The 45,212-nt window shown below is 52.7% G+C and carries 50 protein-coding genes and 1 riboswitch (1 of these 51 cut by a window edge); of the genes, 7 read left to right on the top strand and 43 right to left on the bottom strand.

Annotated features, from left to right (window positions below):
• Window positions 1–105 precede the first annotated feature (105 nt).
• From FKW31_RS10270 to FKW31_RS10255, 4 genes are all read right to left on the bottom strand, one after another.
• Window positions 106–1,080 (bottom strand): NAD-dependent epimerase/dehydratase family protein, encoded by a 975-nt coding sequence (locus FKW31_RS10270; protein ID WP_150178497.1) that lies wholly within the window; start codon window positions 1,078–1,080, stop codon window positions 106–108.
• Between the two features lie 84 nt (window positions 1,081–1,164).
• Entirely contained in the window at window positions 1,165–1,695 is a 531-nt protein-coding gene (locus FKW31_RS10265; RefSeq protein ID WP_035352237.1) for a DUF192 domain-containing protein, read from the bottom strand.
• On the bottom strand, window positions 1,692–2,363 hold the full coding sequence (locus FKW31_RS10260; protein WP_150178496.1) for an MBL fold metallo-hydrolase: 672 nt from the start codon (window positions 2,361–2,363) through the stop codon (window positions 1,692–1,694). The genes FKW31_RS10265 and FKW31_RS10260 overlap by 4 nt, the downstream gene beginning before the upstream one ends.
• A 117-nt stretch (window positions 2,364–2,480) precedes the next feature.
• Window positions 2,481–2,903, bottom strand: a complete 423-nt coding sequence (locus tag FKW31_RS10255; protein WP_003631043.1) for a host attachment protein — start codon at window positions 2,901–2,903, stop codon at window positions 2,481–2,483.
• Window positions 2,904–3,018: 115 nt separating this feature from the next.
• Between FKW31_RS10255 and FKW31_RS10250 the strand changes: the two genes are divergently transcribed.
• From FKW31_RS10250 to FKW31_RS10235, 4 genes are all read left to right on the top strand, one after another.
• Window positions 3,019–4,110: an XdhC family protein gene (locus FKW31_RS10250; RefSeq protein ID WP_063354668.1), complete on the top strand. Its 1,092-nt coding sequence runs from the start codon at window positions 3,019–3,021 to the stop codon at window positions 4,108–4,110.
• Window positions 4,104–4,754 carry an NTP transferase domain-containing protein gene (locus FKW31_RS10245; RefSeq protein ID WP_150178495.1) on the top strand — a complete coding sequence of 217 codons (651 nt, stop codon included), beginning with the start codon at window positions 4,104–4,106 and terminating at the stop codon, window positions 4,752–4,754. Before FKW31_RS10250 ends, FKW31_RS10245 begins: the two co-directional genes overlap by 7 nt.
• An 88-nt stretch (window positions 4,755–4,842) precedes the next feature.
• On the top strand, window positions 4,843–5,193 hold the full coding sequence (locus tag FKW31_RS10240; RefSeq protein WP_150178494.1) for a RidA family protein: 351 nt from the start codon (window positions 4,843–4,845) through the stop codon (window positions 5,191–5,193).
• Window positions 5,194–5,487: 294 nt separating this feature from the next.
• Window positions 5,488–6,261 carry a CHAP domain-containing protein gene (locus FKW31_RS10235; RefSeq protein ID WP_035352239.1) on the top strand — a complete coding sequence of 258 codons (774 nt, stop codon included), beginning with the start codon at window positions 5,488–5,490 and terminating at the stop codon, window positions 6,259–6,261.
• Between the two features lie 166 nt (window positions 6,262–6,427).
• On the opposite strand, the gene gcvP is transcribed toward FKW31_RS10235, so the two are convergent.
• From gcvP to FKW31_RS10205, 6 genes are all read right to left on the bottom strand, one after another.
• Window positions 6,428–9,388 (bottom strand): aminomethyl-transferring glycine dehydrogenase, encoded by a 2,961-nt coding sequence (gcvP, locus tag FKW31_RS10230; protein WP_193562066.1) that lies wholly within the window; start codon window positions 9,386–9,388, stop codon window positions 6,428–6,430.
• Between the two features lie 20 nt (window positions 9,389–9,408).
• Window positions 9,409–9,774, bottom strand: a complete 366-nt coding sequence (gcvH, locus tag FKW31_RS10225; RefSeq protein WP_150178492.1) for a glycine cleavage system protein GcvH — start codon at window positions 9,772–9,774, stop codon at window positions 9,409–9,411.
• A 43-nt stretch (window positions 9,775–9,817) separates the two neighbouring features.
• Window positions 9,818–10,954 carry a glycine cleavage system aminomethyltransferase GcvT gene (gene gcvT / locus FKW31_RS10220; protein ID WP_150178491.1) on the bottom strand — a complete coding sequence of 379 codons (1,137 nt, stop codon included), beginning with the start codon at window positions 10,952–10,954 and terminating at the stop codon, window positions 9,818–9,820.
• 159 nt (window positions 10,955–11,113) lie between these two features.
• Window positions 11,114–11,199, bottom strand: a riboswitch (glycine riboswitch).
• Between the two features lie 52 nt (window positions 11,200–11,251).
• Window positions 11,252–12,124 (bottom strand): polyamine aminopropyltransferase, encoded by an 873-nt coding sequence (gene speE, locus FKW31_RS10215; protein ID WP_035352290.1) that lies wholly within the window; start codon window positions 12,122–12,124, stop codon window positions 11,252–11,254.
• Window positions 12,125–12,235: 111 nt separating this feature from the next.
• Window positions 12,236–12,703, bottom strand: a complete 468-nt coding sequence (gene speD / locus FKW31_RS10210) for an adenosylmethionine decarboxylase (protein WP_035352291.1) — start codon at window positions 12,701–12,703, stop codon at window positions 12,236–12,238.
• Between the two features lie 154 nt (window positions 12,704–12,857).
• Complete coding sequence (locus FKW31_RS10205; RefSeq protein ID WP_150178490.1) at window positions 12,858–15,284, bottom strand: hypothetical protein; 2,427 nt, start codon at window positions 15,282–15,284, stop codon at window positions 12,858–12,860.
• A gap of 64 nt (window positions 15,285–15,348) precedes the next feature.
• On the opposite strand from FKW31_RS10205, the gene FKW31_RS10200 reads away from it, so the two are divergent.
• The 3 genes from FKW31_RS10200 to FKW31_RS10190 all read left to right on the top strand — a co-directional run bounded on the left by FKW31_RS10200 (window position 15,349) and on the right by FKW31_RS10190 (window position 17,639).
• Window positions 15,349–16,266, top strand: coding sequence for a LysR family transcriptional regulator (locus FKW31_RS10200; protein ID WP_006115372.1), 918 nt, complete (start codon window positions 15,349–15,351; stop codon window positions 16,264–16,266).
• A 384-nt stretch (window positions 16,267–16,650) separates the two neighbouring features.
• Window positions 16,651–17,061, top strand: a complete 411-nt coding sequence (locus tag FKW31_RS10195) for a hypothetical protein (protein WP_150178489.1) — start codon at window positions 16,651–16,653, stop codon at window positions 17,059–17,061.
• A complete protein-coding gene (locus FKW31_RS10190; RefSeq protein WP_150178488.1) occupies window positions 17,058–17,639 on the top strand; it encodes a hypothetical protein in 582 nt (193 codons plus the stop codon). The genes FKW31_RS10195 and FKW31_RS10190 overlap by 4 nt, the downstream gene beginning before the upstream one ends.
• A 115-nt stretch (window positions 17,640–17,754) precedes the next feature.
• Here FKW31_RS10190 and FKW31_RS10185 read toward each other — a convergent pair whose 3' ends face one another.
• From FKW31_RS10185 to FKW31_RS10025, 33 genes are all read right to left on the bottom strand, one after another.
• Window positions 17,755–17,940: a hypothetical protein gene (locus tag FKW31_RS10185; RefSeq protein WP_238332794.1), complete on the bottom strand. Its 186-nt coding sequence runs from the start codon at window positions 17,938–17,940 to the stop codon at window positions 17,755–17,757.
• Window positions 17,941–18,041: 101 nt separating this feature from the next.
• Window positions 18,042–18,734 carry a hypothetical protein gene (locus tag FKW31_RS10180; RefSeq protein WP_150178486.1) on the bottom strand — a complete coding sequence of 231 codons (693 nt, stop codon included), beginning with the start codon at window positions 18,732–18,734 and terminating at the stop codon, window positions 18,042–18,044.
• Between the two features lie 64 nt (window positions 18,735–18,798).
• Window positions 18,799–18,957 (bottom strand): hypothetical protein, encoded by a 159-nt coding sequence (locus FKW31_RS16060; protein ID WP_166443397.1) that lies wholly within the window; start codon window positions 18,955–18,957, stop codon window positions 18,799–18,801.
• Between the two features lie 42 nt (window positions 18,958–18,999).
• The gene (locus tag FKW31_RS10175) at window positions 19,000–19,458 is read right to left on the bottom strand and encodes a lysozyme (protein WP_150178485.1); all 459 of its coding nucleotides are present in this window, start codon (window positions 19,456–19,458) and stop codon (window positions 19,000–19,002) included.
• Between the two features lie 175 nt (window positions 19,459–19,633).
• Window positions 19,634–19,846, bottom strand: a complete 213-nt coding sequence (locus FKW31_RS10170) for a hypothetical protein (RefSeq protein WP_150178484.1) — start codon at window positions 19,844–19,846, stop codon at window positions 19,634–19,636.
• 32 nt (window positions 19,847–19,878) lie between these two features.
• Complete coding sequence (locus tag FKW31_RS10165) at window positions 19,879–20,688, bottom strand: hypothetical protein (RefSeq protein ID WP_150178483.1); 810 nt, start codon at window positions 20,686–20,688, stop codon at window positions 19,879–19,881.
• On the bottom strand, window positions 20,688–22,280 hold the full coding sequence (locus FKW31_RS10160; protein WP_150178482.1) for a hypothetical protein: 1,593 nt from the start codon (window positions 22,278–22,280) through the stop codon (window positions 20,688–20,690). The genes FKW31_RS10165 and FKW31_RS10160 overlap by 1 nt, the downstream gene beginning before the upstream one ends.
• 15 nt (window positions 22,281–22,295) lie before the next feature.
• Complete coding sequence (locus FKW31_RS10155) at window positions 22,296–27,950, bottom strand: phage tail protein (RefSeq protein WP_238332793.1); 5,655 nt, start codon at window positions 27,948–27,950, stop codon at window positions 22,296–22,298.
• Window positions 27,951–27,959: 9 nt separating this feature from the next.
• Window positions 27,960–28,676, bottom strand: a complete 717-nt coding sequence (locus FKW31_RS10150) for a hypothetical protein (protein WP_150178481.1) — start codon at window positions 28,674–28,676, stop codon at window positions 27,960–27,962.
• Entirely contained in the window at window positions 28,673–28,927 is a 255-nt protein-coding gene (locus tag FKW31_RS10145) for a hypothetical protein (RefSeq protein WP_150178480.1), read from the bottom strand. The genes FKW31_RS10150 and FKW31_RS10145 overlap by 4 nt, the downstream gene beginning before the upstream one ends.
• Window positions 28,928–29,025: 98 nt before the next feature.
• The gene (locus FKW31_RS10140; RefSeq protein ID WP_150178479.1) at window positions 29,026–29,439 is read right to left on the bottom strand and encodes a hypothetical protein; all 414 of its coding nucleotides are present in this window, start codon (window positions 29,437–29,439) and stop codon (window positions 29,026–29,028) included.
• Window positions 29,440–29,504: 65 nt separating this feature from the next.
• Window positions 29,505–30,737, bottom strand: a complete 1,233-nt coding sequence (locus FKW31_RS10135; RefSeq protein WP_150178478.1) for a phage tail tube protein — start codon at window positions 30,735–30,737, stop codon at window positions 29,505–29,507.
• Window positions 30,738–30,802: 65 nt separating this feature from the next.
• Window positions 30,803–31,261: a hypothetical protein gene (locus FKW31_RS10130; RefSeq protein WP_150178477.1), complete on the bottom strand. Its 459-nt coding sequence runs from the start codon at window positions 31,259–31,261 to the stop codon at window positions 30,803–30,805.
• Complete coding sequence (locus FKW31_RS10125; protein ID WP_150178476.1) at window positions 31,258–31,668, bottom strand: hypothetical protein; 411 nt, start codon at window positions 31,666–31,668, stop codon at window positions 31,258–31,260. Before FKW31_RS10125 ends, FKW31_RS10130 begins: the two co-directional genes overlap by 4 nt.
• Window positions 31,643–31,990: a hypothetical protein gene (locus FKW31_RS10120; RefSeq protein WP_150178475.1), complete on the bottom strand. Its 348-nt coding sequence runs from the start codon at window positions 31,988–31,990 to the stop codon at window positions 31,643–31,645. The genes FKW31_RS10125 and FKW31_RS10120 overlap by 26 nt, the downstream gene beginning before the upstream one ends.
• Entirely contained in the window at window positions 31,990–32,634 is a 645-nt protein-coding gene (locus tag FKW31_RS10115; protein ID WP_150178474.1) for a phage head-tail connector protein, read from the bottom strand. Before FKW31_RS10115 ends, FKW31_RS10120 begins: the two co-directional genes overlap by 1 nt.
• A gap of 2 nt (window positions 32,635–32,636) precedes the next feature.
• Window positions 32,637–33,875 (bottom strand): phage major capsid protein, encoded by a 1,239-nt coding sequence (locus FKW31_RS10110; protein WP_150178473.1) that lies wholly within the window; start codon window positions 33,873–33,875, stop codon window positions 32,637–32,639.
• Window positions 33,876–33,925: 50 nt separating this feature from the next.
• Window positions 33,926–34,669 carry a head maturation protease, ClpP-related gene (locus FKW31_RS10105; RefSeq protein ID WP_150178472.1) on the bottom strand — a complete coding sequence of 248 codons (744 nt, stop codon included), beginning with the start codon at window positions 34,667–34,669 and terminating at the stop codon, window positions 33,926–33,928.
• 6 nt (window positions 34,670–34,675) lie between these two features.
• Window positions 34,676–35,986, bottom strand: coding sequence for a phage portal protein (locus tag FKW31_RS10100; protein WP_150178471.1), 1,311 nt, complete (start codon window positions 35,984–35,986; stop codon window positions 34,676–34,678).
• Entirely contained in the window at window positions 35,974–37,764 is a 1,791-nt protein-coding gene (locus FKW31_RS10095; protein ID WP_150178470.1) for a terminase large subunit, read from the bottom strand. Before FKW31_RS10095 ends, FKW31_RS10100 begins: the two co-directional genes overlap by 13 nt.
• A complete protein-coding gene (locus FKW31_RS10090; RefSeq protein ID WP_150178469.1) occupies window positions 37,754–38,350 on the bottom strand; it encodes a terminase in 597 nt (198 codons plus the stop codon). Before FKW31_RS10090 ends, FKW31_RS10095 begins: the two co-directional genes overlap by 11 nt.
• 199 nt (window positions 38,351–38,549) lie before the next feature.
• Window positions 38,550–38,879, bottom strand: coding sequence for an HNH endonuclease (locus tag FKW31_RS10085; protein ID WP_150178468.1), 330 nt, complete (start codon window positions 38,877–38,879; stop codon window positions 38,550–38,552).
• Window positions 38,876–39,505 carry a DUF3164 family protein gene (locus FKW31_RS10080; protein ID WP_150178467.1) on the bottom strand — a complete coding sequence of 210 codons (630 nt, stop codon included), beginning with the start codon at window positions 39,503–39,505 and terminating at the stop codon, window positions 38,876–38,878. Before FKW31_RS10080 ends, FKW31_RS10085 begins: the two co-directional genes overlap by 4 nt.
• A gap of 37 nt (window positions 39,506–39,542) precedes the next feature.
• The gene (locus tag FKW31_RS10075) at window positions 39,543–40,418 is read right to left on the bottom strand and encodes a tyrosine-type recombinase/integrase (RefSeq protein WP_150178466.1); all 876 of its coding nucleotides are present in this window, start codon (window positions 40,416–40,418) and stop codon (window positions 39,543–39,545) included.
• Window positions 40,419–40,567: 149 nt separating this feature from the next.
• Window positions 40,568–40,978, bottom strand: coding sequence for a hypothetical protein (locus FKW31_RS10070; protein WP_150178465.1), 411 nt, complete (start codon window positions 40,976–40,978; stop codon window positions 40,568–40,570).
• A gap of 99 nt (window positions 40,979–41,077) precedes the next feature.
• On the bottom strand, window positions 41,078–41,569 hold the full coding sequence (locus FKW31_RS10065) for a hypothetical protein (RefSeq protein ID WP_150178464.1): 492 nt from the start codon (window positions 41,567–41,569) through the stop codon (window positions 41,078–41,080).
• Between the two features lie 226 nt (window positions 41,570–41,795).
• The gene (locus tag FKW31_RS10055; protein ID WP_150178462.1) at window positions 41,796–42,980 is read right to left on the bottom strand and encodes a hypothetical protein; all 1,185 of its coding nucleotides are present in this window, start codon (window positions 42,978–42,980) and stop codon (window positions 41,796–41,798) included.
• The gene (locus FKW31_RS10050; protein ID WP_150178461.1) at window positions 42,977–43,402 is read right to left on the bottom strand and encodes a hypothetical protein; all 426 of its coding nucleotides are present in this window, start codon (window positions 43,400–43,402) and stop codon (window positions 42,977–42,979) included. Before FKW31_RS10050 ends, FKW31_RS10055 begins: the two co-directional genes overlap by 4 nt.
• Complete coding sequence (locus tag FKW31_RS10045) at window positions 43,402–43,899, bottom strand: hypothetical protein (protein WP_150178460.1); 498 nt, start codon at window positions 43,897–43,899, stop codon at window positions 43,402–43,404. Before FKW31_RS10045 ends, FKW31_RS10050 begins: the two co-directional genes overlap by 1 nt.
• On the bottom strand, window positions 43,896–44,147 hold the full coding sequence (locus tag FKW31_RS10040) for a hypothetical protein (protein ID WP_150178459.1): 252 nt from the start codon (window positions 44,145–44,147) through the stop codon (window positions 43,896–43,898). Before FKW31_RS10040 ends, FKW31_RS10045 begins: the two co-directional genes overlap by 4 nt.
• A gap of 2 nt (window positions 44,148–44,149) precedes the next feature.
• The gene (locus FKW31_RS10035) at window positions 44,150–44,506 is read right to left on the bottom strand and encodes a hypothetical protein (protein WP_150178458.1); all 357 of its coding nucleotides are present in this window, start codon (window positions 44,504–44,506) and stop codon (window positions 44,150–44,152) included.
• The gene (locus FKW31_RS10030) at window positions 44,499–45,098 is read right to left on the bottom strand and encodes a S4 domain-containing protein (protein WP_150178457.1); all 600 of its coding nucleotides are present in this window, start codon (window positions 45,096–45,098) and stop codon (window positions 44,499–44,501) included. Before FKW31_RS10030 ends, FKW31_RS10035 begins: the two co-directional genes overlap by 8 nt.
• Window positions 45,099–45,195: 97 nt before the next feature.
• Window positions 45,196–45,212: the end of a hypothetical protein gene (locus FKW31_RS10025; RefSeq protein WP_150178456.1), read on the bottom strand. It continues 382 nt past the right edge of the window; 17 of the gene's 399 nt are visible here — the last part of the coding sequence; its start codon lies beyond the right edge, outside the window; the stop codon is at window positions 45,196–45,198.

The raw sequence follows: 45,212 nt of genomic DNA, 5'->3' as shown, positions 1-45,212 counted from the left end.
ACACCCCACCATAATATAACGTCAATCCCTAAAATCAGAAAAAATGTAAGCTCCTGAAAATAAACAATATCCTTGCAAAAACCCGATTCCGTTATCCGAATCAGATCAACTGAAATCTCGCCCACAATCTTGAAACCAACGCGTAAACTCAGGAATACCCTCTTCCAATGTGGTTTGTGGGGTCCATCCTGTTAGCTGTTGAATAGCCGTAATATCGGCCCATGTTTTTTCCACATCAGATTCAGGACGCGGCAGATAACGGATTGCAGCTTTACGCTCCAAAGTCTGCTCCAACAGCTCCACCAAATACTTCACCGGTTCTGGATGATGGTTCCCTATATTAAGCACACGCGGTTCTGCTGCTGGGGGTGCTTGCTCGTACACTGCCAGCACTGCGGCAACCACATCATCAATATATGTAAAATCCCGTGCCAAAGATGCTCCCTCATAAAGGGTAACATCCCGCCCCTCCGTAATCGCACGGGCAAAACTGTAATAAGCCATGTCCGGCCGCCCCCACGGACCATACACCGTAAAAAACCGCAGGCCTGTTTGAGGGATATTATACAGATGGCTATAGGCGGATGATGCCAGTTCAGCCGCGCGCTTTGTAACGGCGTAAAAAGATCCCGGATGATCTACAGGATCTGTTTCTGAAAACGGTAATTTACGATTACGCCCATATACAGAAGACGACGAAGCATACACAAAGTGCTTTAGGGCTGGCAGTTCACGCGCAAATTCCAGCATCGCTACATGGCCGCGCACATTGGAATCTGCAAAGATATAAGGGTCTTTCAACGAGTAGCGCACACCTGCTTGCGCTGCAAAATGAAAGATACCCTCTATATTGGGGGCTTTCTTTTGTAGCTCTTGCAAATTTTCTGGCTGATCCAGATCGCAGTAATAAAAAGAAAACTGTGGATGCGCCTCAAGCAGAGCAAGGCGCACCTGCTTGAGTTGGGGATTATAATAACCGTTCAGATTATCAACCCCGATCACCTGCTCGCCACGCGCCAAAAGAGCCTGCGTGACATGGAAGCCGACAAACCCAGCGGCTCCAGTTACCAAAAGTGTCAAAATGTATTGCCCCACGCCGCAGGGCAACTTTTTGGCCCCACCCATGATTACTGCAAGAATCTCAGCCGCAAAAGCGGCTGTTAATTAAAGCTTTTTACCTAAAGATGGTGCTTCCACCTTATCGCCTACAGTAATGCCAAACTTGGCAGTTACCCCCCCTGCCAGCTCAAGCGTAGCAGCTACCGGGCCATGACTGCTGATTCGTGCCAAGCTGCGTGGCACTGCATTTTCTGTAATGGCCTGAATACGATGATCCGCATCTATAAAAACAATATCCAGCGGAATCAGCGTATTTTCCATCCACATGTCACTCTGCTGTGGTGTTTTCCACACAAAAAGCATGCCAGAGTTTTCTGGCAGATGTTGGCGGAACATTTCCCCCACCTGCTGCTCACGCGGAGTTTTTGCCAACTCAACTGAAAAAACATGCCGCCCACTGGGGGAAACTATAGCCAATTCTTCCCGCTGTAATTCAGCCTGAGCGTGTGTTGGCTCTCCCGTTTCTTCTGCATAAGCAGGTAAGAGAGAACCCGCGGCACCGCCGATCATGCAGGCTGCCATCAGCCCCAACAGTTTTTTTGTCAGCACCTTATCTGTTCTCCTCGGTCCCATCATCTTTGCAGAAATGGATTACTGGCACGTTCTGCCCCTAATGTCGTCAACCCGCCATGCCCAGGCACGATAACAATATCATCCCCTAAAGGAAGTAGTTTTTCCTTTATGCCTTGAATAAGCTGTTGGCTATTACCGTATGCAAAATCGGTTCTACCTATTGTTCCTCTAAAAAGAACATCTCCCCCAAAAGCAAAACGGGCCTTTTCATCCACAAATACAACATGCCCGGGCGTATGCCCCGGAACATGCACAACACGAAATGTACATCCTAGATAGTTCAGACTTTCACCATCTTGGGTGAAACGGTCAACATCTGCATTTTCTAAATCTGAAAGCCCAAAATGCCGAGCTTGCTCTATAATGGATTGGAGCAAAAATTGATCATGAATATTCGGCCCAATGACATCTGGCCGCGTTACCTGCGTATTTTCCAACCCACGACACAAAGCCGCCACCCCTCCGGCATGATCTAGATGACCATGCGTGAGCAGAATGGCTTCTACTTCCAGTATATTTTTTTTTAAGAAATCCAGCAGGACATTCGAGTCTCCACCAGCATCTACAATAACGGCTTTACGTGTTTTTTCATTCCACAGAACAGAGCAATTCTGCCGAAATGGCGTAACCGGCACGATACGCAACTGCATATCCGGGTAATTGACGTGCATGCCTTATTCCTCTTGTTCTCTATAAATTATCTAAAGAATGCTTTTATGAGTTTTACACAAAAAAAAAGCTGCCAGAACCAGTGTCTGGCAGCTTTTTATACAGCAAAAATGCTCTGCTTATTGAGGCAGCACCCAGCCTGTTTCTGGAATATCAAAGTGCTTACGCAATTCATGCGCAGGCACGTTGGTTAGATCCTTGGTGAAGGTTTTGATAATCTTTGCCGTTGCAGGCTTGCTCAGATGCGTCTTGATTTCATGAATAATTGGTGCCGGAGCAGCCACCACAAACCCATCAACCTTGCCACCATGCGCAATCATGCTGTTCATGCGGTCTGCCACAACGCGGGCAAAAGCATCTTTCGCATCATCCGCCGGGGTAGAGCCAGAAGGCATTTTACCCGGAGTACCTTCATGGCCACGCGTGTCAAAATCCTGCACATCGCGCATTTCGCCTTCTGCATCATGCAAAAAACGCACTTTGCCACCATCTGCAACAACATAAACTACCAGGCCATCTCTTGCTTCCGTCATGGAATACATCCTTTTCAAATCACTCTATCAGCCTGCCAGCATGCCGTATTATGCGACATTTAACCACCAGCGCTGCTGCGCTGCTGATGTGCAGTCTGCGTGCTGAGTGATATAGGATTGAGGCATGACAATTCCACCCTTCTTTTCCCAACTTGTTACTCCTCTGGATCATGCCCTGCTCTGGGCCCGTCAGGGCCAAGCCGTTGCCATTGCAACCGTAACAGGCACATGGGGTAGTTCCCCCCGCCCCCCAGGCAGCAATATGGTCATGAGCAAAAATGGCCTTATGGAAGGTTCCGTAAGTGGCGGCTGTGTGGAAACAGATGTCATGCTCCACGCACAAGAAATTATGGAAGGGCAAGCACCAACCGTTCTTTCCTATGGTGTGAGCAGTGCCAAGGCGTGGGAAGTCGGGTTGGCCTGCGGAGGCACACTGGATGTTATGGTAGAAGCCGTTCAAAGCCCTGCCTGCCCAACCGGAACATGGCCGCTACACCTGCTAGAGCAGATATGCGATCTTCAAGCGGCTCGAAAAGCCGCAGTGTTGGTGCGCAGCTTGGATGGCAAGCAGCATATTCTTGCGCAGGAACACCAAAAAAGCACTTTCGAAGAGCTTCCACCATTCGTGAAAGAAGTCGCCTTTCACCAGCTACAAGAAGGGCGCTGCGCAGCAATAGAAGAAGCTCTTGGGCAAAAATGGTTTGTGCAACCCATTATTCCGCCACCTCGGCTTCTTATAGTGGGCGCTGTGCATATTGCGCAGTATCTTGCTCGCTTGGCGCAGATAACCGGCTTTTCTCCCATCGTCATAGACCCGCGTGAAGCACTGGCGACAGCAGACCGCTTTCCGGGGCTGGAAAGTGGAAGCACCCTTATTACAGAATGGCCGGATGAAGCTCTGGAAACCTTAGGGGTTGATAGCATGACTGCCATCGTAACCCTAACGCATGATGCCAAACTGGATGACCCAACACTTGAAGCCGCCCTGAAAAGCCCAGCTTTTTATATTGGTGCTTTGGGGTCTCGCAAAACACAGGCGAGTCGGTTGCAACGCTTGCAAACTCTTGGCTTTACCGAGCAGGATCTCAAACGCATACGCGGCCCAGTTGGCTTAGCTATTGGTGCAGTGGGAGCTGAGGAAATTGCTCTTTCTATTATGGCGGAAATTGTTGCCACCCGCCGCCATGCCCCCTTGTCAGACATTCGCGGGTGGTAAAACCTGCGTTTCTGCCAAGAACATGGGCCTGCGTGCTATGCGCAGGCCGTTCTGCCCGTACTGCCCCAGCCAACAAATTATTGGCTCCGGACGCTACCGGGCAACCTATGCTGGTTCAGACACTCAAAAATATTCTCAACAGCAAAGCTGAAACTATTCTGGCTCTTCTACCGCCAGACCAACCAGAGCTTGAAACCATTGTGCAAGCGCATTTCTCCCACTCCTTGAAAGCAGACAGGCTACAGCTACAAACTGTTTTGAATGCGCGCTTGGGCCTTTCCGCTTCTCTGCATGCAGGTGTTCAGGCTGCTCAAGCAGGAAATGCACAAAGCCTTCTTATGTGTCTGGGCGACATGCCTCTGGTTTCCACAACGCTGTTGAACACACTGCTGGAGAACCAGAATCAATATGCTCCTGCCGCCACCGCACCGTTACGAGACGGCAAGGCTGGAAATCCTGTTGTCTGGAATCCATCACAATTCAGTAAATTGCTCCAGGTTACGGGGGATCAGGGCGGGCGGGCTGTTTTGCGCAGTCTGGGCGCTGATATACGCCTCATTCCAGCCAATTCTACCGAATTGGTCGATTTTGATACGCCAGAACGGCTGAAAATATATCAGCAGATGGCTTTTCCTGGCAGTTGACCAGACGGAGACACCCTCCGACAATTCACAACAGACCGTAAGTTTTCACTGAACGGTCGTTTTATCTGTTTTTCAACAAGGTCTCACCATGAGCAAAATTCTACGCACTAACCCCAATCCCATTCTTTCTGCTGCGGTTGAATATCACGGCTTTATTTTCACGCAGGGTGTTGTTGCCCGCAATCTGGATCAGGATGTTGAAGGCCAGACACGTGATGTGCTGGAACAGATTGACACATTGCTAGAGCAGCACGGCACAGATAACACCCGCATTCTGCAAGCTCATATCTGGGTGAAAGACATTAATGACCGTGACAAGCTGAATAAAATCTGGAGCGCTTGGCTGCCAGAAAATATGGCCCCTGCCCGCGCTTGTGTTCAGGCTGTGATGGCTGACCCACGTATCCTTGTGGAAATCATGGTCACCACCACAAAATAAGCCCTTAATATTGACCAGTTGGTGATGTGAGAAAACGTGGCATTCATGCAACATTCCTCCGAATCATCACCAACTGGCGCGTGTTCCCTATTCTCTTAAACAAAGGCTGGAATGAAACGGAATCAGGCGAATTTATGACGTAACGTAGGATAAAAATCCTATTTTTCCTTTTTGATACCAACCAATGAAGCAAAGAGTAACTTTAACGATTTTGGTGCGCAATGAACGCTTGCCTGATCTGCATGGATGTTTAATACCTGAACCCGAACATTGCAGTACCCCAACTCACGGCAAATGCGATCAGGAAAGGTAAGCACAATGCGGCACGGACGGTCCGGAATTTTCAAACTGAAGCTGGCCGTTTTGTCTTTTCTGTCCGTTTCTGCCTTTACTGCTTCTGCATCTGCCCGCACCCATCATGCCGCCGCTCACCATAGCGGTGTACATAAAATTGTATTTTCTGCATCCGGCCATGCGGCAGGCCGATACGCAGGTGGCCGCTGGCACCCATCTGCGGGGCGTTATCGTTCCGGGTATTATGGTGGACACGTTATTCAGTGCGTTGCTTATGCCAAATCTGCATCTGAAGTGGTGCTGCATGGCAATGCGCGTGATTGGTGGCATAACGCAAGTGGCGTTTATGACCGTGGCCATGCACCAGAAGCAGGTAGTGTGCTGAACTTCCGTGCAACACGCCGCATGCCTTTGGGCCATGTTGCTGTTGTGCGCAATGTTGTAGATAACCGCACCATTATGATTGATCAGTCACACTGGGCACAGGCAGGCATCAGCCGCAACGTAGCCGTGATTGACGTTTCTCCAAACAATGATTGGTCTGCCGTTCGTGTAGCCCTTAACAATCATTCTGGTGGTTTCGGGTCCATCTATCCAACTTACGGCTTTATTTATGCACGCCACCCTGGTGCAGAACGGAACATGCAGCAGGAAGTTATGACAGCATGGGCCAAAAAAGGCACCACCACGCAGCTGGCACAGGCTCCGGCAACACCTCGCCAGATCTCTGCTGGTCAGGAAGATCCGAATATTGCCTTTGATGATAACAACTGAAACCAACCTTTAGTTTCTTTGCAGAATCTTCTTTTCAACGCTCGGCTTTGTCGGGCGTTTTTTATTGCCTTTTCCATAACAAGAAACTCTTACACAGAGCATAAAAAAAGGGGGGCAACCTCCTTTGGTTGCGCCCCTTTCTTAGTAACCATCAGAAACGATGAGCTTATTCCATCCATTCAGCAATATCTGGACAAGAGCAAACTAGGTTTCTATCACCATATACGTTGTCAATTCGGCCTACAGGTGGCCAATATTTGGTAGAAAGCTGCACATTACCGGGAAAACACGCTTCCTGCCGTGTATAAGGATGCGTCCATTCCGTTGCTGTTAGTGCAAGACCTGTATGAGGGGCATGACGCAACACTGCATCTTCTGCTGTAACCTTACCACTTTCAACTGCACGCACTTCCTCACGTATAGCCAGCATGGCATCGCAAAAACGATCCAGCTCCGCTTTTCCTTCAGATTCGGTTGGCTCGATCATGAATGTGCCGGCCACCGGAAAGCTGACTGTTGGCGCATGAAAACCGTAATCCACCAAACGCTTGGACATGTCATCCACAGTAACGCCTGTTGTATTCTTGATCGGTCGTAAATCCAGAATACATTCATGCGCAACACGCCCGTGCGCCCCTTCGTAAAGCACAGGGTACGCATCTTTCAGGCGGCTCACAATATAATTGGCGTTCAGAATAGCCACCTGCGTAGCCCGTTTTAGACCTTCATCTCCCATTAAGCGAATATAAGCCCATGAGATCGGCAGAATAGAAGCTGATCCAAAAGGAGCAGCGCTTACAGCCATAGCAACATCTACATCTGCCGGGTTTCCGGGCAGATAAGGTGCCAAATGTGCCCGCACACCAATTGGCCCCATACCCGGGCCACCGCCACCATGTGGAATGCAGAAAGTTTTATGCAGGTTAAAGTGGCTAACATCCCCACCGTAGTCTGCCGGGCGTGCAAGCCCAACCTGAGCATTCATGTTGGCGCCATCCACATATACCTGCCCACCGGCTGAGTGCACCAGATCACAGATTTCACGCATGTTTTCTTCAAACACGCCATGAGTAGAAGGATAAGTGATCATCACTGCGGCCAGATCATTCGCATGCGCCTTTATTTTCTCACGCATGTCTTCCAGATCAATGTTGCCGCCTGCATCGCACTTTACCACCACAACCTTCATGCCCGCCATTTGGGCAGAAGCTGGGTTGGTACCATGCGCAGAAGCCGGAATTAAACAAACTGTCCGATGCCCTTCCCCACGCCCCTGATGATACGCACGAATAACAAGCAAACCTGCATATTCCCCCTGCGCGCCAGAATTAGGTTGGAAGGAAACAGCATCATAACCGCTGATAGCACACAGCCACTTTTCCAGATCCTGCAAAAGAACCTGATACCCTTTTGCCTGATCTGCCGGTGCAAACGGATGAATGTCACAAAAACCAGACCACGTAATGGGCAGCATTTCCACCGTGGCGTTCAGCTTCATGGTACAAGAACCCAGCGGAATCATTGTCCGATCCAACGCCAGATCCTTGTCTGACAAGCGCCGCAGGTAACGCAGCATATCCGTTTCTGAACTACAGGAGCGGAACACAGGCTGCGCCATAAAGCCAGACTGGCGACGCACACCATCAGGCAATGCTGTGGAAACCGCCACAAGCGCCTGCGCCATTTTTTCTACACGCCCGTGTTCAGCGCAAAAAACAGACCATACAGCGTAAACAGTTTCCGGCGTGCTGGTTTCATCCAGACTGATGCCAATACGGCCATTCCCTGCATGACGCAGATTCATGCCAGCAAAACGCGCACGTTCCAGAAGGTCAACAGCACCTTCGCCTACATTCACCGTCAGCGTGTCAAAAAATGCGGTTGTTTCAACAGTTACGCCCAGTGCGCGCAAACCAGCGGCCAGTGTCGCAGCCAGACCATGAATGCGCTGTGCAATTGCCTTCAGACCTTCTGGGCCATGATAAACGGCATACATGCCCGCAATAACAGCCAGCAACACCTGCGCCGTGCAGATATTGGATGTCGCTTTTTCACGCCGGATATGCTGTTCACGCGTTTGCAGGGCGAGACGATAGGCCGGGCGTCCAGCACTATCGACCGATACCCCAACCAAACGCCCCGGCATGCTCCGTTTATAGGCATCCCGCACAGCCATATAAGCTGCATGCGGCCCACCATACCCCATGGGAATACCAAAGCGCTGGGTAGAACCAATAGCAATATCCACCCCCAGTTCACCGGGAGAAGCCAGCAACGTTAAAGCCAGCGGATCTGCCGCCATAACAGCAATACCCCCCGCGGCATGCAGGCTTTCTATCTGCTTTTGCGGGTTTGCAATCTGGCCGGATGTGCCGGGATATTGGAAAATGGCTCCAAATACGTTTTGGGCATCCAAATCTGTTTCAGGCTGCCCAATCTGGAGCGTAATGCCCATAGGTTCCGCACGGGTTTTCAACACAGCAATTGTCTGCGGGAGACATTCTGCATCTACAAAAAAGACGCTGGACTTAGAGGTTGCAACCCGACGAGCCAACGCCATGGCTTCTGCCGCCGCTGTTGCTTCATCTAGCAGAGAAGAGTTGGCGATATCCAACCCTGTCAGCTCTGTAATCATGGTTTGGAAGTTCAACAGGGCTTCCAGACGCCCTTGGCTGATTTCTGGCTGATACGGCGTGTAAGCTGTGTACCAAGCCGGATTTTCCAGAATATTCCGCTGGATAACAGCGGGCAGTACCGTACCGTAATACCCTTGCCCGATCAGGGATGTCATAACCTGATTTTGTCCGGCCAGTTCACGCAGGCGTGCAAGAACCTGTGTTTCCGTCCATCCAGCACCGAGCCCCAAAGGCTGTGTGGCACGAATGGAAGCAGGAAGTGTCTGATCTATCAGATCATCCAAGGAGGCCGCACCAACAACACGCAACATTTCGGCCTGATCTGCCACAGTCGGGCCAATGTGGCGCGTAGCAAACGCTTCACCTTCAGCTTTTAAGGCCGCAAAAGCGGGAAGATCTTCAATATTCTGTTGGGAACGCGCATCCGAACCGGGAGCAAGGGAGAACATGCAGAAATTTTTCCTGAACAAGACCTGTTTGGAACAGGCCATTTTTTCCAATCAGGCAGAAATCAGCCTACAAAAGCTGCATATGCTGCGGCATCCATCAGCCCAGAAAGCTGATCGGGATTAGCAACGCGAAATTTGACAATCCAACCTTCGCCTTCAGGGTCAGAGCTTACCCGTGCTGGATCATCAGCCAGTGCTGCATTGCTTTCCAAAACCTCACCATCAACTGGCGCGTAAATATCGGAAGCCGCCTTAACGGATTCCACAACTGCGATGGATTCCCCAGCTTTGACTTCCGTGCCAGATGGGCGGGCTTCAATAAACACCAGTTCACCCAGTTCATCAGCTGCATGGCGAGTGATGCCCACAGTTGCTGTTTCACCCTCAACGCGCAGCCATTCGTGTTCTTTTGTGAAATACAGGGTCATTTCTCAATTTCTCCAGTTAAGCGTAAATTAATGTATCAACGGCCTAGCGTTTGAAATGCGCTGGCACAAAAGGCAGTGCGCTCACGACGGAAGGTACGGAACGCCCCCGCAATTCAGCAAAAATGGTGTGCCCTATTTGGGTATCATTGCTTGCCACATAGCCCATCGCCACCGGGCCACCCACTGTGGGGCCAAATGCACCAGACGTTACCTTGCCGATATGCGTGGCAAATTCTGCATCTGCATATAAAGGTGCATCATGACGCACAGGCGCACGCCCCTCCGGCCGTAACCCAATGCGGCGGCGGCTTACACCATTTTCAAGCTGGCCAAGAATAATATCGGCGCCCGGAAAACCACCTGCACGCGCGCCACCATTGCGGCGAGACTTCTGGATAGACCATTCAAGCGCGGCCTCAACCGGAGTAGTGGTTGTATCAATATCCGCCCCATACAAGCACAGCCCGGCTTCAAGCCGCAGGCTGTCTCGGGCACCTAAGCCAATCAGTTTGACGTTTGGCTGTTCTAGCAGTTTACGGGCAACCCGATCTGCATCCTTGGCGGAAACAGAAATTTCAAACCCATCTTCTCCCGTATAGCCGGAACGGGAAATAACACAGCGGGCACCGTCTACATCCAGCGTACGCACATCCATGAACATCATCTTGCGCACATCTTCAGCAAACGCTGCCAAAACTTGTTCAGCTTCCGGCCCCTGCAAGGCAAGCAATGCGCGATCTTCCTGCGGCTCTACAACGCATTCTGCCACCAGTGCAGATTGCAGAAGCTCAAGATCAGCCTCCTTACATGCGGCGTTAACAACCAGCAGCAGACCATCTTCCAGACGCGCCACCATCAGATCATCCAGAATACCGCCTTCGGCATTGGTAAACTGGGTATAACGCTGGCGGCCATGTTTAAGGGCAGCAATATCTGCTGGCACCAGTTTTTCCAGCGCCAGAGCCGCATTATCTACATCCCCCGAACGCGGGCGCAGCAGCACTTGCCCCATATGGGAGACATCAAACAGACCAACATGCTCACGCACATGCCGATGTTCGGCCATAATGCCATCTGCATACTGCAAAGGCATGGCATAACCCGCAAACGGCACCATTTTGCCGCCGGATTCTTCATGCAATGAATAGAGGGGAGTATGAAGGAGAGTATCGGTGCCCATGCACGCCGCCTTGCCAAAAAGGCCGGAACCCACTGCAATCTGACAAACACATCAGCACAACACGAGGCTCCGGATTACATAATCCGCTGCCCCTTCTGTGCTTTTGCCTGAGATCGCTATCCCGTCGGCGGGTGCGATTGCACCTCTCTCCAGAAGTTTTAAAACGCAGGGTCCTTCTGCCTGAGAGTTTCCGGGGCGGTTGCTCCTTCGGCGCTGGCTAAGCCAGTCTCTCCCTCTGCGTTAAGGAACCGTGACATCATTTCGCTTTCAAGTCAATCACGGCCCCTATTATGCGTATTACCCCGCAGCTTTAGGCAAATGCTTGGCAATATAAGGCGGTAGATTAAACGAACCTACGTGGATTTCAGGCGTCCAGTACTGGGTTTTTTCCAAAATACCGGCTTCCTGAGCACGGGCACGCACCTGCTCTACATCCTGCGCTTGCAGGTTGCGGCCTTTGCTGGCGATCCCCAGTGTCATAAACCCACCTACATAAGTTGGCACAGCAGCCACATAGGCAGATACATGCGGAAAAAATTTTGCACGCCGCACACTGGTTTCATGCAGTTCATCCGCCTGCATAAACGGCACACCGCACTGGTTTACAATCAGCCCTTCGGCGGTAAGGATACGTGCGCAATGTTCGTAAAATGAATCTGTAAACAGCACTTCGCCCACACCTATCGGGTCTGTGCTATCAACAATAATCACGTCAAACGAAGCATCATCTGCGCGGGCAACGTAATCTATTCCATCCCCCACAATCACTTCTGCCCGCGGATTATTCCACGCATCACCGGCAATAGATGGCAGATGCTGTTTTGAAAGCTCTATAACAGCACCATCAATTTCTACCATCACAGCTTTTTCGATGCCGGGATGTTCCAGAACGCGGCGCAGTACCCCGCCATCCCCTGCGCCAATAATCAGCACTTTTTTCGGATTGGGGTGAGTAAACAGCGGAACATGCGTAAGCATTTCCTGATAAACAAATTCATCCTTTTCGGTAATCTGCACCACGCCATCCAGCATGAGCACACGACCGTGGGATTCACTTTCAAAAACAACAATATCCTGAAACGGGCTTCGCGTGCGGGCCAGTTCCTTTACCACACGGAAGTGCTGCCCCCAGTTATCGTATAGGGTTTCTTCAATCCATGTTTCAGCCATACCAGCCTTATCTTCCCACATACGTCATGAACTGCACTGATACAGCCCTTTTACAGAACTGTATCAGCACGACGATCAAACAGAGTTTTACAACTTTAAGAAAAACAGCCTTTAGGCAACCACGCGGCCACGGCGTTCTTCATCCACCTCAAGCCGTTTGGCCTGAAAGAGACGCTGCATAACAGGGATGGACAGGTGCGGATCACACGCACCACACATAAAGATGTCCACCGCAGCAAAGTTGCGTTCTGGCCATGTGTGAATGGAAATATGGCTTTCAGCCAGCACCACCACGCCAGAAACACCCCCATTGGGTGAAAAATGGTGGAAATGACTGTGCAGGATTGTGGCCCCGGCAGCACGCGCTGCTTCGCACAGTGTTGTGTCGATCTTTTCTGGATCATCCAGATTTGTGGCGCCCCACATATCGACAAGCAGGTGAGTACCTGCAAACTTCTCGCCATTCTTTTCGACGAAGTAATCTTTACGCTCTTCGTCAGCAGACGAGACCGGAACAGAAAATGCCTGGTTATTGCTCGGGTGTTCCGAGACCATCCCCAGTTGAGCAAGTGCGTTCATAGACGTACCCCCAAACCAGTAGACAGCCTGTTGGGCAAAAATTGCCCCCTTGGGCCAAGAGCGCGCTTGGTAAGACCCCTGCGCCTGCGTTGCAAGCATTATTTACGTGTTTCATAAATTTTTCAGAAACACACCGCCCTAAAATACAGAATAATCAACGCTCTGTAGAATAATGCACAGTTTGTTTCACAAGCATGTCAAGCTGACGATCGCGCTCTTTTCCCAGCGTTCGCCCTGCTAACCAAGCCTTTAAACGCTGCAAGGTATCTGCATCATGTGCGGCAGCAGAATCGGTGGCAAGCTGCATGGCAAGGTCTTGCTGCGGTTCTGTTAAAGGTCCTGTTTCTGGTAAAGCACGGCTGGCCAAGCGGCCCACCACGCGCACAGCATCTGCCCATTGCTTGCCTTGCTCATACAATTGCCCGCGCAGTTCTAAACCAGTGTCGGATTCATCATCCGCCAGTAAGGCCAATGCCCCAGCCCTATCCCCTTTGGTAAGCGCAAGATGCGCTTCATCATAATGGCGGCGGGCAGCCATATCCTCCGGCAAGCCGGGAACAGTGCTTTGTTCCAATGCTTCCATGGCGGCATTCACATTTCCCGCTTTGAAAGCTGCCTGAACAATCTGCTCCTGTATTTCTGCGCGTGCTACCGGATCAGCCGTCAACACAACGGCTTGTTTGAACGCCATAACAGCAGCTTCGGCTTGCCCTATCTGCAATAGAAGCGTTCCGTAACCTCTTAACAGTTTTGCCTTAGATGTATTCTCTTCCAATAAAGGCAATTGGGTCTGCAAAATATGCACCCGTTGCTCTGCGGATGACGCCCCATCCTCTCCGCTCACAGCTTTACCAGATGGTAAGGTATTAAACACAAGCACATACAAAGCCTGCCGTCGCACAGCCTCCAACCTGTCATATGGCGTTTGTGCAGAGGCAGAAAGCCTGCCCAGCACAGCTAAAGCCTGTCGTGCCCGACCACATTGCACAAGTGCTGTAGATAATAACAAACTGGTATATGCCCGAGCAGTAGGCACAAGCTTTCCAACGCCTTCTTTTCCATCAAGAAGGTTTTGAAAGTTCTCGGCAGCCATGGCTGCCGCAATCTGATCATGCTGCAACAGAAAATTCACCAGATCTGCACGCGCATAAGCGGCTTTTTCTGGATCTGCCGCAGCCGTTAGATTTTCCAGCGTAACCCGTGCGGTTTCTACATTCCCTTCACGATCCTGCATGCGCGCTCGCGCAAGATCATAAACGCCATCACTGGGTAAAGGCTCCAAAATCAGAGCTGTTTCATCCGCACCATAACGCGCGATATAATTTGTAACTTGTGGAAGAAGCAGATCACGCAGCGGTTGTGGATAGCGCAGAATCTGTTCGTAATGACGCGCAAGTAAAACAGAAGCATCTTTGCTGTTTGCGCCACTCATCATCAGATACAATGCGTGCCATATTTCCAGTTCTGGGGGGGCTCCATCCATCTGCGTCAGAACGGATGCCGCAGCATCCACATCATGGCTTAATAACGCTGCGCAGGCCCGCAGAAAGAGCACTCCCGTTGGGGGGCCTCCCGGTTCAGACCGCTGAGGCATATTTTTTACAAGACGCCACGCATCTGCTGGATACCCAGCCACAAAAGCAGCGCGCGCAGCAGCAACCTGCGCAGGCCATCGTAAAGAAGGTGGTGCTTTTTCGGCGTCAACCTTCGCGCTAAGCCAGTTCTTTTGTAAAATGACAACTGGTGCAGCATGCAGTCCCAGCCAGAACCAGTCTAACCCACCTTCGGGTGGCACTGTCTCTGCTGTTCCCTGCCCTACAGGCAAAGCATCCAGCCCTAAAGCAGAGAGGAATACACCTTTATCTGCAACAGCATCTAATCTGATTTGCGATGAATCTGCAGCCACTACAATACCTTGGGCAGAATCTCGCACACCATACCCTATGGCCCGGTAAGAAGAGCGATATCCCGTTTCCATGACAGACGGCGTTATCAGCAAACGTGCGCCAGTTGTCGGATCTGGAAACGAGATAACGTGCCCAGACTGTTTTTGTGGAAACAAAACGGCTTCTGGCATCATAACCGCAGGCGGTGCAGCCCTTACGCTACCTGTATCGCCTTTTGGAAGCTGTTCCAGCAACCAGCCATCCAGCTTTTTATGTAACGCAATATGTGGATGAGACGGTACATGAACGCGCAAAACCGTGGCGTATTCCAGCACCGTCACATCCGTATCTGCAAATATGCCTTGCCCTGTAAAATTATGAACTAACGAAGTCACGGGACGGTCTGCCACGATCAGCAAATCAGACCCAGACCAGAAAGCCGCAAGAGCAACCTCCGCTCCTATAGGCAGAAAAAGAGATGCCCCTTGCTGGCCATCCAGAGATTCCTCCTGCACTGCGGGAACAGGAAGCGCATGCAGGCCATCTTCACCTGCTACAGCCGGCAACGTGGGCAGCAACAAATAGGCGAAAAGCATTCCGCACATATATCTGCCCATTACGGATTTACCTGTTGCCACATCTTCTCCAACCTCAAACGTGCTGCAACGCTGCTTTTGGCAGCATACGACCTGCATGACAAAGGAGCCACGGTCTGTGCTAGAAAAAACTAACTATTTCCATCATGCTGGGGCAATATAAATGCTCGATCGCATCACCAGTATGCAGATTTTTGTCAAAGTTGTAGCTGCGGGCAACTTTACAGGGGCAGCACGCCTTATGGCGCTTTCCCCAACAATGGTAACCAAACATGTGACTGCACTGGAAACCCGGTTAGGAGTTTCTCTCTTTCAACGTAGCACGCGGCATCTTTCCTTAACCGAAGCAGGACGCCTGTTTTTGGAAAGCTGCCAAAAAATTCTGGCCGATGTAGAAAACATGGAGCAAACTGTAAGCGAGCAGTACCGTGAACCACGTGGGCAATTACGCCTTAACGCTCCGGTTTCCTTCGCTATTCGGTATGTCGCGCCTTATCTGCCTGAATTTAGCAGAAGATATCCGCAGGTCCAGGTAGAGCTTGGCTTGAATGACAGACCCGTTGATTTGGTTGAGGAAGGGTGGGATCTTACTCTGCGTATCCGCAACCTAACAGTCAGTACGCTGCGTGCACGTAAATTGGCTGCTGTGCGTATGATTATCTGTGCCTCTCCTGCTTATTTAGAAAAGGCTGGCACACCCACGCATGTAAATGAATTGCAGCAGCACAATTGTCTTGGATACACCCTTAGCGGAAACAATAGCGCATCCCGTTGGCATTTTGGAGAAAGCGGAGAAAAAACCGTTTCTGTTTCCGGCCTACTTTCCGCCAATAATGGAGATGCTTTGCGAGAAGCCGCAGTAGCTGGCGCAGGCATTGCTTACCTGCCGCTTTTTGTTGTGAGCCAAGAACTGCAACAAGGCCAACTTATTGCTTTATCTTTGGATTATCCCACCACACCGGGGCCAGACTTACACGCCGTGTATGCACCCGGCACAAGTATTCCCTTAAAAGTCCGCGCCATGATTGATTATCTTGCGCAGTGCTATGGCCCGATTCCACCATGGGAAAAAGCGGCATAACCCAAAGGTTATAGGCACTAAAACTGCCTTTTATATTTTGGAAGATTTTAAAATGGTGAGCCGGGAGGGAATAAACATATTTAGAAATATCAATAGGTTATACTTTATAACCTGTAATTTATGCTTACCTAATATCAATGGGTTAGCATGTTTTTTTATAACCTAATTTCCCATATTATAACGAGAATTAATACCCTTTGAACGAATCGGAATAATCATATTGATCTAATTTTAGCTACATATGTTCCATATAGATTCTACAGTCAAAAGGGTGCCTAATTTTATAATTGCGTGGTCATTAGTAGAAATACGTAACAATCCGCAATTTGCGCAAATCACAAAAGTTATGCAAGTAAGTGCTCAACTAGTTTATTAGGGGCATTCATGGGCAAGAAACCGCGCGAAAAAAATCCACAAGTAGATGAAGCCGCGTGGGCATATAAAGTAAATATAGTCGATCAAAATTATGATCTTGCCCGACTTGTTATTAAATGTTTAACTTCCATTGTTTGTATAGGGTTAGCTTCTTACTTCTTGTCGAAGGCTTTTGGGCAATCGACAAATGTGAAGGTATCATGGGTTGTAGAATTTTTAGGGGACATTAAATTCAAAGTAAGTTTGGCATTAACCGGAGCCGCTACAGTCTGGGCCATAGTGGAACGAAGGCTACGGAAAAACGTTGTAAAGCAATTCGCTCCATATAAGAAATCCCGCGAGGAAGCGCTAGATAAAAATAGACTGAGTTCAACCATCTCCCATGATGGTACCACGAGTAAAAAGGATCGTAGACAATGAACGTATACATTGATGCTGCTGAAACAATGTTAATGCTATTGGGCATTGCTGTCGTTATCTACGGTCCTCTACAGGAAGCATGGATTGATACGCTCCGGCAAAAATTATTCGCTCAAAGAGATGAACTTTTTGAACTGGCTGCAAGTGGAGAAATAACGTGCGATAATCCTGTATATAGGCAAATACGGGATCAAATTAATTCTCGCATTCGGTATGCTCATAGGATCTCTTTGCCAAGAACTATCCTCTTCCTTAAACTCCCATCAGGATCAACTAAGACAAATGTAGGAATTGATCTATTACAAATTACAAATATCCAATTAAGAGAAAAACTAGAGAAAATCATAACGACTTCTGATTACCTAGTTGCGGCATCAATAATTGAGCGAGGCCCTGTTACAAGACTTCTTTGTATCTTCGCTATTATTGTGATGGCTATTTTTGAAGTAGTTAAGGGAGGGGGCAAATCTTTTGAATGGCTGCTTACTCTTAAAGCCGCTAAAATAGATGCTAAAAGTAAAATTTATGGGCCACTAGCTGCCTCTATCCAGAGGGAAATTAGCGCAGCTAAATGTTAATATTTTTTGCTTCAGTAGCTAAGCTGTTCTTTCTCCAAAAATCATACTGCACCACAAGCCTACAGCCAAGATAATGGTGACGAGGGAAACTCCCTCATCACCAACAGTAATCCCTTTACCCCGCTTGTACAGCCGCATTAGCGGCATCGAGCTGCTTTTCAGCAAAGGCCCATTCATCTGCAGTAGGTGCGCGGCCTTCCTTCAGCGGCTTCAGCAGCGCGGAAATATCTTCCACAATCACCGGGCCGTTTTCGACAAGAGCTTCAACCGCAGCAATGGCAATGCTTGCATAGTTCATCATGGTTTTTCCTTGGTTTTCCGCCATTTCTGGCAGGAAATAAAAAAGGGCATCGGTAACACCGACACCCTTGGGGGATCATTTTCCTGATGCCGGGAAAATGGTTACTTGCTGGCAGGTAGCAGCTTGCGGGCTGCGTCCAGGGCATCCTGTGCGGCCTCAACTGCGGCTTCAGGCAGCGGATCACCCTTCGCCGCGGCATCATCTAGCGGCTTGATCTGGTCATGCGCAGTCTGGAAAGCAGTCTTCAGCTTTGCTACCACAGCCGGGTCTGCGGCCGGGTTCTTTTCATAGTCAGCCGCAAGCTGGGCTGCTGCGGCGTAAGATAGGCTCAGGCCGTAAACAGACTGCTGGCGCTGCACCAGCTGATCAGATCCGCACGCCATCAGGCTGGTGCCAACCAGACCAAGCAGCATGACGCCCGCCACGGCAGAAGCCGCGCTGCTTTTCTTGGGTGCTGCTTCAGCAGTGGAAGAAGCAATGGCAGATGTTGCGGCCGCCAGAATCGTGCTGGCCGGCACGGCATCGGCAATCACCTTTGCTGCTGTGGGGCCAATGTCCTTATGGGCGGACACAGCATTCAGCGCCTTTTCCAGATCCGCCTTGTTGGCAAGAAGTGCTGCAATAATGCCGCTGTTATCACTGCCCAGCAGCGGCAATGCAGCAATCAGCATGGCGGCAGATCCACCAGCCGGAATCACGTTGAACCACGTGGCTACCAGATCCCCCAGAATAAGAGACAGGGCAAACAGCGTAGTGGGCTGGCGCAGATATGCGCTGATACGGGACAAGTTCATGGATCTACCTTTCGGGCACGCTGTGCATGCCCTGTATGTGTGAAATATCGGGATGGTGGGCTGTTCAGCCCTGTGCGCCACGCAGGCTTGCGGGCAGCGTGTTGACGCTCACGTCTTCCACCACCAGAGCTTGGCCGTTGCGGGGTGCTGCAATGCACAGGCCGCGTTTTTCCAGCCGCTCTACAATCAGATCGGCCAGCCGGATGAGTTCGCGTTCAGTCATGAACATGATGTCGCTTTCAGTAGGAATTTTTCAGGAATCGGATCAGCTGGCCCACAGCTGCCATTCGGCACGCCGCCGTAGCGTTAGGCCGGCCACGGTGATCAGCTGGCCGTTGCGGTGCATGTGGCTCCACAGCAGCAACTGATTGCGGGCGGCATTCCCCTGCCCTGCATTCAGCAGCTTCAGCAGTGTGGATCCCGCCAGCGCGGGCAATCCGAGGTTGTAGGTAAAGTCCAGCAGCGCAGCCTGCTGGCCGGGTGTCAGCGGCACACGCACCAGCCGCAGGATCTGCGGCAGCAGCTTGGCCAGCGTGCCTTGCAGCAAGGCATTGGCGTATTCGGCCGTAATGGGTGCGGTGCTGGCTGTTACGGCGGCCCCGTTGGCCAGAAACCGGCTGCCATAGCCGATTGTCCAATACCCGGCCGGACATACATATGGGCGCAGGCGCAAGCCTTCAGACCGGCGGCACAGATCTGCCGCCAGTAGGATCGGGTCATTCATAAATTTTCCGGATACAAAAAAGGCCGCTCAAGGCGGCCGGAGTGGACGAGTTTACAGGTGAGATTGCCCGGATTAGTCCACCAGAGCACAAAACCCGCAGAAAACAGCCCTTTGCAATGGGCTTATACGTTGGCAGGTTTTCGTAGTCAGGTTTACAAAACCCGGTTTTTGGTTGTCACGGGTGCATATGCTGCAACGCCTGGACAATCCCGCTGCCCAGGGCAGATCCAAAAATAACCAGGCCGCCATTTATCCAGGTCTTGCGGTTGTTGATCCGCTGCAATTCCGTCCAGATATTGGCAATGCCGGTTTCCAGCGTAGAAAACTTACCGTTCACGCTGGTTTCAAATGCAACAAATTCATCCTGCCGCACCACATCATCGGGCATGAAACTTTCCTTTCAGTCATAAAAAAAGCGGCTTAAAGCCGCTCGGTAATGGTGAAGCTGGTTTGCTGCCGTAGTGCAGCGCCATAGGGATTACTCAAATCACCGCGCTGGATGCGTCCAAACAGGCTGCGCAGGTTTAGCGTGGGGCCATCGGCATCCGGATCCGGCACAAACAGCACATTCGCGCCAGATGCGCCGACCAGAAGGATTTGCTCCAGCACCGGCACATCAGCCAGATCCAGAGATTCATGATCCACCACAGCCTTGCGCCGCATCCACGCGGGGGTAACAAACTCGGCCCCGCTCATGCCGGTATTCACCGTCACAGAGCTATCCATCCCCGTGGTGCTTTTGGTGCTCATGTTGCGCACCGGCTGCCACACCGGCCCGATATATGCCAGAGACAGGGAAATATAACTTTCCGATACACTATCATTACTGCTGATAGTGACCTTCACCGTATCAGCCTGAATGTCCTGCGGTGCCACATGCACCATTTGCACCGGGCCAACACCGCCCAGCGTAGCAAAGCTGCCAGAGGCAGAATACACCGTATTGCCGCCTGCACTGGCTGTTAGCTGCCACGTTGCGGATTGGCCAAGATTAGTGCGCCCCACAAAAAACGCCCGCATGGTCTGGTTACTGCCCCATTGCGCCTGAAACCATGCTGTTGTGTTGCCATCCCCAACAGACCAAAATGCCGCCGTGGTGTTGCCCTGGTCTGTGGCCAGCTGATTGGGAGAGAAATCCTTTGCAGCGGATACGCCCGCATAAAAAGAATTGGAGCCGCTAAGGCTGGCGGTTTTGACCAGATTATTCAGGCCAAACACACAGTTCTGCATCAGACCAGCACCGTCAGCACGCACTGGCCTGCGCTGGATCCGCGCCAGCTTTCACCCACTACCAGACCACCCAGACCATCGCGCAGACCGTCCACATTGGCAAACAGCACGATTTCATCCCCCATTTCAAAATCAAACAGGCGTTCAAACGGCAGCGTGACGTAAAACACGCGCCGGTCTGCCACCGTCCACAGTTTGTTGATGACATCGGCCACCACCTGCGCCCCGGCCTGCGTGCGCAGACTTGTCAGCACTTCGGGCGGGCTGACCACTTCCACCGTTGGGCTATCCGTGCCCACAGTTACCGCACTGCGCTGGGTGCGCAGGGTTGCCAGTTCCGCTTTTGGGCTGAGTGTGCTGGTGCTCATCACCGTATAATTGCGGCTATAGGTGCAACGCCCACAGGTGAGAGGCAGCGCCAGTTCGGACGGCAGATCCGTTTCTTTAATGTCAATCACCTCATCAGGCAGCACTGCCAACTTTTCCCATTGGTGCGGCACAAGCTGCAAAAAGCTATCTGTAATGCCGATCAACTTCAGCGTGCCGTCCCGTGCAACTGCCAGCTTGCGCATACTGCCTTGCAATAGGGCGGTGATCATGTCCTGCCCGGTATAGCTGTCAGAGCCATCCCAGAACGCACCGGCCGCACTATCCACCTTGCCGAACGGATCCGCCCAGGCGGTAGAAATGGAGGCGGCCGGAATGCCAATATCCTGCACCAACACTTGCCGCACGATATCTGGCAGGCTGGAAACATAGGTGCCATCGGGCATCACGCCAGTTGCCCAGCAGGTGATGGCATAAACCGGCGTGCCACCGAGCCGGAAAAATGCGCCCCGGCTAGAGCTTTCCACAACGTATGTACCTGCGGCAGGATCTGCGGTGGTGATATCACTCACCATGCCCGCATAGGCCCAGCCACCATCCGTTGCCGGAACAGACCACGCACCCAGCACACCACCTTCTAACACGGTCAGATCAGGCTGTGTGCCCTGCGTGCCCATCCAGAACGGCGCATCAGAAACCTGATAAATCTGGTTCACACTATCCACACAAACCGGCGTGATATTAAAAGCATACCCTCGCAGGCGAGGCTTTACCCGGCCTGTCAGGTCTGATCCACCTTCCACGCCGCCAGTGCCCGCGTAGGTTGCCAGAGGCAACTGGCGAGACAGCACGGCAGGCCCGGAAAGTGTGAGCGTGCCTTGCGTGGCTCCGGTGCGCCATGCTGTTGCAGATCCGGTAAACAGAGGCTGGCACGCAGAGAGTGCAGGATCTGACCACCATCCACGCGCCATGTCATAGTTGCGCAAGCCCGTCAGAATAGACAGATCTCCGGTATGGTTGCGCACGTTCAGGCTATCCGCCACACCATCGGACAGATTGACCGTAAGTTGCCCGAACGATTGCGTCATGCTGCTACCGGAAATTGAAATATCCAGCTCCCTATCCACATCAGGCAGGCTTGCCAGAATGGGCGGATATTTCGTGCCGGTAGCAACATCCACATACCCGCCAGAAGACAAGCATGTGGTCGTGCGGGATGCCGCAGGCCCAAAAGCCAGCGTTCCCAAAAAACAGCGTTGCTGCATTGTGGTGATATCCCGTTACGCTGCGGCTTTAAGGTTCTGGAACCGTGTTTCCGCAAACAGGTTATTCGTCGCTTGCAGGATCTGCTGCAAGATGCTGGCCAGCGTAGTGGTGCTGTCCTGCATGATGTCCCGCATGGCATCTGCCGTCAGGGCATCTGTGTTCATACTGCCCAGGGATTTCAGCATGGTCAGCACAGCCTGATAATCCTCCACATACGCTGCCCCACCCCCGTTATATTTTTGGGACAGGGACAGATATGTCTGCATATCGGTCTGCAATGATGCCAACGCCGTGCTGTTGCCACCCATGGCCGCTTGATAATCTGTATGCAGATTATCATTCGCAGCCTTGTACTGATCCTCAACAGACAATGGCGAGGCATCAGACGTATCCAGCCCCTTTGCGTAAGACAAAAGATTACTAAATACGCCGGAAACCTGCTGGCTGGCCTGATCCTGATATTCCTTTTGCTGCTCTAAAGCCTTTTCCTGATACTCGGTTTGTATCTGAAGACGCTCGGCAGAATGTGTTTTTTCAAGATCCGCAAGTTGTTGCTGGTACGTCACATTGTCCGCATAGTTATCACCCAAAAATCCCCGCCAGTTATCCTGCAACTGCTGGATTTCCTGCGCTGCTGATACCTGTTGGTTCAGCAGATCAGCGCCTTCTTGGTCACCAGTTGCAGACAGATAACGTGCCTGCACAGACTGATCAGATTGAGAAAGCGTGGTCTGCTCATTGGCAATCATCATCGCAGCAATGGCATTGCCTTTATCAAGCAACGCCTGGGCATCCAGACCATAGGATGCGGCTGTTTTAGCAGCGTCCTGATATTTCTGCTTAAGGTCATCTACTTGCTGCATAAGGCTTTCAGAGCCAGATGCAGTGACATCTAGCAGCCCCGGCATTGTCGTGCCTACAAATTCCTCAATAGCTTGAAACTGGCTTTGCAGATCATCAACACTTAGCGTTTTACCATCTAACGTTGAAAGTGCCTTGGCCATATCCCCCGTGTAGCCGGTAAAATGATCCACCGTAACGTGGCTGGAATCATCAAACTTTGAGACAGACACTTTCATGCTGTCCAGTTCATCCGCCAAAGATTTCAGGCTTTCAAGATCCTGCGTGAACGTGTCCACGCTGTCAAAACTTGTCGGCATGAGCTGCTTCAGTTCCATGTTCATGTTGGCCGAAGAGCTGGTCAGATCTAGATCTGGCAGCAGATCTGTCAAGCTGTATGTTTCGGACTTCTTGCCTTTCTTAGACCAGCCAACTTTGCCGATGGTATCCGTGTTTGTGGCAGAAACCCCGGTATATCCGAAGGCATTGTTAATGCTGTCCAGATCATTCTGAAGTCCGGATGCCACGTTATCATTGCCATGAATATCCTTGTAAACATGTCCGCTGATATCCAGCATCCCATCGCTGCCTACGGAAACATACTGATAATCCTTCTTCCTTTTGGCAAAGAGCTGCGACAGAAGGTTATAGGCCATATCGCCAATGCCGAAGGCCGCGCCTGCCATTCCCATGTATGAGCCGATGGAGGAAACAGCACTGCCAACACTGCTGAAAATACCGCTGCCATCCGCTGCCTTGCCAGAAAACAGGTTCCCCAGACCTGAAAACATGCCACCACTTTTTGCAGCCGATCCAGCTGGATCGCTGATCTGGTTTTTCACATTCAGGGCTTCCCATGGGGAGTATGCCCAGCCGGATGATGTGATGTCGTTTCCTTCACCATATCCGGACAGAATGCTGCTGGCACTGGAAGAGCTGCTTCCTGCGCCAACTTTACCAAACAGATTTCCCAGATCTGCCAGCGTGGTGCGCGTGCCACCATCAATGCTGTTGAGTAGCGGATTGATCAAAGCAAAGCGTGCAATCACGCTGGCAACAGATGCTTCCACACCCTGCAACATGCTTTTGAAAGACATACCACTGGATGTGCCCTGCAAAAATCCTTGCACCACACCGTCAGAAAGTTGGTCAGTCATGTCGCTTATTGAGCCGGTGAAATCATCCATCACCTGTTGCTGGTGCTCATATTCGGCAGAGGCTTCTGCAATCCGCGTGCTTAGATCAACATAATCCTGCGCTTCCTGTGGAAGAACAGTGCCGAATTTGCGGTGTTCCTGAATTTCCGCCTGCATGCGTGCCAACGCAACAGAACGCTCATCGGCATTCTGCCCGATACTGGCCGTTTCGGCCTGTATCATGCTTAGATTGTCTTGCAGGCCGCTATTCTGCTGCGCCTGTTCAAACCGCGCCTGTGCGTCTGTCTCACTGTTCAGCGCGGCTGTGCGGGTTTTGACTGCCTCGGCAAACGCCTGTGATTTCGGGTTGAAATCCTCCAGGGCCTCATTATAGGCCTGCTGATAGTTTGTGGCATGCTGGATAGCCTGTTCATCAGAACCGGCAACAGACAGCATGGCTGTCTGTGCCTGTGCCTGCCGCTGCACAGCCACCGTGCCATCATTATACGCGGCCGCCAGCTGCTGCTGTTTGGCTGCAAGAGCCTGTGACAGCGCCGCTTGATCCACACCAGTACCACGCGCCTCGGTATCAAACTGCGCGACAACCTCTGCCATGCTGCGCCAGTAACCACTTTGAGCAGAAAGCCCTTCATTCTGGTCTTTCATGCCCTGGGTGATTTCTTCCTGCGGGCTAAGGGTATTTGCCAGCTGGATACGCGCCTGGGTGATGCGTTCGCTGGTTTCCTGCCATGCCTGGGATCCAGCTGTCTGCGTGGTCAGTAGTTTTTGCTGTGACTCAATATAGGCACTGATTTCCGCACGGCTTTGCGTATAGCTGGACGTGCTGAAGCCACCGGCTTCATCCGCAGCGCCACCCGTGAGAGACTTTTTATCATCAATCACGGCCGCAGAGGTGGCATGATCCACAGATGCAACGCTGGTAGACTTGCTCACCCTTTGATCATACTGGTAGCCGCCACTTTCCTGCAGGGCGATCTTGCGCATCAGATTTGAAAGCCCATCAGTCAGATTAAAGTGGCCGCTTTCCTGCTTGATCAGTGCATCGGAATCGGATGGCAGTTTGCTTAGATCCTGCCCATACACACTGGCTGCATACTGGCGGCCGCCAGCAGAACCCACCTTGAAGCCACCATACAACGCCAGAGCGTTATCCAGATTTCCGCCTGTCTGATGCAGGAAATTCTGGAAGCGCGTGATGCCCTCATCCACATTCCCCTTGGCGGTGCTGACATCATATTTTGGCGTGAAGGCGGTATTAACCTGCATCATCCCGACCATTTCGGGATGCTTGTCATTTCGCAGAACCGTGGTGCCCGCCAGACCGCCTGTTGTCTTTTCCGCAGGAACGGGCAGAGACAAAAGAGACGTGACGCTATTGAGCAGCTTGGTCCCCATAGCCAGGGCCAGATCCTGAATGGCATCCACAAGCGGTGATGTCTGCTTGCGCAGCTTCTCCACGGCCTGCTGGAATGGTGTCAGCCCCTGCTCGGTCGCATCCTTGGTGCTGGATGTCAGATGCTGCATGACAAGCGCATACGCCTTGCCCTGCTCACCTGCGGCCTGAAGCTCTTTCACCTGCTCCACAAGCTGGGCATCCACGCCCGGAAGGTGCTGCTGGTACAGTGCCTGAATTTCGGCCGTGGGATCCACCATGGCGGTTTGCACCGCCTTCAGCCCATCTTCTAAAGATCCAAATACAGTCCCAGCATCCTGCGCAACCTTGGCCAGCGCCTCAATATCGGATGTGCCGCCCGTGAAATTGTAGGTGCTGCCAATGGTTGTGGCGGCCTGCCGTGCGGTGGTTTTATCCCATCCCGGCATTTTCTCCAGACTATCCGCCGCAGATGTGATGCTGTCCGCCATTTTGCCAGCATCTTCGCGCGTGGTACGGAGCTGCTGGCTCAGCTTCGCTAGTTTGCTTTCTTCTTCCTCCGCATACGCACCCATTTTATAGAGCGCTGTGCCCGCAGCGCCTGCGGCAACAACAATGCCTGCGGGGCCTGTCAGGGCATTTTTAAGCATGGATAGGCCCGCGCCATAACCACCATTACCACCAGCGATTGCAAGGGCGTTTGGCGCTTCATAAAACAACGCCTTCAACGGGTTGCCACCAGCCATAACCATATCGGCAAATTTGTGAACATCCTCCACAATTTCCGTGATCTGGTAGGCCTCCAGCTTTCCTGATTTGGTGGTTTTCTGCTGCGCATCGTCCAGATTGGCTTCGGCTTCAGCCGCTTTCTTCAGGGCATCTACCTGTTCCTGCCGCGCATCTACCTGCGCTTTGACGTCCTGAAGCAGACTTTGCTTGATCTTTGGATCTAGCTTGTCGTCTGGAATAGACGCGGCTTGTGCTACGGCATCATCATATCGGCTTTGCGCAGCTATCAGCTGCAATATGGATTTGGCAAGTTGGCTGCTTGCTCTTGTTGTGCGCAAAAAACTGACAGCACTCCGATCCAGACCATTTTGCAAACCGGCAGAAGCCTGCTGCACTTCGTTATCCAGATCAGATATAGCGCCCGCCGCAAGACCTGTGGCATTTTTTACTTTGCCCAGATCTTCAATGATCTGTTCCTGTGTTTGGGACATATCTGGGGTTTGCGCATCGGCTGTGCTGGATACAGTGGCATCTACCTGGGGAGCAGAAATGTTATGCACAGCTTCCTGCTCTGCACTAACCATGCGTTCAACATTATTGACGCCATCAGAAACATCCTGGGTCATTGCTGCCGTGGTGTTATCTACACCAGACTGCACGTTCTCTGCGGCCTGCGTGCCCGCCTTGCCCATTTCGGACAGTTCGTTGCTGGTCAGGCTGGCGGCGTTCGTAACTTCGCCAAGGCTATCCTTTAGCTTTTTCTGATCCTCTAATGTTTTGCTCAGGTCTGGAGACTGGATATCTACCGTTCCAGAAACATCCACATCAGGGGCCGTCATGCCGTCAAAGGCATTTTGCCCGGTTTCGGCCAAACGCTGCATGTCATCCATGCCAGCCGTAACAGCTTCTGTAACCTGATCCATAGCATCTGGCAGCTTTTCAGCCGCAGACGTGAGAGTGCCAAATTCATGACTGACATCAGCCAATGCATTTGCCTGTTTTTCGGATTCAGCAACACCCTTGGCCATGGCAATGGTGGTTTTATCCAATGCCTGCGCACGGCTGCCCTCTGCTTCACGGATGCCATTTATCAGGGCATTCTGCTCGCTTAACTGGCCGTTCCACGCTTTCTGCCCGATTGCTGTGGCCTGCAAACTGGTTTCAACTGTTTTCAGTTCGGTGCCAACGCGGCCGATCTGGCCTTCCACCTGTTCCAGATTTTCTGTGATGCCAGAGGTATCAAGCCCCTCATCCGCTGCTTTCTGGAAATCGGCCCGCAGGCTGTCACGTTGCACACTCAAGGCCATCAACTGCTTGGTCAGGCTGCCAACACGGGAAACAGCCTGTGTGCCCAATTTTTCAAAAGACCCGGCTGCCGCATCGGCACCCTCTGCCAGCGTTTCAGTGGCATCTTTTGAGGTTTTTCCCATGGAAGACAGAACATCGTTCAGGATCAGACCTTTTTCCGTTACCGCATCTAAACGGCGGCCTGCGCTTTCCGTAGCGCTCTCGGTCTGATCAACGGCGACAATATCAACCTCTAGGGATTGGACTAGATCTGTCTCAGCCATGGGGAATTATTATCTCTCTGTCAGTACCAGCATGGGGTAAAGCATTTGCTCACCTGCCTGCCGATCAGCCCGCCTGCTCACATAAGCTGCGTGCTTTTGCGTCCACTTTTTCTCTTTTTTGTCCCACGAAATGCCAGAGGCGATGCCCGCGCCTTTCAGGATGTATGGGACAGGATCACCACGGGCATCGCGGCCTTGATCTACAGGCCTGAAAATCCGCTGGGCACGAATGCCCTTAAAGCGGCTCATAAGCGGCCTGCGCACGCCTTCTACAATCCCAGGTGGAACGCTAACACGCTGGCCACCCACCTCAATCTTGCGGGCATATGGCATGATATTCACAATGCGCACTTCTGCTCCCATCGGGATTTTGCCTGGAGCATCCGTCCATCCCTTCCCGTTCACCAACACGGCCCAGCTTTTACGAAATGCGCCACTGTGGACGGGGGAGCGCTTGCGCAGCTCTTCCAACGCCCAGATAGTAGCCGCACCCAGTGTGTTGAACAGATAGGTGACACTGCCGCCGTTGAACTTTGCCGCCTCTTCCGGAGCGCCTAGCTTGCCATCTACACGCTGCACATATTGTGATGCAGCCGCCCCCGACTGAATGAGAGCATCGCGCTCCTTGCGGATCCTGTTCGCAACAATCTTGTGCGCGGCCGCACTGGTCATGTTCCGATTGATGGCAACCCGCATGGGTTTTTGCAGACGTGCAGCCCAGCTCATTTTTTCATCCGCTTTTTCATGCGTTGCGCCCAATCTTCAATAAACACCCTGTCCATGGCGATAATGCACCGATCTAACAGCGCCATTTCGGCATGTGTGTAGCCGTGATGCTGCGCCCAGGCCTGCACCACTTCCCATGGGATCATGCCGGGGCTGCTTTCGATAACTGTGCCGCCAAGAGGCACACCAAAACCCTGTGTCAGACGCTGGCGTGACGCAGAAAGCCGATGCCATGCCCGCCAGATCCACATAAACTCAGGCTGTGGCTCTACGCGGGCATCTGCACCATCTAGCTGGCTCCAAAACTCAGGGTAGCTGCCCCATTCCAGATGCCATGCCAGCGCCTGGGTTAGTTTCCCTCGGCTTCCTCTGCGTGCTCAGATGCCTGGGTGGTTACAAGGGCTGCGGCTTCCCAGCAGGCGGCCATCAGTTCGCGGTAATCAGGATTGCCAAGCAATTCCTTAAACTCTTCAACCGTGACAGGGTGTTTCTTTTCCCGATCATGATGCAGGCCTTTGACATCCAGCACCAGGAAGTCCCGCAGCAGGCCCGCATTGATCTGGCGGCGTACAGCATTGGGAATGGCAGAAACATCACCACGGAAGCGTTCTGCCGCTTTGCGCAGGCGTTGGGCCTGTGCATCTACAAACTGATCAGTGTAGCCCCGGCTTTTGATTTCCAGGCCAGGGTATTTGTCGATTTTTACCCACTTCCCATCAGCAATAGCGGCGCTATCAGTTTTCAGGTCAGCAAGAGAAAGCATGGATACCTCAATGAAAAAGGCCGCACTGTGGCGGCCATGTTTGAAAAGAAAATGAAACGAAAAACTCAGGAATTGGTGCGGAAAATTGCGAATGTTCCGCCCACGCCCGGCATGGGGTTGCACGTTACGGAAACTGTTGCCACCACAGTCTGATTTTTCCCAGAAATGGGTGATTTCGGGTTACGGATAACGCCGTTTAGCGCGGCAAAAACGTAGCCTACGCCATCAGATCCCTGCACGCTGATTGTTACTGGCCCGGTTTTGCCCGCAGACCATGCCTTAAACTGGTCGTAAGACTTGAAGAAATATTCAGCTTCAATCGCACATTTAAAGCTGCCGAAGCGCATCCCACATGCGCCCGTATGCCCCATGCCAAAATCTTGCCCAGAACCATCCCGCGAAAGCGTAATTGTTGCGGAACGCATGCAGCCCTCAGGTATTTGCCCAAAAATGGACATACCCTGCCAGCCCGTAACAGTATCAATCAAAGGCGAGGATGTGCGAGCCGCGACAGAAGTTGCCACATCTATTTGTGATAGGCTCATAGCAGAACCCAGCAGATCAATATCAACTGTAGCGGGCTGGCCCTGCTGAAGCTGGATCTGCACCTGATTGACCATGGTGCCCGTATAAAGTTCCCACTGATCCAGCAGTTTTTTGCGGAATGTGAATGTTTTTCCGACTGCACTGTTTTGGATATCAGCAAGTGTAATTGTTGCGCCGTCACTCAATGCTGTGGCGTCTGCAATCGGCAACGTGCCCGGCACAAATTCTAGGCCGGGGTTTGAAATATTATTCAGGATATAGGCGGAAAAAACATCAATATTATTTGCGCTATCTACAACATGCACGATGCCGGATGTCGGGAAGTTTACCAGCGCAGAAGAAGGCATCGTGATAATATCACGGCCGCTGTGATAAGAATTTTTCAGGTGGACGGTGCCAGTTACGGCGGGCGTTGCTTTTGAATTGATTGTCACAGATGGCGGCGTTACCGACCAATCTGCCCCCATTACACCCGCAAGCATATCGTCAAATGTGCCCGCAGATAGGATGCCGCCAACGCTGCCACTGGTAGCTTGGCTTGTCAGAACGCTTTGCGCGACTTCGGGGATAGCATTGATTTCATCAGGGGCACTTTCACTGTCCTGCGGTGCCAGTGTGGCACTTGTAAAACGCAAGGGCGTGTACTGGCCGCTGGGAGCCTGCCCAAAAATTGGCTCCAGCGCATAATCCACGCCAGACAGGTTGGTGTCCTGCCCTGCGGAAACGCCGGTTGAGGGGCCGGAATAGGTCATGTTCACCTCATAAAAAAAGGCCGCTCATTGGCGGCCTGTTACACACTGCAAAAAGAATGACAGGATCAGCTTGTTTTCTGATCCGCTGCATCAGACGTTGCCGCAGGCGTCTCTGTGGTTGCGGGTGTAGTTGCAGGTGTTGCCGTAGGTTCAGCCGCAGGTTGTGCGTTCTGTGGGATCAGGCCCAGGCGGTAGCCAAAAAACCGCTCCAAAGAGAGGCACATGCCCGCTGCATCTGCCGCAACAGAGGCAAACACCTGCCCATCCGGCTTGAACACATCGGATGCGCCTCCTGCCTGCACCAGCACATCATATTGCTTGCCCGCTTCATCCGCTGTTGGCGCAACGGCATCGGGTGTTCCTGAAACCTGCCGAAAAGGCCATACACCTGTGCGACAACCAGCCGGAGCCGATGCCTGGGCAATGGCCAGGGCTGCCGTGGTGCTGTCTGCTTCAATCAGAGCAGATCCAAGAACATACTGGCCAGAAGATTTGGCGGTTTCATAAAGCGCATAGAATTTCATGTCAGAATATCCTGATATTCGTAATTAATACCTAGAGAAAACCGGACGCGGTTTCCGGTCTGGCTGAGATCTGGCGGATCAAACATATGGCCGCGATAGATGATGCCTGTTGGCAGGTTTGTGGCCTGCCTGAAGGCCACGGACATGGACTTGCGCAGTTCCAGAGCTTCCAGCGTTCCGGTGCCCTTGGGCACCATCAGATGCAGCCATATGGTGCCATCTTCCAGTTCCACAGGCTCACCAGCTCCCGCACGGTCTGCCAATCCGGCCGCCGTTTCCATCACCCAATACGGGCCATCTGGCACGGTGATGTTCTGGCCTGCTGGATCCAGCAGTTTCAGCTTCTGGGCTTCGGTAACAGCCTGTGCGCGTGTCCAGGAATCAGAGAAGACTGCTGGCGTTGTCATGCGTTTCGCCTCCCGCGGCAATCAATGTCCAGCCGCAAACGGTTGGCCCATCGTAAACGGGCTGGGCATCTGTCAGCGTGTATGTTTTGGGGCCGTCCTGCACCCGATCGTCCTGGGCAGGCATGCCGTAACCGGAAAGCGCATCCGCCATGACCTGTGCCACGAATGGAGCCTGCGCCATGTCGTTCGTGATCTGGGCAGACTGTGCGGGCGGTGCGTAGGCCATCAGTGTAACGCTGGCTGTGCCGCCTGCCCTGGACAACACCATCTGACGGCCTTTAGCCATGATCTGGCGGCGGCGTGATTGTGTAATCCAGCCCATTACAGATGTGCGCCCCTATAGTTTGCGAGCATATCGGCTACCTGTTGTGGCAAGCCGCCTGTGCCTGAAGCGATATTCCAATTTGTGGAACCAATGCCTTGCACGCTTTCTGATTTCAGGTTGGGATCTCGCCCAGCCCCCTGAACCATGGCCGCAGCAGTCAGCACCGTGGCGCGTGAAATGGTCTGTGGCAGAGTGCCTTTGTCCACTGTGCTATCCTGCGCAACCTGCGGGGGTGTGTATCCGGCCGTATAAACAGCAATATATACACCATGTTGCCACCTGCGCCGCGTTGGTGTGGGATGTGAGAGAATGCCTGCCCGCTTATCCAGAACAAGGGCTGAAAGTTGATCGGGTGTCCACTCCTGCCCGTTTCGGGAAATGGAGGAAATGGAAGCCAGCGGCTGCACTGAAAGGGCAATTTCTTTCAGCAGGTCACCACCTTCAATGATAAATTCCTCTGTCCATTCCCCCGAAAGCAAGGGCCTGCCAATGTAATCCAGAACCATGCTGGAGGCATCCATCAGCTTGCCTGCGAGCATGGTATCTGTGGTGGTATCAGTGATGCCCAGCTCTGCCTTCAGATCCGCCAGCAGAGCCAGCGGAACTACTGTTGATGGGCCATCCAGCGAAAGCATGTGCATGGTTAGCCGCCTGCTGCTGCCTTCATAACCAGCTTCTTTATAGGCTGCGCCGCAGAAGGCAGGCCCCCACCAAACCGCGCATATCCGAAAAAGCCGGTCTGAAGGAAATCAGCATACCGTTCGTTCAAACGCACAATGGACACCTGTTTGACCATGCGGAACTTGTAGTTCTTCATGTTGCCAAACAGGATTGGGGCATTGCCTGCGCCCACATCCGCCATGCTTTCATTCACGGCAATCGGGAATCCTGCCAACACATCTGGATAATCCACCTGCAATGACGGGATCCAGAGCGGGCGGCCTTCGTTATCCTTCAGCAGCGCCAGAGACTTGACCGTGTTGTCATTCATCATGAACACAGCACCAGTGCGATAGGCTCGGTTTACGCTGTGCTTCAGCTCCATAATATCCTCAAATGCGATAGCATCACCCATAGAGGTTGGGCCAACGGCTGCGGCTGTTGCCACACCCATGGGCATACCGTTGCCGGTGCCGTTGGTCAGATCATCTGCCAACGTGCGACCAAATGCAGTGCCCAACGCGGTGGTGATGAAGGCATCCAGATCAATGAAGCTATCCTGCATGAGTGTCCACGGAACAAGAACGGCATCCGTGGCATACAGAAAAGCCTTTAGAACAGACTGGCCAAATGTCATGGGCGACTGACTGATTTGGGTATTCTCCCCAATGATCCGGGCACGGCGGCTGGTGTCATCATTGGTGGGCCAAGGCAGATCTGCACCCGTTGTGGTGGAAACCTCATCAAACAGATCCAGAGCCGAGAAATAATCTTTCAGAGCAACCAGAAGTTGACCAGCAAAGGCAGGTGGCACCAGATACCCACCGGCAGGCCCTGTGCCTGTGGCATTGGCATCATTCTTGAACTGGGACTGAGCCGCCGACATGCGCTTAACAACATAATCCCGGTCTTCGCCTGTCAGGCTGTTGATGCCGCCCAGCAACCATGAAGCAAACACACGCTTATGGCGGCGCTCTTCATCTTCCTGTTCATCCGGGCTGGTGCCGTTGTTATCTGCGCGGTTGGCAACTCCCTGCGCCAGTGTGCGTTCAGCATCCTCAGCACGTTCAATACGATCAATCTGTGCCTTCATCTGGTCAGCCTCAGCCATCATGGCATCAAACTGATCCGCTTGCTCGGCCGTCATGGTGTCGCCAGTAGTCAGAGCGCGTGCGTCTTCAATCAGCTTCGCCCGCTTGGCGCGCAGTTCCTTGGATTTCATATTCTCTTGTCTCCGGAAAAATGGGGTGGGCTGCTGTTTGGCAGCCGGTATCAGACTTCAGCTTCAGCCAGTTGAATGATGCGGCGGCGGGCTGCAATATCGGGCACTGACAGCGTATTTTTTGGCTTTTGCTGGGCAGTGGGCTGCTTGGTGAACATCCCAGCCTTCAGCTGCATTTGCGCCTTGTTCTGGCTGGCATCCGTAATGCTATCAATAAAGCCAGCCTCTTTGGCTTCCTGCGCGGTAAACCATGTTTCTGCGTTCATCATGTTTGCAATGGCTGGCACGGTCTGGCCGGTTTTCCCAGCATACAGGCTGGCAAGCTGGGCATCTATCTTGGCAAGCACTGCGGCTGTTTCCGTCATGTCGTTCTGATTGCCGACTACAACGCCCCAGGCATTATGGATCATCAGAAAGGCATTCGGGGCCATGCTGATGGTATCACCCGCCAAGGCGATGAAGGAGGCCGCAGAAGCCGCCAGACCATCCACCACAACAGAAACCGGGCCATTGTGCGCCTGCAACGCAGCATAAATAGCCAGACCGTCAAACACATCACCGCCTGGGCTATTGATGTGCAATTCAATCGGCCCTGGGCCAACACTGACAAGGATCTGCGTGAAATCCTGCGCAGTGACACCCCAGAGGCCGATTTCATCATACAGGTAAATGACGGCAGGCTGATCAGCTGCGGCGCGTGGCCGCACGTCCAATGTCTGGGGCAGACCAGCCTGCGCACACGTCAGCAACACACGGTTAGAAAACCGGGCCGCTGGTGAATTATGTCGGTACATATTGCCTCATTCTTTAGCAGGCGTGGGTGGTGCAGGATCTTTGATCTGCTGTTCCAGCGGCACATATGCGCCATTGATGAACACCGTATCGCCACCAGAGACCGGCGGCCGATTATCCTTTGCCCTGCCTTCGTTGATTGTAAGTTGGCCGCTTTGCACCTGCGCTGCCGTGACCTGGGCCGCTTTCAGCGGATCCATGGAAAGCAGCCCTTCGCGGTCAAACTCCACAAAGAAATTCGTTCCCAGAAACAGCTTGGCGTTCAGTTCACTCTCAATGCGTTTGAGATCCGCATCCAACGTGAAAATCAGATAGGCCAGCGTGTTTTCTGCAAGGCCAGTGCCCCACGATGTACTCTTGTCCGTGGCATTGAGCATATGAAGCGGCACCCCGAAAAATCGGGAAATATCCGCCACCTGATAGCCACGGGCCTGAATGGTTTGCAGATCCTGCGGGCTTAACTGGAATGGAGTATATTTCGCGCCATCATCAACAATGATGGTTTTTCCCCATTTCCCAACACCTGAATAATTCTGATCCAACTGCGCCTTCATGCGCCTGAAGGAATCATCATTCATTCGTCTGGGCACCTGCATCACCCCGCTGGGCAATGCAGCATTCTGATGCATCCGGCCGGTGCGCTCTTCCATGGAATGCGCAAGGCCAATGGATCCACGCGCAAACGCCTGAATGCGCGATAGCCCCTTCATACCATCAAAACCGGGGCCGGGTATGTGGATCATATCCCCCTGCAAGACAGTTTCCACAGTGCCGTCCAGATGCGTACAGACGTAGTAATTTATTCCCGGTTTGTCTGGTAAGCGCACCACCTGCACCTGCCACGGCATGAAGGTTTCAAACCCGATCACCCGTGCAGCGCCATCATACCGTATGGCACTGTAATGGTTGCCCCAGAGCAGCACATTCAGGCCCCATAGTTCCCGCCAGACAAATGAGGTAAGGGAACGCCCCGGATAAGGCACTGTATTGAGCAACGGAACCAGCTTGTGGTTTGGCTGCAATTCCCGCTGGCCACCCGGATGTTGTTTCCAGATTTTAAGTGGAAGACCAGCAATCACACCTGCTTCCAGCGTTACACAGCGATACACGGCCGAGCAGGCCATGGCAGTGCGTTCCGTTACCCGTGGTGCCCAATCCATACTCCTGCCACCGGAATACCCCAGCCATTCAGACCAATCCGGAATATCTGTCAGAGGTGTGCTTGGGTTTTCAGGGTTCCCATAGGCCGAGAATGAGGGCTCCTTGCGTTCCTGCGGCGCGTTCTGGCCACCACCAAAAATGCTGTTCAGGAGTCCCATAGTTCCTCACGATCATAAATGCTCTTGATAGGTGGCTCCGGATTTCGGCTCATGCAGGCCACGGCATCAAACAGCGCCATTAGCGGGTCGATTTTCTTTCCGCCTGCCATCTGCTTGGTGATTTCGATATTGTTGCCCTTAGCCTGCGCCTTTGCATTGCCGACCGCCCAAGCCATGATCGGACGTGCCCCATGGGAAAACGTGCCATCTGCCAGCTTGCGCTCCAGCGTCTTGATGGCCCCGGTCATTTTCCATCCCTGGCTGATCCCGACAATCCGCTCCTGCTCAATGCCACGGGCATGCAGGGCAAACACGATTTCAGCCACCCCCGCAGGATCCAGCCCAACCATGGCTAACTTGCCAGACTGGTCGATCATCTCCACTACGTCTGCCAACTGCCGATTGTCGTCACGCATTTCATGGACAATGACGAGATCACCCTGCTTCTGGAAATCCAGATAGCGCGGCGCTTCCTCCTTGCGGTGCTTCAGCACATCCTGAAACACCCAGCTACGCTGCCAGTGCAGCCAATCGCCACTTTCTTCATCCCGGCCAAGCACAGCCAGAGATAGAAAATCGTCCAGACCGCCACCATCAATGCCGCAGACAATCACATCAGAGCATTCCAAAATCAGATCCAGCTTGACCAGTGGATCACCTTGGCGTTCCCAATATTTTGCCCCAGCCCACGCCTTTTCGCGCAGGGACATGCCCACTTCCACGTTCAGGTGCTTGGCCATCCAGACACGCAGAACGCCTTCCCCGGCCTCTTTGGCCTGAGCATATCTGTCATGCAGAAATTCATCTGATACCGATACACCCAGATTGGGGTTAGTCATGTACCAATTATCTGGGTTGTACTCACCTTTTTTATCCAGAATTTTCTTGGGAAATTCATAGATAACCGGCAGAAAACGGGGTGAATTGATCTTACCGTCCCGCACGCCACGCGCATATTCCAGACGGCTCTTGAACACACCGGCAGGCTCTTCATCCGACTGCGTGCTCAGATAAATAATGAAGCCTTCCGGGCGGGATGCAATGCCACCTGTTGCCTCCATGAGCATGTTTTCCGCCATGGGCTTCTTGCCGAACTCCCATAGCTCATCTACCAGAATGCCAGTGGCTTTCTTGCCCACAACAGAAGAGCCATCCGCAGCCACAACCTTGAGTGTTGCGCCGGTTTCGCGGTGCGTCACGACGCGAGTGTAATCCTGCACATGGAACAGGGCATCCAATTCCGGATCTGCCTTGACCATGTCCCGCGCTGGCTTGAAGGCATTGGCCGCCGCTTCCTTGGTCGGTGCCAGGATCAGGAACTCGGCAGATTGTCGCCAGTTCAGGATCAGCACCGTCAACATCACGCCAGCAGCAATGGTGCTCTTGGTGTTCTTCTTGCTCACCAGCAAGAAAAACTCGGTAATCATGCGCTTGCCGGTTTCCGGGTCATATGAACCGAAAATGGCGGCAGCAAAGTCCTTCAGCCAATCACGGCAGGATTCACCAATGGTTGGTTCACCCAGCACGTCCACGATCTTCAGGGCGTTGAAAACAGCCATCCCCTGCGCAGCGGCGTCCGGAAAAAGCGGATCACATGGCACAAGGCTTTCGCCCGCAATGATGCGCTTTTCCCAATCCCGGCAGGCTGTGCTCCATGACAGACCGACCTTGGCCGCAGGCGCTGCCTTGCGGCGTGTGGTGGCTGTTGCGGTCTTTCGCGCGGTAGTTGTCGCCTTGCGCTTGCGTGTTGCGGGCTTTTTCTCGGTTTCACTTGCCATTGTTCACAACCAGTTTGGGGGAAGACATGCGCGAGAACTTGCCGCTGGCTGCTTTCTCGGCAGCTTCCCGGCGTTCTTCCTTCACGCCCTTCTTTTTTCCGGAACCCGTGACGCCCATCATCTGGATCTGCTTCAGCGTGCGCACGGTTTCCGCCCGCTCTTTCGTGCTGATAGCCTTCAACATTGCATCGCGCCGGCGCGATCCATTGTCGCTGGCTGTTTCCAGCTCAATCGCTTCGGAAATCTCGCCAAGATGTGCAGTCGTGTCCTCAACTTCGCCAAGCAGCCGCGACACCAGATTTTCGGTGCGTTCATCCAGGTTGTTGGCCGTTCCACGCCCGGTTGATGGTGGTTTCTCCGGCGCTGGAGCGGGGTTGCGCTGGGGATTGTGCGCAGGTTGGTGCGCACTTTTGGTATTTGTGCGCACTTTTTGCGCAGAAGTGCGCACCCATCCACCAGCATTAACCCGCTTGCGCAGGGTGCTTTCAGCAACACCATGTTTTTTTGCAATTTGGCGGTTTGACAAGGCTCCTGCGCGAAAGTCAGCCTCTATCGCGTGCCAATCCGTGTCAGTTTTCTTGGGCATTCCCCACCATCCCGCGCAACAAAAGTGCGCACTTCAAAACGCTGGAACGAAAAATTTTTCACGCATGGCACTGGCGCGGTTCAGGTGCCTTGGGCCAATTAGACTTTTACCCCTCCCCCTACCCGCTGGACGCATGGCATCGCAGCCATGCATGATGCGGACGCATAACACTGAAAAAATGGCAGAAAACCGCGGTTTTTCAGTATTCAACGACGTTTCGTGCTGCCCGCGCCCGTGCGGTTTTGGCGGTATGGCAGGAACCGCAGAGCAACTGGACGTTGTGTTCGTCCAGAGGTGCGCCGCCGTCCTTCAGCTCCTGAATGTGATCCCCAAAGAGCCGCGTGCCTGTGCGGCCGCACTGTTCACAGCAATGCGGCCGCTTGCTCTTGATGGATGCCATCAGGGCACGCCACTCAGGGCTTGTATAAAAGCCGTCAGCGCGTTTGGGTGGCTCTTTGGCTATGCTGGTATCAAGAACGCCTACAAGTGGCCTCATGCACGTCAGAATGGCCTTCTTGCGGCTGCTCATTTGGCAACGTCCAACTTGGACAGGTCAAACGTCACCAGCTCCCACTTGGCATCTGGCGATGGCCGCTGGTGCAACCGCACGTAGTCCTTGGTTACATCCACGCGCACGCTGTCAGAAATCGCCTGCATGCCGCGCTGCCATTCCTCGTCGTCAATCTCCAAACGCCGCAGAGCGAGAATTTTGCCAACGTTCATGCCGCCCTGCTTGTCCACGTCAAACGCATCCAGCACCACGGCTTTCAGGTTGGCGTTGGCTCCTTCCGACCAGCGGTTCAGGCAACCATGGATCAGCGTTTGCGCCGCCTGAATTTCAGGGCCAAACGAAATAACGTTGCCGACCGCCACAGTCACGCGCAGCGTGCCATCATAGCTGGTTAGGGTAACGTTTCCTTTGTCGCTGCCCAGCTTGGTGCTGTATTGTTCGGCAACCAGATCCAGAAAGGCGTTGATCTCCGCAAAGCAAAGCCGTTTGAAATCCATCATGAACTGCCGCACCGGCTCAGCTTCACGGTGCAAACGGCGCACCAACTCATCTTGCAGCTTGTCAGATGGCCGAACATTCGCTTCTGGCACCAAACGCCCGCGACTGTCCTGCATGAAACCGTCAGGCACGGTTTGCATTGTCATTCTCCATCGTTTTCAGAAATGCCCACGCCGGTTGGCGTCAGGCCAGAAGGTCAGCGCCTGCCGCGTCTGCGCTGGCGTGGCTGTATCGTGTTGTCGTGGCCAGCGAACTATGGCCGAGCTGCGCTTGCACCCAATGCACCGGCTGCCCCGCGTCCAACTGGTGGGACGCAAAAGCATGGCGTAGCCAGTGGGCAGAGACATCAGGCGGCAATCCCGCCCGTTTTGCGGCCCGCTTCACAACGCGATCTACAGCGCGCTCATGAAGCAGGGCGCCATCGTGGCCGGGGATAACGGGCGCATCTGGCCCGACATCAGACCGCACAGCCGCGATTTCTTTCCACAGTGATGGCGAAACCTGCACATGGCGGGTTTTGCCACCCTTGCCGAAAACTGTTGCAATGCCGCCCGATTGGCGGCGTGTCATATCGCGCCAGCGTAACGCGCAGGCTTCTGAAATCCGCAGGCCGGTGCCGTAAAGAAGTGCCAGCAACGCATGGCGACGCGGATCCTTCTCACCCGCCAGCATGGCTAACACCTGCTGGCGCGAAAGAATGCGCTCATTCAGATTGTCGCGGCCACGCTCCATACGGAACGCTGCGCCCGCATCCTGCGGTAGAAACTCCAGATTGTGGCCGTAGGTCAGTAGCGATTTGACGGCGCTGATTTTGCGCCGCCGTGTGCTGTCTGCCGCATCGGCCATGCTATCGTTCCACGCCTGGATGTCAGCCAGGACAACATCTGCCATTGGCTTTGCAACAAAACGGGCAAACTCCGCAACGTTGGCGCGATAGGCCCGCACCGTGTTGCTGCTGCGGTTGTGCAGCCACGTTTTGACCAGCGAGAGATCCGCACGGTGAATGCCATCATCTGGCACTGCTGGCGCGGCTGATCTAGGCCGATCACCGCTAACCATTTGATTTTCCTATATTATATGTTCATTTCCACCCCTCAAAATCCGTCAGATAACAGTGATTATCTGACGGGTTTGGGGGGTGTTCTGCGGGTTATCTGACACCTTGGCAGGTATGCCGTGTCAGATAATACCGCGTTATCATGACGCATTTATTCAGATGGAGCGCCGCCAACCTTGCGCCCGCAATCACCCCATTTTGGCCCGCGCCATGTTGTTTCCATCACGCCGGGTGGCAATTCCTCCACCGTACGAGAAGCATGTTCTTTGCGTAGCGCGGCATCAATGCGCTGCATGATGTGCTCAGCATACACCGCACCCGCTGGCAGTTCGCGCAGCGATTGCAGGTGGCCATATTTTTCACATGCAAGGGCATTGCATCGGGCAACCGTATTTTTCAGGCCACCAACAGCCTGCAAAATTACATCAGCCCGATGCCGTGGCAGACGGTCTGGAACCAGGCGCACGCAATGCGCCACATTTCCATCTGCCGATACAACTAGAACAATCTTCTTCCCGCGCAGCAGAACAGCACCCCGGCAGACTTTCTGCCAGTGTTTCATTCGTTCAGCTTTTCAGAGGATACAAAAAAAGCCGTGGCCCATATGGGCACACGACTTCGACTATTTTGACAAATTAAACACAAAAGCTGCCGCACGCAACTATTTATTGAACCACAACTTTCCTGGCATTTCTGTATAAAGGTCTGCCAACTGTTCTAAGCAAAAATCAATGGCACCAGCTATACGCTCCCGTCGCTTGCCATGTTTTTCCGACATTTTCTGCACAGAAAGACCATTTACCATTAAATCTGTAAGAAAATTCTCACCTAGCGGCCCCATATGCTGCCGAATATATCGGCAACGATCGGCTGCACGAATACGCGAAATCAAAGCATTTTCTGGATCCGGCTTTCCACATTGTTTTGATGCGTCTGGATCCCGCGCACCTAAAATGCCGGTTTCATAATCCCGCGCCCACTGTTCTGCCGCCGTAACTTGTGCATCTGACAACGTTCCAGACTTCTGCAACGCATAAACCGCGCCCGATGAACGCAGGCACGGCAGATCTGATTTACAAACCGGATCTTCAATATAGACGCTGGTGATATCGCCTTTTTCTAGGCGCTCCGGCGTGGGAGGTATTTCTTGCATGTTGCAGCCCCGCGTTTTTGTGAATATCTTCCTCTGACATCACGGGGACGGTCATTCTCGTAATGAGATAAACGGCGTTGCAGAGTAGTGCTTTCCAGTTCAGCCTCTGCACGCCGTTTTTGTTCCTGGGTTAGCTTGGCCCGCAGATCTTCCATTGCATCAATCGCATTGGGCTTGCCTTCAGACCTCAACCGCAGGTTTCTCAAAAGCTGTAAGAAACTGCCGCTCATGCTGCCTTTGCTTCCATATTTGGTGGGTTTTTACGGTAGTATTCAAGGTAAGCAGTCTTTGCCTCTCTGGGAGATATCGGCGGAAAACCCTTTTGGGCAGCATTGGCAATGAATGCCTCATCAGCAATTTCCATTTTCCCATGCATTCGCATAAGAACAGACCAATATCTTTGCGCCTCCCCATGCTGATGCGTGGCAAAATCCACCTGCGGATCTGCTGAAACTGGCGTTTCAACATCGCCTGAAGCCGCTTTTATCTGGATATCAGCAATAAGCGCCTTCATGTTTCGATCAAAAGCACCCAGATGGCTAATTTCTTTCTCGCCATATTCCCGAATGGTCTGTTGCAAGTTCTGGATGATCTGATCTTCCGATAAACCAGCCTTCAGCCATTCCTTGGCGTAACGCAGAGCATGCGGCCCCTGTTTTTTGCCCTCCATGCGAGCAACCCGGATAATGCTTCCAGCCACCCGCTTGATGTCGGCATCGGGAATGCTGGGTTCTGGGGTTTGGGTTTCGCCAGTAGAGGAAGAATTAGGTTTATATATATTATTACTCTTCTCTACTGTAGAACCCACGGAACCCAGATTATCCGAAACCGAAACCTGTTGGGTTTCTTGCGTGGGTTTCTGTGCTGCGGCATTTCCACCCGGAATAGGCATCATCATGTTCTGCTGGGCACGATGCGCTGCCTGTTCCCGCTCCTTGCGTGCGTAATATTCTTCGTCTGACTCGCCTTTGCGTTTCCGACCGCCCTTTTTGCCGTTTTCACGGGCTGACATAGCTTTGCGGCTTATACCTTCCGGAACATCACCGTTTTCCTGCCTCTGCTGCCAGCCTGCATCAGCAATGGCCGTGCGGGCAGCGCGTTCCTCTCGCCGTAGCAGGCGGTCATACATAACAGTGCTGAACAGCGCGTTTTCATCATCACGCGCCAGCATGCCACGGGCAATCATCTGCGGCAGGTTGCGTTCCAGCTCATCGGCCTGCAATCCGGCCTGTTTGGCAATATCCGCATCATTCAAAACCAGTGTGCCAGCACGAAACACGCAAGAACGCATTTCCTTCAGCGCATCCAGCAGCTTGTCCAGCACGCCGCGCATTTCGCACGGTGCTGAACGCAAGGTTTTGGGTGATGGTATTTGGCTGCGGTCAAATTCCGCAATATTGGGGCATATCATGCTGCCGCGCTCCTTGCCGCATACATGTACAGCTTTGCTCTCCTAATACCGACAACGCGCAGCAATGCTTTGGAAAGCCGCCTACGGTCATTCATCATATTGGAAAGGTGTTTGTCGTTTAGGCCGTGCAACCGCGCAAATGCCGAATTACCACCAGCCCGCCTTATTGCTGTATTCAGTTTTGAATACACTTCCAGCATGGGCAGGATGTTTCCATCCACATCCACATACCGTTCAACCTCAACCAAGCCCAACGCTGCCAGCAGTTCATCATTCAGCCTGCGGCGTGCATTGGACATGTTAGACAGTGTTTTGTCATTCAGGCCCATCATGCGGGCAAAAGCCGAATTGCCACCGGCTTTGCGCATGCGTGTATTCAAAAATGAATACACCGCCTCAAGATCAAAAAACACGTCAGCCATCAGGAGCCACTAGCCTCTTGCGGAAAGGTCACCTGCAATGGCTTGCCTTCTGCAATGATCTTATGAGCTGTGGACTCAATGTGATGCAGCGATGTGCGGGCACGTTGCGCATATGTGAGAATTTCTTGCGCTTCCTGCACATCCACGTTGCCATCCGCCATGCTCTCGAAGCCCTTTTGCAGAACCTCACTGGTGGCCTTGGCGAATTTGCCCATATCGTGCGGCAGTGGGCCGCTTCCGAACTTGACCGGAACCAGAGCAAAGCCCTCTGCATTGGCCATTTCTGAAAGCAGAATGGGCTGCTCAGCGCATCTGTCCAAATCTATGGCAACGTCCAGCGGAATAACGGTTGGCTGGTGCCTGCTGGCATAGGCTTCTAGCTGGGATTTCTGCACGCGCGTAAAACCGGCTGCGGCCCGGAAATCTCCAATGGCTTCAACCGCATGTTTTGTGGCTGTTTTGATGGATGCCAGAAAGCGGTTAGAAAATGGCGTCATGGCGTAAAAAACGCCTTCAGGCGTGCAAACGTAGGGCAATACAATTTCGGAAAACCGAAAACCCTCACATGGCGCACAAAATCGCGCAGTCTGGGGTAGTAAAAGCAAACCGTAACAGCTTCGCTTTGCCCAAACTTTTGTGTGGAAATCTCAGTTACAGCCACACCTAGTAAAAGCCGTGTGTCAGGCTGCATTCGCAGGCTATACCATGGGGCAGAATGCAGCCAGTAACGTAGTTCATTCAGCATGATCAGATAACCGATTTATTAGGTTTCTGAGGTGGCACATCCTTCTGCAAACATTCTGCGGCCACCTCAGAGCTCAGAAAGCGTACGCCATTCAACGTAAGCAAAACGCAGCCTTTATTATTTGCGTAACCTCTAAGAATGGAAAACCGGCAGAGAATGGCATCTAACGCATCGGCCTGGGCAGAATCAGAAAGCCTACCAAACACAATCAGCTCTTCATCTGTGGGCCGCTTTCCCCAGAAGTCAGAGATCTTTTCGGAAGACCGGCGCAAAGCTTCCTTAACTTCCAGAGAAAGCTGTTTCAGTTCCGCTGCTACGTCCGCACGAGAGGAGGCATCAGCCTTATGGGAATCAGTCATGACGTGTTTCCTGTTGCGCAGAAGATCCAACGGTAAAATCTCGCTGGTTAGGTGTGCCACAGCACATGCTCACAACATCACCCGACATAAGCAGCATATTTTCGTCTGTAGCTTTTTCACCGTTTACCCAAATGCCACCGCCACGCACTAAGCGCCGCGCTTCGCCATTTGTTTTGGCAAAACCATGCGTTGCTACTTCCTGAAACAAGACCGGATAAGAGACTGATTTCAGTGGGCTAAGATCTTCGGGCTGAAGCGGTTTTTCCGGCCCATACACAGTCGCCAAACAACCTCTGGCCTTATCCTGATAATCCACACCCATAACGTGATCACAAGACATTGTGGGCCATGAGTTTTGAGCCAAATCACGCAGCAGATACCGAAATTCCTTATTGGCATCAGCGCCATTCTGGAACTCCTGCATGATGTAAAGCAAACGGGCCAATAGCCATGTTTGTTTGGCATCCAGCTTCAGCACGGTTGCATCTTGTGAAGCATTGTTCACCTGGAGCAATTCGCTGCCGCAATCTGCCACGCTGATCATGCAAATTGGATCAACGTCTCTTGAATTACGCTTCTGGTAATCAGTCATGCCGCATCTCCAGCATTCGCATTTTCAGGGGATCGCACCGTGAAGGAATCGGGCGACACGTTGTCATGCCGCCCGCCATCGTCCATTTTTTGCTTGTTCACACCAAAAAATGGA

The sequence above is a fragment of the Acetobacter sp. DmW_136 genome, assembly GCF_008690365.1.
GTDB lineage: Bacteria > Pseudomonadota > Alphaproteobacteria > Acetobacterales > Acetobacteraceae > Acetobacter > Acetobacter oryzifermentans.
The sequence above is the reverse complement of the archived record's forward strand: the minus strand, read 5'-3'. Positions and strand labels throughout refer to the sequence as shown.

Excerpts from the sequence above, each read along its gene's own strand:
- FKW31_RS10165 (WP_150178483.1), bottom strand. The coding sequence starts at position 20,688 with ATGCAGAACTGTGTGTTTGGCCTGAATAATCTGGTCAAAACCGCCAGC.
- FKW31_RS10110 (WP_150178473.1), bottom strand. The coding sequence starts at position 33,875 with ATGAAATCCAAGGAACTGCGCGCCAAGCGGGCGAAGCTGATTGAAGAC.
- FKW31_RS16060 (WP_166443397.1), bottom strand. The coding sequence starts at position 18,957 with ATGACTGAACGCGAACTCATCCGGCTGGCCGATCTGATTGTAGAGCGG.
- FKW31_RS10125 (WP_150178476.1), bottom strand. The coding sequence starts at position 31,668 with ATGACAACGCCAGCAGTCTTCTCTGATTCCTGGACACGCGCACAGGCT.
- FKW31_RS10090 (WP_150178469.1), bottom strand. The coding sequence starts at position 38,350 with ATGCCCAAGAAAACTGACACGGATTGGCACGCGATAGAGGCTGACTTT.
- FKW31_RS10150 (WP_150178481.1), bottom strand. The coding sequence starts at position 28,676 with ATGAGCTGGGCTGCACGTCTGCAAAAACCCATGCGGGTTGCCATCAAT.
- FKW31_RS10045 (WP_150178460.1), bottom strand. The coding sequence starts at position 43,899 with ATGACGCCATTTTCTAACCGCTTTCTGGCATCCATCAAAACAGCCACA.
- FKW31_RS10190 (WP_150178488.1), top strand. The coding sequence starts at position 17,058 with ATGAACGTATACATTGATGCTGCTGAAACAATGTTAATGCTATTGGGC.
- FKW31_RS10170 (WP_150178484.1), bottom strand. The coding sequence starts at position 19,846 with ATGCCCGATGATGTGGTGCGGCAGGATGAATTTGTTGCATTTGAAACC.
- FKW31_RS10200 (WP_006115372.1), top strand. The coding sequence starts at position 15,349 with ATGCTCGATCGCATCACCAGTATGCAGATTTTTGTCAAAGTTGTAGCT.
- FKW31_RS10250 (WP_063354668.1), top strand. The coding sequence starts at position 3,019 with ATGACAATTCCACCCTTCTTTTCCCAACTTGTTACTCCTCTGGATCAT.
- FKW31_RS10155 (WP_238332793.1), bottom strand. The coding sequence starts at position 27,950 with ATGGCTGAGACAGATCTAGTCCAATCCCTAGAGGTTGATATTGTCGCC.
- FKW31_RS10085 (WP_150178468.1), bottom strand. The coding sequence starts at position 38,879 with ATGAGCAGCCGCAAGAAGGCCATTCTGACGTGCATGAGGCCACTTGTA.
- FKW31_RS10080 (WP_150178467.1), bottom strand. The coding sequence starts at position 39,505 with ATGACAATGCAAACCGTGCCTGACGGTTTCATGCAGGACAGTCGCGGG.
- gcvP (WP_193562066.1), bottom strand. The coding sequence starts at position 9,388 with ATGGCCTGTTCCAAACAGGTCTTGTTCAGGAAAAATTTCTGCATGTTC.
- FKW31_RS10065 (WP_150178464.1), bottom strand. The coding sequence starts at position 41,569 with ATGCAAGAAATACCTCCCACGCCGGAGCGCCTAGAAAAAGGCGATATC.
- FKW31_RS10265 (WP_035352237.1), bottom strand. The coding sequence starts at position 1,695 with ATGATGGGACCGAGGAGAACAGATAAGGTGCTGACAAAAAAACTGTTG.
- FKW31_RS10140 (WP_150178479.1), bottom strand. The coding sequence starts at position 29,439 with ATGCTTTCTCTTGCTGACCTGAAAACTGATAGCGCCGCTATTGCTGAT.
- FKW31_RS10115 (WP_150178474.1), bottom strand. The coding sequence starts at position 32,634 with ATGCACATGCTTTCGCTGGATGGCCCATCAACAGTAGTTCCGCTGGCT.
- FKW31_RS10055 (WP_150178462.1), bottom strand. The coding sequence starts at position 42,980 with ATGATATGCCCCAATATTGCGGAATTTGACCGCAGCCAAATACCATCA.
- speE (WP_035352290.1), bottom strand. The coding sequence starts at position 12,124 with ATGGCTGAAACATGGATTGAAGAAACCCTATACGATAACTGGGGGCAG.
- speD (WP_035352291.1), bottom strand. The coding sequence starts at position 12,703 with ATGAACGCACTTGCTCAACTGGGGATGGTCTCGGAACACCCGAGCAAT.
- FKW31_RS10040 (WP_150178459.1), bottom strand. The coding sequence starts at position 44,147 with ATGCTGAATGAACTACGTTACTGGCTGCATTCTGCCCCATGGTATAGC.
- FKW31_RS10105 (WP_150178472.1), bottom strand. The coding sequence starts at position 34,669 with ATGTACCGACATAATTCACCAGCGGCCCGGTTTTCTAACCGTGTGTTG.
- FKW31_RS10180 (WP_150178486.1), bottom strand. The coding sequence starts at position 18,734 with ATGAACTTGTCCCGTATCAGCGCATATCTGCGCCAGCCCACTACGCTG.
- FKW31_RS10100 (WP_150178471.1), bottom strand. The coding sequence starts at position 35,986 with ATGGGACTCCTGAACAGCATTTTTGGTGGTGGCCAGAACGCGCCGCAG.
- FKW31_RS10050 (WP_150178461.1), bottom strand. The coding sequence starts at position 43,402 with ATGGCTGACGTGTTTTTTGATCTTGAGGCGGTGTATTCATTTTTGAAT.
- FKW31_RS10260 (WP_150178496.1), bottom strand. The coding sequence starts at position 2,363 with ATGCACGTCAATTACCCGGATATGCAGTTGCGTATCGTGCCGGTTACG.
- FKW31_RS10240 (WP_150178494.1), top strand. The coding sequence starts at position 4,843 with ATGAGCAAAATTCTACGCACTAACCCCAATCCCATTCTTTCTGCTGCG.
- gcvH (WP_150178492.1), bottom strand. The coding sequence starts at position 9,774 with ATGACCCTGTATTTCACAAAAGAACACGAATGGCTGCGCGTTGAGGGT.
- FKW31_RS10130 (WP_150178477.1), bottom strand. The coding sequence starts at position 31,261 with ATGAAATTCTATGCGCTTTATGAAACCGCCAAATCTTCTGGCCAGTAT.
- FKW31_RS10235 (WP_035352239.1), top strand. The coding sequence starts at position 5,488 with ATGCGATCAGGAAAGGTAAGCACAATGCGGCACGGACGGTCCGGAATT.
- FKW31_RS10160 (WP_150178482.1), bottom strand. The coding sequence starts at position 22,280 with ATGCAGCAACGCTGTTTTTTGGGAACGCTGGCTTTTGGGCCTGCGGCA.
- FKW31_RS10145 (WP_150178480.1), bottom strand. The coding sequence starts at position 28,927 with ATGTGGATCTGGCGGGCATGGCATCGGCTTTCTGCGTCACGCCAGCGT.
- FKW31_RS10255 (WP_003631043.1), bottom strand. The coding sequence starts at position 2,903 with ATGTATTCCATGACGGAAGCAAGAGATGGCCTGGTAGTTTATGTTGTT.
- FKW31_RS10035 (WP_150178458.1), bottom strand. The coding sequence starts at position 44,506 with ATGACTGATTCCCATAAGGCTGATGCCTCCTCTCGTGCGGACGTAGCA.
- FKW31_RS10185 (WP_238332794.1), bottom strand. The coding sequence starts at position 17,940 with ATGATGAACTATGCAAGCATTGCCATTGCTGCGGTTGAAGCTCTTGTC.
- FKW31_RS10095 (WP_150178470.1), bottom strand. The coding sequence starts at position 37,764 with ATGGCAAGTGAAACCGAGAAAAAGCCCGCAACACGCAAGCGCAAGGCG.
- FKW31_RS10175 (WP_150178485.1), bottom strand. The coding sequence starts at position 19,458 with ATGAATGACCCGATCCTACTGGCGGCAGATCTGTGCCGCCGGTCTGAA.
- FKW31_RS10030 (WP_150178457.1), bottom strand. The coding sequence starts at position 45,098 with ATGACTGATTACCAGAAGCGTAATTCAAGAGACGTTGATCCAATTTGC.
- FKW31_RS10195 (WP_150178489.1), top strand. The coding sequence starts at position 16,651 with ATGGGCAAGAAACCGCGCGAAAAAAATCCACAAGTAGATGAAGCCGCG.
- gcvT (WP_150178491.1), bottom strand. The coding sequence starts at position 10,954 with ATGGGCACCGATACTCTCCTTCATACTCCCCTCTATTCATTGCATGAA.
- FKW31_RS10120 (WP_150178475.1), bottom strand. The coding sequence starts at position 31,990 with ATGGGCTGGATTACACAATCACGCCGCCGCCAGATCATGGCTAAAGGC.
- FKW31_RS10135 (WP_150178478.1), bottom strand. The coding sequence starts at position 30,737 with ATGACCTATTCCGGCCCCTCAACCGGCGTTTCCGCAGGGCAGGACACC.
- FKW31_RS10070 (WP_150178465.1), bottom strand. The coding sequence starts at position 40,978 with ATGAAACACTGGCAGAAAGTCTGCCGGGGTGCTGTTCTGCTGCGCGGG.
- FKW31_RS10075 (WP_150178466.1), bottom strand. The coding sequence starts at position 40,418 with ATGGTTAGCGGTGATCGGCCTAGATCAGCCGCGCCAGCAGTGCCAGAT.
- FKW31_RS10205 (WP_150178490.1), bottom strand. The coding sequence starts at position 15,284 with ATGCAGGTCGTATGCTGCCAAAAGCAGCGTTGCAGCACGTTTGAGGTT.